Annotated in this window: 57 protein-coding genes and 1 pseudogene (2 of these 58 only partly in view); 34 read left to right on the forward strand and 24 right to left on the reverse strand. The window is 70.8% G+C overall.

All coding sequences use genetic code 11. The annotated features are described in order from the left end of the window. Together hrpB and GCN81_RS10560 are read right to left on the reverse strand one after the other, a co-directional pair. Positions 1-469, reverse strand: the 5' portion of a protein-coding gene (gene hrpB, locus GCN81_RS10555) for an ATP-dependent helicase HrpB (protein ID WP_156724040.1). 2,102 nt of this gene lie to the left of the window's left edge; only the first 469 of its 2,571 coding nucleotides appear in the window; the start codon lies at positions 467-469; the stop codon falls past the left edge of the window. A 29-nt stretch (positions 470-498) separates the two neighbouring features. Beyond that, on the reverse strand, positions 499-1,491 hold the full coding sequence (locus GCN81_RS10560; RefSeq protein ID WP_407697961.1) for a class I SAM-dependent methyltransferase: 993 nt from the start codon (positions 1,489-1,491) through the stop codon (positions 499-501). A 314-nt stretch (positions 1,492-1,805) separates the two neighbouring features. Between GCN81_RS10560 and rpsA the strand changes: the two genes are divergently transcribed. The 4 genes from rpsA (at position 1,806) to GCN81_RS10580 (ending at position 5,680) form a co-directional block, all read left to right on the forward strand. Next, positions 1,806-3,329: a 30S ribosomal protein S1 gene (gene rpsA, locus GCN81_RS10565; protein ID WP_156724042.1), complete on the forward strand. Its 1,524-nt coding sequence runs from the start codon at positions 1,806-1,808 to the stop codon at positions 3,327-3,329. A 239-nt stretch (positions 3,330-3,568) separates the two neighbouring features. Beyond that, on the forward strand, positions 3,569-4,507 hold the full coding sequence (locus tag GCN81_RS10570; protein WP_156724044.1) for a PAC2 family protein: 939 nt from the start codon (positions 3,569-3,571) through the stop codon (positions 4,505-4,507). A gap of 85 nt (positions 4,508-4,592) precedes the next feature. After that, on the forward strand, positions 4,593-5,198 hold the full coding sequence (gene coaE / locus GCN81_RS10575; protein WP_156724046.1) for a dephospho-CoA kinase: 606 nt from the start codon (positions 4,593-4,595) through the stop codon (positions 5,196-5,198). Positions 5,199-5,305: 107 nt separating this feature from the next. Beyond that, positions 5,306-5,680, forward strand: a complete 375-nt coding sequence (locus GCN81_RS10580; RefSeq protein ID WP_156724048.1) for a tetratricopeptide repeat protein — start codon at positions 5,306-5,308, stop codon at positions 5,678-5,680. Positions 5,681-5,755: 75 nt separating this feature from the next. Here GCN81_RS10580 and GCN81_RS10585 read toward each other — a convergent pair whose 3' ends face one another. Next, entirely contained in the window at positions 5,756-6,025 is a 270-nt protein-coding gene (locus GCN81_RS10585; RefSeq protein ID WP_156724050.1) for a DUF6343 family protein, read from the reverse strand. A gap of 295 nt (positions 6,026-6,320) precedes the next feature. Between GCN81_RS10585 and GCN81_RS10590 the strand changes: the two genes are divergently transcribed. From GCN81_RS10590 to GCN81_RS10605, 5 genes and pseudogenes are all read left to right on the forward strand, one after another. Next, positions 6,321-7,340 carry a trypsin-like serine peptidase gene (locus tag GCN81_RS10590; RefSeq protein WP_156724052.1) on the forward strand — a complete coding sequence of 340 codons (1,020 nt, stop codon included), beginning with the start codon at positions 6,321-6,323 and terminating at the stop codon, positions 7,338-7,340. Between the two features lie 160 nt (positions 7,341-7,500). After that, the gene (locus GCN81_RS10595; protein ID WP_156724054.1) at positions 7,501-7,983 is read left to right on the forward strand and encodes a DoxX family protein; all 483 of its coding nucleotides are present in this window, start codon (positions 7,501-7,503) and stop codon (positions 7,981-7,983) included. A gap of 430 nt (positions 7,984-8,413) precedes the next feature. Beyond that, positions 8,414-8,641: pseudogene (locus GCN81_RS32295) on the forward strand (xanthine dehydrogenase family protein molybdopterin-binding subunit); the annotation flags it as partial. Positions 8,642-8,970: 329 nt separating this feature from the next. Next, positions 8,971-10,338, forward strand: a complete 1,368-nt coding sequence (locus GCN81_RS32300; protein WP_231626602.1) for a molybdopterin cofactor-binding domain-containing protein — start codon at positions 8,971-8,973, stop codon at positions 10,336-10,338. A 98-nt stretch (positions 10,339-10,436) separates the two neighbouring features. Then, positions 10,437-10,892: a (2Fe-2S)-binding protein gene (locus GCN81_RS10605; protein ID WP_156724056.1), complete on the forward strand. Its 456-nt coding sequence runs from the start codon at positions 10,437-10,439 to the stop codon at positions 10,890-10,892. Between the two features lie 162 nt (positions 10,893-11,054). Here the strand turns inward: GCN81_RS10605 and GCN81_RS10610 are convergent, their stop codons facing one another. The 4 genes from GCN81_RS10610 to GCN81_RS10625 form a co-directional block, all read right to left on the reverse strand. Beyond that, on the reverse strand, positions 11,055-11,471 hold the full coding sequence (locus tag GCN81_RS10610; protein ID WP_156724058.1) for an RNA-binding S4 domain-containing protein: 417 nt from the start codon (positions 11,469-11,471) through the stop codon (positions 11,055-11,057). 111 nt (positions 11,472-11,582) lie between these two features. After that, positions 11,583-12,452 carry an aminoglycoside 3-N-acetyltransferase gene (aac(3), locus tag GCN81_RS10615; protein WP_197287560.1) on the reverse strand — a complete coding sequence of 290 codons (870 nt, stop codon included), beginning with the start codon at positions 12,450-12,452 and terminating at the stop codon, positions 11,583-11,585. Then, positions 12,452-12,862 carry a RidA family protein gene (locus GCN81_RS10620; RefSeq protein ID WP_156724060.1) on the reverse strand — a complete coding sequence of 137 codons (411 nt, stop codon included), beginning with the start codon at positions 12,860-12,862 and terminating at the stop codon, positions 12,452-12,454. The genes aac(3) and GCN81_RS10620 overlap by 1 nt, the downstream gene beginning before the upstream one ends. A gap of 110 nt (positions 12,863-12,972) precedes the next feature. Beyond that, complete coding sequence (locus GCN81_RS10625; RefSeq protein ID WP_156724062.1) at positions 12,973-13,701, reverse strand: ArsR/SmtB family transcription factor; 729 nt, start codon at positions 13,699-13,701, stop codon at positions 12,973-12,975. A 66-nt stretch (positions 13,702-13,767) separates the two neighbouring features. On the opposite strand from GCN81_RS10625, the gene GCN81_RS10630 reads away from it, so the two are divergent. Continuing rightward, positions 13,768-14,418 carry a flavin reductase family protein gene (locus tag GCN81_RS10630; RefSeq protein ID WP_156724064.1) on the forward strand — a complete coding sequence of 217 codons (651 nt, stop codon included), beginning with the start codon at positions 13,768-13,770 and terminating at the stop codon, positions 14,416-14,418. On the opposite strand, the gene GCN81_RS10635 is transcribed toward GCN81_RS10630, so the two are convergent. Next, complete coding sequence (locus GCN81_RS10635) at positions 14,407-15,012, reverse strand: DUF4291 domain-containing protein (RefSeq protein ID WP_156724066.1); 606 nt, start codon at positions 15,010-15,012, stop codon at positions 14,407-14,409. The two genes, GCN81_RS10630 and GCN81_RS10635, sit on opposite strands and share 12 nt — an antisense overlap. Positions 15,013-15,119: 107 nt before the next feature. On the opposite strand from GCN81_RS10635, the gene GCN81_RS10640 reads away from it, so the two are divergent. Both GCN81_RS10640 and GCN81_RS10645 read left to right on the forward strand, forming a co-directional pair. Next, complete coding sequence (locus GCN81_RS10640; protein ID WP_156724068.1) at positions 15,120-15,572, forward strand: hypothetical protein; 453 nt, start codon at positions 15,120-15,122, stop codon at positions 15,570-15,572. 85 nt (positions 15,573-15,657) lie between these two features. Continuing rightward, complete coding sequence (locus GCN81_RS10645) at positions 15,658-16,173, forward strand: GNAT family N-acetyltransferase (RefSeq protein WP_197287576.1); 516 nt, start codon at positions 15,658-15,660, stop codon at positions 16,171-16,173. Positions 16,174-16,236: 63 nt separating this feature from the next. Here GCN81_RS10645 and GCN81_RS10650 read toward each other — a convergent pair whose 3' ends face one another. Beyond that, on the reverse strand, positions 16,237-16,908 hold the full coding sequence (locus GCN81_RS10650; protein WP_156724070.1) for an MmyB family transcriptional regulator: 672 nt from the start codon (positions 16,906-16,908) through the stop codon (positions 16,237-16,239). A gap of 210 nt (positions 16,909-17,118) precedes the next feature. Here GCN81_RS10650 and GCN81_RS10655 point away from each other — a divergent pair, with 210 nt between their 5' ends. The 6 genes from GCN81_RS10655 (at position 17,119) to GCN81_RS10680 (ending at position 23,893) form a co-directional block, all read left to right on the forward strand. Further along, positions 17,119-17,856, forward strand: a complete 738-nt coding sequence (locus GCN81_RS10655) for a helix-turn-helix domain-containing protein (protein ID WP_156724072.1) — start codon at positions 17,119-17,121, stop codon at positions 17,854-17,856. Positions 17,857-17,950: 94 nt separating this feature from the next. Then, a complete protein-coding gene (locus GCN81_RS10660; protein WP_156724074.1) occupies positions 17,951-18,484 on the forward strand; it encodes a toxin-antitoxin system, toxin component in 534 nt (177 codons plus the stop codon). Positions 18,485-18,487: 3 nt separating this feature from the next. Then, positions 18,488-19,804, forward strand: coding sequence for a DUF6545 domain-containing protein (locus GCN81_RS10665; protein ID WP_156724076.1), 1,317 nt, complete (start codon positions 18,488-18,490; stop codon positions 19,802-19,804). Then, positions 19,801-21,261 carry an FAD-dependent oxidoreductase gene (locus tag GCN81_RS10670; protein WP_156724078.1) on the forward strand — a complete coding sequence of 487 codons (1,461 nt, stop codon included), beginning with the start codon at positions 19,801-19,803 and terminating at the stop codon, positions 21,259-21,261. The genes GCN81_RS10665 and GCN81_RS10670 overlap by 4 nt, the downstream gene beginning before the upstream one ends. A gap of 190 nt (positions 21,262-21,451) precedes the next feature. Beyond that, positions 21,452-21,739: a YkvA family protein gene (locus GCN81_RS10675; RefSeq protein ID WP_156724080.1), complete on the forward strand. Its 288-nt coding sequence runs from the start codon at positions 21,452-21,454 to the stop codon at positions 21,737-21,739. Between the two features lie 9 nt (positions 21,740-21,748). Further along, positions 21,749-23,893, forward strand: coding sequence for a tetratricopeptide repeat protein (locus GCN81_RS10680; RefSeq protein ID WP_197287561.1), 2,145 nt, complete (start codon positions 21,749-21,751; stop codon positions 23,891-23,893). A gap of 40 nt (positions 23,894-23,933) precedes the next feature. Here the strand turns inward: GCN81_RS10680 and GCN81_RS10685 are convergent, their stop codons facing one another. Then, positions 23,934-25,661, reverse strand: a complete 1,728-nt coding sequence (locus tag GCN81_RS10685; RefSeq protein ID WP_231626606.1) for a translation initiation factor 2 — start codon at positions 25,659-25,661, stop codon at positions 23,934-23,936. Between the two features lie 180 nt (positions 25,662-25,841). Here GCN81_RS10685 and GCN81_RS10690 point away from each other — a divergent pair, with 180 nt between their 5' ends. The 3 genes from GCN81_RS10690 (at position 25,842) to GCN81_RS10700 (ending at position 29,550) form a co-directional block, all read left to right on the forward strand. Further along, the gene (locus tag GCN81_RS10690) at positions 25,842-26,651 is read left to right on the forward strand and encodes an SAM-dependent methyltransferase (RefSeq protein WP_156724081.1); all 810 of its coding nucleotides are present in this window, start codon (positions 25,842-25,844) and stop codon (positions 26,649-26,651) included. A gap of 241 nt (positions 26,652-26,892) precedes the next feature. Then, complete coding sequence (locus GCN81_RS10695) at positions 26,893-28,542, forward strand: BCCT family transporter (RefSeq protein ID WP_267904572.1); 1,650 nt, start codon at positions 26,893-26,895, stop codon at positions 28,540-28,542. 123 nt (positions 28,543-28,665) lie between these two features. After that, a complete protein-coding gene (locus GCN81_RS10700; protein WP_156724083.1) occupies positions 28,666-29,550 on the forward strand; it encodes a bile acid:sodium symporter family protein in 885 nt (294 codons plus the stop codon). 4 nt (positions 29,551-29,554) lie between these two features. Here GCN81_RS10700 and GCN81_RS10705 read toward each other — a convergent pair whose 3' ends face one another. After that, positions 29,555-30,994: a WGR domain-containing protein gene (locus GCN81_RS10705; RefSeq protein WP_156724085.1), complete on the reverse strand. Its 1,440-nt coding sequence runs from the start codon at positions 30,992-30,994 to the stop codon at positions 29,555-29,557. Positions 30,995-31,143: 149 nt separating this feature from the next. Between GCN81_RS10705 and GCN81_RS10710 the strand changes: the two genes are divergently transcribed. Together GCN81_RS10710 and GCN81_RS31820 are read left to right on the forward strand one after the other, a co-directional pair. Beyond that, complete coding sequence (locus tag GCN81_RS10710; protein WP_156724087.1) at positions 31,144-32,331, forward strand: methyltransferase; 1,188 nt, start codon at positions 31,144-31,146, stop codon at positions 32,329-32,331. A 167-nt stretch (positions 32,332-32,498) separates the two neighbouring features. Beyond that, positions 32,499-32,672, forward strand: coding sequence for a hypothetical protein (locus tag GCN81_RS31820; protein WP_197287562.1), 174 nt, complete (start codon positions 32,499-32,501; stop codon positions 32,670-32,672). Positions 32,673-32,714: 42 nt separating this feature from the next. Here GCN81_RS31820 and GCN81_RS10715 read toward each other — a convergent pair whose 3' ends face one another. Both GCN81_RS10715 and GCN81_RS10720 read right to left on the reverse strand, forming a co-directional pair. Further along, a complete protein-coding gene (locus tag GCN81_RS10715) occupies positions 32,715-33,131 on the reverse strand; it encodes a hypothetical protein (protein ID WP_231626610.1) in 417 nt (138 codons plus the stop codon). Then, a complete protein-coding gene (locus GCN81_RS10720; protein ID WP_156724089.1) occupies positions 33,131-33,601 on the reverse strand; it encodes an ATP-binding protein in 471 nt (156 codons plus the stop codon). Before GCN81_RS10720 ends, GCN81_RS10715 begins: the two co-directional genes overlap by 1 nt. 174 nt (positions 33,602-33,775) lie before the next feature. Here GCN81_RS10720 and GCN81_RS10725 point away from each other — a divergent pair, with 174 nt between their 5' ends. Further along, on the forward strand, positions 33,776-34,636 hold the full coding sequence (locus tag GCN81_RS10725; protein WP_156724091.1) for a helix-turn-helix domain-containing protein: 861 nt from the start codon (positions 33,776-33,778) through the stop codon (positions 34,634-34,636). Next, entirely contained in the window at positions 34,637-34,885 is a 249-nt protein-coding gene (locus GCN81_RS10730; protein ID WP_156724093.1) for a DUF397 domain-containing protein, read from the forward strand. It begins immediately after the preceding gene. A 143-nt stretch (positions 34,886-35,028) separates the two neighbouring features. Here GCN81_RS10730 and GCN81_RS10735 read toward each other — a convergent pair whose 3' ends face one another. The 3 genes from GCN81_RS10735 to GCN81_RS10745 form a co-directional block, all read right to left on the reverse strand. After that, on the reverse strand, positions 35,029-36,000 hold the full coding sequence (locus GCN81_RS10735) for an SGNH/GDSL hydrolase family protein (protein WP_231626612.1): 972 nt from the start codon (positions 35,998-36,000) through the stop codon (positions 35,029-35,031). Between the two features lie 195 nt (positions 36,001-36,195). Beyond that, complete coding sequence (locus tag GCN81_RS10740) at positions 36,196-37,686, reverse strand: glutamate synthase subunit beta (RefSeq protein ID WP_156724096.1); 1,491 nt, start codon at positions 37,684-37,686, stop codon at positions 36,196-36,198. 138 nt (positions 37,687-37,824) lie between these two features. After that, positions 37,825-38,307: an anthrone oxygenase family protein gene (locus GCN81_RS10745; protein WP_156724098.1), complete on the reverse strand. Its 483-nt coding sequence runs from the start codon at positions 38,305-38,307 to the stop codon at positions 37,825-37,827. A 226-nt stretch (positions 38,308-38,533) separates the two neighbouring features. Between GCN81_RS10745 and GCN81_RS10750 the strand changes: the two genes are divergently transcribed. Both GCN81_RS10750 and GCN81_RS10755 read left to right on the forward strand, forming a co-directional pair. Beyond that, positions 38,534-38,953, forward strand: coding sequence for a CBS domain-containing protein (locus GCN81_RS10750; RefSeq protein ID WP_156724100.1), 420 nt, complete (start codon positions 38,534-38,536; stop codon positions 38,951-38,953). A 213-nt stretch (positions 38,954-39,166) separates the two neighbouring features. After that, the gene (locus GCN81_RS10755) at positions 39,167-39,979 is read left to right on the forward strand and encodes a methyltransferase domain-containing protein (protein WP_156724103.1); all 813 of its coding nucleotides are present in this window, start codon (positions 39,167-39,169) and stop codon (positions 39,977-39,979) included. 39 nt (positions 39,980-40,018) lie between these two features. Here GCN81_RS10755 and GCN81_RS10760 read toward each other — a convergent pair whose 3' ends face one another. Together GCN81_RS10760 and GCN81_RS10765 are read right to left on the reverse strand one after the other, a co-directional pair. After that, complete coding sequence (locus GCN81_RS10760) at positions 40,019-40,984, reverse strand: carbohydrate kinase family protein (RefSeq protein WP_156724104.1); 966 nt, start codon at positions 40,982-40,984, stop codon at positions 40,019-40,021. Next, on the reverse strand, positions 40,981-41,886 hold the full coding sequence (locus tag GCN81_RS10765; RefSeq protein ID WP_231626650.1) for a pseudouridine-5'-phosphate glycosidase: 906 nt from the start codon (positions 41,884-41,886) through the stop codon (positions 40,981-40,983). The genes GCN81_RS10760 and GCN81_RS10765 overlap by 4 nt, the downstream gene beginning before the upstream one ends. A gap of 133 nt (positions 41,887-42,019) precedes the next feature. Between GCN81_RS10765 and GCN81_RS10770 the strand changes: the two genes are divergently transcribed. Next, complete coding sequence (locus GCN81_RS10770) at positions 42,020-42,412, forward strand: cupin domain-containing protein (RefSeq protein WP_156724108.1); 393 nt, start codon at positions 42,020-42,022, stop codon at positions 42,410-42,412. A gap of 2 nt (positions 42,413-42,414) precedes the next feature. Here GCN81_RS10770 and GCN81_RS10775 read toward each other — a convergent pair whose 3' ends face one another. The 3 genes from GCN81_RS10775 to GCN81_RS10785 all read right to left on the reverse strand — a co-directional run bounded on the left by GCN81_RS10775 (position 42,415) and on the right by GCN81_RS10785 (position 45,257). Further along, positions 42,415-43,680, reverse strand: a complete 1,266-nt coding sequence (locus tag GCN81_RS10775; protein ID WP_231626614.1) for an MFS transporter — start codon at positions 43,678-43,680, stop codon at positions 42,415-42,417. 86 nt (positions 43,681-43,766) lie between these two features. After that, positions 43,767-44,336, reverse strand: coding sequence for a methylated-DNA--[protein]-cysteine S-methyltransferase (locus tag GCN81_RS10780; protein WP_156724112.1), 570 nt, complete (start codon positions 44,334-44,336; stop codon positions 43,767-43,769). 45 nt (positions 44,337-44,381) lie between these two features. Continuing rightward, positions 44,382-45,257: a glycerophosphodiester phosphodiesterase gene (locus GCN81_RS10785; protein ID WP_156724114.1), complete on the reverse strand. Its 876-nt coding sequence runs from the start codon at positions 45,255-45,257 to the stop codon at positions 44,382-44,384. 262 nt (positions 45,258-45,519) lie between these two features. On the opposite strand from GCN81_RS10785, the gene GCN81_RS10790 reads away from it, so the two are divergent. From GCN81_RS10790 to GCN81_RS10810, 5 genes are all read left to right on the forward strand, one after another. Beyond that, on the forward strand, positions 45,520-46,338 hold the full coding sequence (locus GCN81_RS10790; RefSeq protein ID WP_156724116.1) for an MHYT domain-containing protein: 819 nt from the start codon (positions 45,520-45,522) through the stop codon (positions 46,336-46,338). Between the two features lie 85 nt (positions 46,339-46,423). Then, positions 46,424-48,565 (forward strand): excinuclease ABC subunit UvrB, encoded by a 2,142-nt coding sequence (gene uvrB, locus GCN81_RS10795; protein WP_156724118.1) that lies wholly within the window; start codon positions 46,424-46,426, stop codon positions 48,563-48,565. 156 nt (positions 48,566-48,721) lie between these two features. Continuing rightward, positions 48,722-49,300: a TerD family protein gene (locus GCN81_RS10800; protein ID WP_156724120.1), complete on the forward strand. Its 579-nt coding sequence runs from the start codon at positions 48,722-48,724 to the stop codon at positions 49,298-49,300. Between the two features lie 87 nt (positions 49,301-49,387). Next, positions 49,388-51,343 (forward strand): TerD family protein, encoded by a 1,956-nt coding sequence (locus GCN81_RS10805; RefSeq protein ID WP_156724122.1) that lies wholly within the window; start codon positions 49,388-49,390, stop codon positions 51,341-51,343. A 205-nt stretch (positions 51,344-51,548) separates the two neighbouring features. Next, positions 51,549-52,580 (forward strand): TerC family protein, encoded by a 1,032-nt coding sequence (locus tag GCN81_RS10810; protein WP_156724124.1) that lies wholly within the window; start codon positions 51,549-51,551, stop codon positions 52,578-52,580. Between the two features lie 31 nt (positions 52,581-52,611). On the opposite strand, the gene GCN81_RS10815 is transcribed toward GCN81_RS10810, so the two are convergent. Genes GCN81_RS10815 through GCN81_RS10825 form a run of 3 tightly spaced genes read right to left on the reverse strand, consistent with a single transcriptional unit; the run spans position 52,612 to position 55,023 of the window. Continuing rightward, a complete protein-coding gene (locus GCN81_RS10815) occupies positions 52,612-53,658 on the reverse strand; it encodes a S66 family peptidase (RefSeq protein WP_156724126.1) in 1,047 nt (348 codons plus the stop codon). A gap of 11 nt (positions 53,659-53,669) precedes the next feature. Then, entirely contained in the window at positions 53,670-54,326 is a 657-nt protein-coding gene (locus tag GCN81_RS10820; RefSeq protein WP_156724128.1) for an MBL fold metallo-hydrolase, read from the reverse strand. Between the two features lie 10 nt (positions 54,327-54,336). Continuing rightward, entirely contained in the window at positions 54,337-55,023 is a 687-nt protein-coding gene (locus tag GCN81_RS10825) for a maleylpyruvate isomerase family mycothiol-dependent enzyme (RefSeq protein WP_156724130.1), read from the reverse strand. 187 nt (positions 55,024-55,210) lie between these two features. Here GCN81_RS10825 and uvrA point away from each other — a divergent pair, with 187 nt between their 5' ends. After that, positions 55,211-56,341, forward strand: the start of a protein-coding gene (gene uvrA, locus GCN81_RS10830; protein ID WP_156724132.1) for an excinuclease ABC subunit UvrA. 1,911 nt of this gene lie beyond the right edge of the window; 1,131 of the gene's 3,042 nt are visible here — the first part of the coding sequence; the start codon lies at positions 55,211-55,213; the stop codon falls past the right edge of the window.

Below are 56,341 nucleotides of genomic sequence, written 5' to 3' on the forward strand. Positions count from 1 at the left end.
CGGGACGGAGCGCGGCCCGTACGTCCATCAGGAACGCGGCCACCGTGTCCGCGTCCAGATGCCGCTCATGGCACTCGTCGAGTACGACGACGTCGACGCCGCCCAGTTCCTGGTCACGCTGGAGACGCTGGAGCAGCACCCCGGTGGTGACGACCTCCACGCGCGCGTGGGCCCCGACGACGCGCTCGCCGCGCACCGTGAACCCCACGCTCCCGCCGACGCGCTCGCCCAGCAGCCAGGCCATCCGCCGCGCCGCCGCCCGCGCCGCGATCCGCCGTGGCTCGGCGACCACCACGCGGCGCGCGGGGCCGTCGCCGACCAGGCCCGCGAGTACCAGCGGGACCAGCGTCGTCTTGCCCGTTCCGGGCGGCGCGCACAGCACGGCCGCGCCATGGCGCCGCAACGCGTCACGCAGGGCGGGCAGGGCGGTGCGTACGGGCAGCTGGTCCAGGGCGTCGGTACGGATCACGCCCCCAGTGTCAGCCACGCGAGGGGCGCTCAGTCACGCTCGCAGACGAAGATCGCCGTACCTGGGATCAGCGACCCACGCAGCGGTGACCAGCCGCCCCACTCCTGGGTGTTCCACTCGGGCCACTCGGGCTCTACGAGATCGACGAGGCGCAGCCCGGCGCCGACCACGTCCCGTACCCGGTCGCCCACCGTCCGGTGGTGCTCGACGTACACCGCGCGCCCCTGCTCGTCCTGCTCCACGTACGGCGTGCGGTCGAAGTAGGACGCGGAGACCGACAGCCCCTCGGGCCCCGGCTCGTCCGGGAAGGCCCACCGGATCGGGTGCGTGACGGAGAAGACGAAGCGGCCACCAGGGCGCAGCACCCGGCGTACCTCGCGCAGCACCCGCACCGGGTCGGCCACGAAGGGCAGCGCCCCGTACGCGGAGCAGGCCAGGTCGAAGGAGCCGTCGGCGAAGGGCAGGGTGCCCGCGTCCGCCTGGACGAGCGGCACCGACGCTGACCCGGTGTAGTCCGCGGCGATCCGGCGCGCGTGCTGGAGCTGCCGGTGCGAGAGGTCCAGGGCCACCGGGCGCGCCCCCTGCGCGGCGAGCCAGCGCGAGCACTGGGCGGCCCCGGCGCCGATCTCCAGGACGTCCAGTCCCTTCAGGGACTCGACAGGGCCGAGCAGCTCGGCCTCCACCTCGTCCAGGCCCTCTGGGCACCACACGAACCGGTCGTCGCCGAGGAAGGTGCCATGTTCGCGCTGGTAGTCGTCGGCGTTGCGGTCCCACCAGCCACGGCTGGCGCGGCTGCTCTCGGTGACGTCGGCGGCACGCCGGGTGGCCTCGGGCTCCGGTGCCTCGGGTACCTCGGGCGGCACCTCGGCGGGATCGGCGGGTCCGGCAGGCTCGGTTGGCTGGAACTCTTGGATGATGGGCTCCCTCGTCGTACTCTTCCGTCGAACCCCGCCAGGGGCCGCCCGGGACCGTCGCTGTGGCACGGGCCGCGGCGTCTGATGTCGGTGCGTGGTGTCTGGCAGGCGGCAGGCGCCGCATGGGTCCTGTGCCGGTTATGCGGGGATCCACCCCGGGTGTGCGCCTTCGCGCATTGACCCTGCCCGGCAGCCCCCGTATGCTACAAGTTGCGCTGGCGGCCTGCGCTCCTCAGACAGAGCAGGGTGCGCTCGCATCTGTTGTATGTCCCCTCGGTTATCGAGGTGTATGTCGTTCTCCTCGGGAGTTCTCCCCGGTGAGGCCGTGCGCCTCCTACGCTGTCCGGCTTCTGCAGAGCGATCACGGGTTTCCGGCGTAGCAGTACCTACGACTCACTGTCCGTACCGGAGCCCTTTCCCACATGACGAGCAGCACCGAGACCACCGCCACCACCCCGCAGGTAGCGGTCAACGACATCGGTAACGAGGAAGCCTTCCTCGCCGCGATCGACGAGACGATCAAGTACTTCAACGACGGCGACATCGTCGACGGCGTCATCGTGAAGGTCGACCGGGACGAGGTCCTGCTCGACATCGGTTACAAGACCGAAGGTGTCATCCCGAGCCGCGAGCTCTCCATCAAGCACGATGTCGACCCCAACGAGGTCGTCGCCGTAGGCGATGAGATCGAGGCCCTGGTCCTCCAGAAGGAGGACAAGGAAGGCCGCCTGATCCTGTCCAAGAAGCGCGCTCAGTACGAGCGTGCCTGGGGCACGATCGAGAAGATCAAGGAAGAAGACGGCATCGTCACCGGTACCGTCATCGAGGTCGTCAAGGGTGGTCTCATCCTCGACATCGGCCTCCGTGGCTTCCTGCCGGCCTCCCTCGTCGAGATGCGCCGCGTCCGCGACCTCCAGCCGTACGTGGGCAAGGAGCTCGAGGCCAAGATCATCGAGCTGGACAAGAACCGCAACAACGTGGTCCTGTCCCGCCGTGCCTGGCTCGAGCAGACCCAGTCCGAGGTCCGTCAGACGTTCCTCACGACCCTCCAGAAGGGTCAGGTCCGCTCCGGCGTCGTTTCCTCGATCGTCAACTTCGGTGCCTTCGTGGACCTGGGTGGCGTCGACGGTCTCGTCCACGTCTCCGAGCTCTCCTGGAAGCACATCGACCACCCCTCCGAGGTTGTCGAGGTCGGCCAGGAAGTCACCGTCGAGGTTCTCGACGTGGACATGGACCGCGAGCGCGTCTCCCTGTCGCTCAAGGCGACCCAGGAAGACCCGTGGCAGCAGTTCGCCCGCACGCACCAGATCGGGCAGGTTGTTCCCGGTAAGGTCACCAAGCTCGTTCCGTTCGGTGCGTTCGTGCGCGTCGACGAGGGCATCGAGGGCCTGGTCCACATCTCCGAGCTGGCCGAGCGCCACGTCGAGATCCCGGAGCAGGTCGTCCAGGTCAACGACGAGATCTTCGTCAAGGTCATCGACATCGACCTCGAGCGCCGCCGCATCAGCCTCTCGCTGAAGCAGGCCAACGAGGCCTTCGGTGCCGACCCGTCCATCGTCGAGTTCGACCCGACGCTGTACGGCATGGCCGCCTCGTACGACGACCAGGGCAACTACATCTACCCCGAGGGCTTCGACCCCGAGACCAACGACTGGCTCGAGGGCTACGAGACTCAGCGCGAGACGTGGGAGACGCAGTACGCCGAGGCGCAGCAGCGCTTCGAGCAGCACCAGGCCCAGGTCATCAAGTCCCGCGAGGCCGACGCCCAGGCCGAGGCCGAGGGTGGCAGCGAGGCCGCTGTCGCCGCCCCGTCCGGTGGTAGCACCGGTGGCGGTGCCTCCAGCGGTGGCTCGTACTCCTCGGAGACCGCGGACAACTCCGGCGCCCTGGCGTCGGACGAGGCCCTGGCCGCGCTTCGCGAGAAGCTGGCCGGCGGCCAGAGCTGAACGCTCTCCGCTGAGCGCCGCTAGGCGCTAGCTCGTTACCGCGGGCCCGTACCTTTTCGAAGGTACGGGCCCGCGGTGCGTTCGGCCGCGGTTCGGACGTTCGCGGGGCAAGTCCCGTCAGCCGTCGACGTGTTCGACGGCGTCGCGTCAGTGATCTGTGGCGGCCGAAAGTCGCGGGTGGGGAATGCCGGTGCTTCCTCGCGCGTTCTTGAGGAGGAACACGAGGAGGAGCGGTCACAGTGCTTGATCCCCAGAGTCTGTACACATGGGAGCCGAAGGGCCTCGCGGTCGTCGACATGGCGCTCGCCCAGGACTCGGCCGGACTTGTCATGCTCTACCACTTCGACGGGTACATCGACGCGGGCGAAACCGGCGACCAGATCGTCGAGAAGCTCACCGACACCCTTCCCGGTCAGGTGGTGGCCCGCTTCGACCACGACCGGCTGATCGACTACCGGGCCCGCCGTCCGCTGCTGACCTTCGAGCGCGACCGCTGGAGCCAGTACGAGGAGCCCGCACTGGAAGTGCGGCTGCTGCAGGACACCACGGGCGCGCCTTTCCTGCTGCTGTCCGGGCCTGAGCCCGATGTCGAGTGGGAGCGGTTCGCGGTCGCTGTCGGGCAGATCGTCGAGCGGCTCGGCGTACGCCTCTCGGTGAACTTCCACGGCATCCCGATGGGCGTGCCGCACACCCGCCCGGTCGGCCTGACCCCGCACGGCAACCGCACCGACCTGGTGCCCGGACACCGCAGCCCCTTCGACGAGGCGCAGGTACCCGGCAGCGCGGAGGCGCTGGTCGAGTACCGGCTGATGCAGGCGGGCCGGGACGTGCTGGGCGTCGCCGCCCACGTCCCGCACTACATCGCGCGCTCCGGATACCCGGACGCCGCGCTCACCGCGCTGGAGGCGATCACCGCGGCGACCGGCCTGGTGCTGCCCGGTGTCGCCCACGGCCTGCGCACCGAGGCGCACCGTACCCAGACCGAGATCGACCGCCAGATCCAGGAGGGCGACGAGGAACTGGTCGCCATGATCCAGGGACTTGAGCACCAGTACGACGCCGCGGCGGGGGCCGAGACCCGGGGGAACATGCTCGCCGAACCGGTCGAGATCCCGTCCGCGGACGAGATCGGCCGCGACTTCGAGCGCTTCCTCGCGGAGCGCGAGGGCGACCTCTAGGAACCTCTACGCGAGGGCGACCTCTGGGAACCTCTAGGTCAGGTGCCCTCCCGGGGTGGGTCCGGGGTGGCCTAGGCTGCCGTTCATGCTGAAAGTGGGCCTGACCGGCGGCATCGGTGCCGGTAAGAGCGAGGTGTCCCGGCTCCTCGACGCGTACGGAGCGGTACTGATCGACGCGGACCGGATCGCGCGGGAGGTCGTCGCGCCGGGAACGCCCGGCCTCGCCGCGGTCGTCGAGGCCTTCGGCGAGGAGATCCTCGCGCCGGACGGGACCCTGGACCGGCCGCGTCTCGGCGCCCTGGTCTTCTCGGACCCGGCGAAGCTGGCCGTACTGAACGGCATCGTGCACCCGCTGGTGGGTGCGCGGTCCGCCGAGCTGGAGGCCGCGGCGCCCCCGGACGCCGTCGTGGTGCACGACGTGCCGCTGCTCGCCGAGAATGGTCTCGCGCCGCTGTATGACGTCGTGATCGTCGTCGACGTGTCGCCAGCGACCCAGCTCGACCGGCTGGTACGCCTGCGGGGTATGACCGAGGACGACGCGCGCGCCCGGATGGCGGCCCAGGCCACGCGCGAGAAGCGCCTGGAGATCGCCGGAATCGTGATCGACAACGACGGCCCGCTGGAGGCCCTGGAGCCGCAGGTCCGTGCCGTATGGCAGGACCTCGTAGGGCGCGCCCAGGCGTCCGCCTAGCGCTGCCCCGGAGAGACGCGTCCTAGCAGCCGGGGTGTCGGAACGCTAACGGAATACCGTGTTGGCGTCCGTCGTTGTAGGGGTTCAGCCAAGGAAGGACCACGATCGTGCCCGAGAACAAGGGACGCACCCCGGAAACCCACGTCATCGACTTCCGTGCGGCGGAGCGGCTGCTGGACGCCCGTGATCCGCGCGGCGCGGTGCAGCTGCTCGACCGAGTGATCGCCGCGCACCCGGAGAGCACCGCGGCCCGGCTGCTGCGGGCCCGCGCGTTCTTCGCGGCGGCGCAACTGCGCCCCGCCGAGCTGGAGTTCGAGCTGGTTCTCGAGCGTGAACCGGACAACGCCTTCGCGCACTTCGCGCTGGCCCGCACCTTTGAGCGTGCGGGCCGTCCGGAGCAGGCCAGGCGCCACTTCCGCCTGGCGGCGGCGCTTGACCCGCAGCCGGACTACGTCGCGGCGGCGCGCTTCGAGTCGGACTGAGTCCGGAGGGAGTCCCGGGGGAGTTCGGAGGGAGTTCGGGTGCGCGGCGCATCGCCGGGTGGCTGACGTGGGAGGTCAGCCACCCTTGCCGCCCCCGTCGGGCTCGTAGGGCGGGACGTCGGGCCCTGGCTGGTAATGGGGGCCCTGGTGGATGTGGCGGAGGACCATCGCCACATCGACGGTAATGATCACCGTGAGTACGCCGCACGCGATGGCCCACCCGGGGCGGCCCGCGTAGGCGAACGCGACGGTGCCCGCGACGGCCCAGATCAGCCCCCACACGCCGAACCAGAAGCGCATCCGGAGGGGACTGCGTGCGGTGAGGGGTTCACTGCCTGTACGCATCGGGTCTCATCTCCTTGTTCCATGGTCCCCCCTCCCGTCGGTCCCCGGAAGTCCCTCGTCCGACGGCGGGACTGGACGGGCAACAGGCCGAAAACAACCGGTGGTTGGTTTCCGCTGACACCTCGAACAACCTCCTTCCTGTCGCGCTCCTGACAAGAAGTCGATTCCGTGGCACGCTGCCGGTGCAGGCTCCGCACCGCCTCGCGCAGCTCATCTCCGCACCGCTCCGCACACCCGTATGCCCGCGCGGTCACCCCAAGGGCGCGCGCGGCCGTCGCCAAAGGAGTCCGTACGCGTGAGACGAAGCCACCTCACCCCCCGCCGCGTCATCGGAGCACTCACCGCCACAGGAGCCCTGCTCGCCGCGACCCTGTTACAGGTGGGAACGGCCACCGCGGGCACCCCCGCGGACGCCGCCCGCGCGGACGCCGCCCCGGCAGACGCCACCCCCGCCTACGAGCAGCGCCAGTCCAAGGACCTGAACGCCTTCTGGACCGCGGAGCGCATGCGCGCCGCCAAGCCGCTCGACGTACTGCCGGTCAAGGCCGGTGACCTGCTCTCCAAGGTGCGGTCGGGCGCGGAACTCCGCGTGCCGCCGACCGGCGTCAACCCCGTCAATCCCGGCACCCAGGCCTTCCCGCAGAGCGGCGGACCCTGGGACAGCGGTGGCGCGGTGACCACCACATCCGGCCGGGTCTTCTTCAGCTACCAGGGCCGTACCGCCTCCTGCTCCGGCAACGCGGTCACCAGCGCCAACAAGTCCACCGTCCTCACCGCGGGGCACTGCGTGAAGCTGGACGGCGCCTGGCACACCGACTGGGTGTTCGTCCCGGGCTACCGGGACGGAAACGCCCCGCACGGGAAGTGGACCGCCAGCAAGACCCTCGCCACGCCGCAGTGGGTGGCCAGCGAGGACATCAACTTCGACGTCGGCGCCGCGGTGGTGAACCCGCTGGACGGTCAGCGGCTCACCGATGTCGTCGGTGCCCAGGGCGTGGCCTTCAACACCGGCTACAGCAAGGCGATGTACGCCTTCGGCTTCCCGGCCGCCGACCCGTACGACGGCTCCCGGCTCATCTACTGCAGCGGGAACTCCTTCCGTGACTTCCTGTTCTCCACCGCCAACGGCCTGTCCTGCGACATGACCGGCGGCTCCAGCGGCGGTCCCTGGTTCCAGGACTTCGACGAATCGACCGGCACCGGACTGCAGAACTCGGTGAACAGCTTCGGCTATGTCTTCCTGCCGGGCTATATGTTCGGCCCCTACTTCGGCGACGACGCGCGGAACCTGTACCAGCAGGCACAGTCCAGCTGACCACGGTCACGGCCGGGCGTCCGGGAACGGGCGCCCGGCCCGCTTCCGTACGGGCGAAATCCGGCCGGAAAACCCCGGCGACGGCGATGAGTTCTCCCCGGTGCGCCGGTCTGTCTCTGTGACACGCGCTTCCGACGCTTTCACGAGGAGACCGCCCGCCATGGCCGCCGAGATCGCCACCGCCTCCACCGTCCTTGCCGCTGCCGCCCCTGTCAGTCCCGCCCGCGCCACCGCTCCGGTGCGCGGCCGCCACGCCACGATCGCGCTGCGGGCGCTGCGGATCGCGCTCGCGCTGTTCTTCGGCGTCGCCAGCGGGGCGCCGAAGCTGTTCGCCGTTCCCGCGGCGCAGGAGACCTTCGACCAGATCGGAGCCGGTGACTGGCTGATGTACGTCGTCGGCGGCCTGGAGGTGCTCGGGGCGATAGCGCTGCTGATCCCGATGCTCTCCGGTGTCTCGGCGATCGCCTTCATCGGCCTGATGACCGGCGCGACGGTCACTTCGGTGACCGCGCTCGGCGGCGAGTTCTGGTACACGCCACTGGTGTTGATCGTGCCGTTGGTGCTGATCGCCCGGGTCCAGCGCCATGAGACGGTCCGGCTGGTCACGACGGCACGACAGGTCGTGGCGCGGAAGAGGCGGTGACCTGCCGCTCGCCCCCGGCCCCTTCCCCGAACCTCTGGCGCGGCTGACTCCTGGTCAATAGAGTCAGCCGCGATCAGTGTTGACGGGGCGGCGCGAGGGGCTGACGGTATGGCAGAAGGCGCGGGAGTCGACAGACGTACGCTGCTCACCTATCTGGTCGCGGCACCCACGCTGACCGTGGCCGTCGGTTGGGGCACCAGCGCACAGGCCCCGGCCGCACACGCCGCCGGTACGGACGCCGTTCCGGAGACCCTTCCCGAGAACCCTCCCGGGATCCTTCCTGGCCTGCTGCCCGACCTCGGCGATGTGCTGATCATCGCCGGGCTGCCGACCGCGCATCTGCTGACCCTGGACATCACCGAGGACGGCACGGTGCGCTTCGGGCTGCCGCGTCAGGAGGTGGGGGCAGGGGCTGACGACGGCCGTCGCGATGCTGATAGCCGACGAGCTGGACGTCCCGCTGGACAAGGTCACCGTACGCCTGGACGGTGCGCGCCCCGAGCTGCTCTTCAACCAGCTCACCGGCAGCTCGAACTCCATCCGCTCGCTGTACCGGCCGGTGCGCGCGGCCGCCGCCGTCGCCCGAGCCCGGCTCGCCGCCACCGCCGCCGCGCGCTGGGACCTGGCCCCCGACGCGGTCGCGACACGGGACGGCAAGGCCGTGGCGCCGGACGGGCGCTCGGCCTCGTACGGCGAGCTGACGACGGCCGCCGCCGCTCCCCGTACGCGCGAACTGGCGGACGCCGACCTCAAACCGGCGGCCGAGCAGCGCGTCGTAGGCCGCCCCACGGGACGTATCGACGCCAGGGCCATGGTCACCGGGCGCCAGGAGTACGCCCTCGACCTGGACATCCCGGGTGCGAAACCGGCCATGGTGCGGCGCCCGCCCACCCTGGGCGGCACGGTTCGCGCACTGCGCAACCGCGACGAGATCCTGGCGCTGCCCGGTGTCGTGGCGGTCGTCGTCATCCCCCCGGGGTGGCCGTCGTGGCCGAGACGTTCGGGCAGGCGCTCGCGGGCACGGCGGCCGTACGCGCCGACTGGGGACCAGGACCCGTCGATGACCTGTCCGACGACGGCATCCGCACCCGATTGCGCAAAGCCGCTCGCTCCTTCATCCCGCCGCTGCTCACCCCGTACATCGAGGCCGAGTTCGACTTCGCGCCGGTCAGCCACGCGCCGCTGGAGACCAACAGCGCGGTCGCCGACGTGCGCGCCGACGGCGCCACCGTCTGGACCGCCGCGCAGTCCCCGATCGCGGCCCGCGCGGCCGTCGCCAAGGCGGTGGGGCTCGCCTCGGCCAAGGTCGACCTCAAGGTCGTCCAGGCGGGCGGTTCGTTCGGGCGGCGGCTGTTCCATGACGCCGCGATCGAGGCCGCGCAGGTGTCGAAGGGCGCCGGGCGGCCGGTGCGCCTGATGTGGTCCCGCGTCGACGACATGCGGCACGGCCGGATGCGCCCGCCGACCCACCACAAGCTCCGCGCGATCTACGCGGCCGGGAAGGTGCTCTCCTTCGAGCACCGGATGGCCTGCGCGGAGACCGACGTCCGGCACGGACTCGGCGACGCGGTGACCGCGGGGCTGACCGGACTCCCGCTGGGGAACGAGACCTTCGCCCAGCTGATGTTCCGCCTCACCGTGAGCTCCCCGTACGCCCTGGGAATCACCCGGCAGTCGCTGACCGAGGTGCCGCTGAAGCTGCCCACCGGGTCCTGGCGCAGCGTGTACTCGGGCACGGCACGCGCGGCGGAGGAGATGTTCGTCGACGAGATCGCCCAGAAGCTGGGCGCCGACCCGGTGGACTTCCGCCGCCGCCACCTGCGCACGGCGGCGCAGCGTGCGGTACTCGACAAGGCCGCGCGGGACGGCGACTGGGGGCGGGCCATGCCCGCGGGGCACGCGCAGGGCATCGGCTTCCACGAGGAGTACAAGTCCTGTACGGCCTGTCTGGTCGAGATCGACGCCCGCGACCCGGAGGCGCCTCGCGTCACCAAGGCGGTGATCGCCGTCGACGTCGGGCGGGCCGTCAACCCGCGCGGAGTGGAGGCGCAGATGCAGGGTGGGCTCACGGACGCGGTCGCGACGGCGCTGCGGGCCGGGCTGCACATCGACAGGGGGCTGCCCCTGGAGGGCAGTTACTCGCAGTTCCACTACGCGCGGCAGGCTGACTCGCCGACGGACGTACGGGTCCATGTACTGGAATCCGACCCCGGAGCCGAGCCCGGGGGAGTGGGGGAGCTCGGGGTGCCCGCCGCGGTCGCGGCGATCGGCAACGCCTACGCGCGCGCTACCGGCAGCCGCCCGCGCGGATTTCCGGTGGACTTCGCGATCGACTTCGAGCCGTTTCCGCGGTGAGCCGGGGCGCGACGCCCCGGCTCGACCCCTGGCCCAGCCAACCGATCTGGCCGATCCGGCCGATCCCGCCGATCCGGCTCTCCCGGAGGAGAAATCCCGTGCCCGCACACACCTTCACCGTGAACGGCGAGTCCGTCACCGTCGAGGCACCCGCAGACCTGCCACTGCTGTGGGTGTTGCGCGACCTGCTCGGTATCCGGGGCCCCAAGTACGGATGCGGCATCGACGTCTGCAAGGCCTGTACCAGCCACCTGGACGGCGAGGCCGTCAACCCGTGTGCCGTACCGGTGGCGGACGCGGCGGGCCGGGAGGTCACCACCATCGAGGGCCTCGCGGACGGTGAGACCCTGCACCCCGTCCAGGAGGCGTGGCTGGAGCAGGACGTCGCCCAGTGCGGCTACTGCCAGCCGGGGCAGATCATGGCGGCGGTCGCCCTGCTGAAGCGCACGAAGAACCCGACCGACGCCGACATCGACGCGATCGCCAACGTCTGCCGTTGCGGGACGTACTTCCGCGTCCGCGAGGCCATCAAGGCAGCCGCGGCCAAAACGTAGCCCGAGCCCCGGCGTTCGGGGCCCGGGGTTCGGGCTGCGGTGTTTGGGCTGCGGCGTTCGGGGCCCGGCCCCGGGGGCCCGCACTCCGGCCCTGGCCACTGGGTTCCGGTCTCGGCCCTGGCCCTCGCGGTGCTCGGGCCCCGGGCCGTTCGGCGGCCGTGCTCAGGTGGCGGAGGGTTCGCTTGGGGGCTGTGCCCCCAGACCACGTAGGCGGTCCATCTCGCGGCGGTCTCGCTTCGTCGGGCGGCCTGTGCCGCGGTCTCGGACGCCCGCGGGGGCGGTTGTCTCGCGGGGCGGGGGCGGTGGGCTGTTGTCTTCGTAGCACTCTGCGGCGACCGGTGCGCCGACCCGCTTGCGGATGACGCGGCGTACGACGACGACCCGGTCCCGGCCCGCGTGCCGGAGCCGTACCTCGTCGCCCGCCGTGACCGTCTGCGCGGGCTTGGCCCGCTCTCCGTTGACCCGCACATGGCCCGCGCGGCAGGCCGAAGCGGCCGCCGAGCGCGTCTTGGTCAGCCGCACCGACCAGATCCAGCTGTCGACCCGTACGGTCCCGGTGTCCGTAGCCTCCGAAGTCATGCCTCGACTCTAGCCCGCGGCGTCAGCCCGATGTCTGGAGCGGCGGGATCGGGCGCCTGGGCCTCTATCCCGACATCGAGCCTACGGGCGGGCGGTCAGCGCGCCACGCCCTTAGCGAGCCGCCGCCGTGCCGTCCCATCGAAGCCGCTCCTCGATCCACCTGATACCAAAATCGACGACCTCACCCGCTTCGAACAGGCAGCTGTCGGCCGCGCCGACCGTCCCTCGGGTGCCGATTCCAGCGGCGAGCATGTCCCGGGCGATCACCTCGAACGGGTCCACCCCCTCGGGCACGAAGGGGGAGTAGTCAAACGCCCCGTCCGTCGAGTCGATGTCGCGGAAACGCCGCCAGACCCGCGCCCCGTCGACCCGGATCGGCTGCTCGTACTCCACGAACCGCTTGCCGGGCGCCTCGGCGAGCGCCTCGGCGTGGTGCAGCAGGGTGAGCGTCTCCAGCGGAGCGCCCAGCATGAGCACCCGGCCGCGCAGACCGACCAGCCGCGCGAGCGGGCTGCCGGGGCCGTGCGGGTCATCCCACGGGTGGTCGGCCATCAGCGGGGTGGCCGCCGCCCCGAGCGCGGCGAAGCTGGCGTCCGGATGGCGGCTGCGGACCGCGCCCGGCCAACGGCGCAGGGCCTCGGGGAGGCGGCCGTTCTCGTGGTCGGCCTCGCTGATGTCGGGGTCGTACGCCGGGTGCTCCGCGCGCAGCGCGTCCTGCCAGGCCTGTGGCCAGTCGGTGACGTCGTACGGCGGGGCGTCGTTCCAGCCACAGCTGACCACCAGGGTCCCGCGCGCCCCCACGACATCGCGGAGGGCGCCGATGAGCGTCTGCGGGCCGCCCGCCACATAGCCGATGGCGGACATCCGGGTGTGGAACATGACGGTGTCGCCGTCGCCGAGACCGAGCGCGGTCAGGTCCCGGACGAGCCGACTCCGCGTGACGGGGCCGCCTGCGCGCCTGAGCAGTGTCATCTCGTCCATCAGACGGCGGCGTCCGGTACGACGGCCGTGGCGGTGATCTCCACCAGCTGCCCCGAGTAGCCGAGGCAGGCGACGCCGAGCAGGGTCGAGGCGTGCGGTCCCGTGCTGAGGCCCGAGGCCTTCACGACGTCCCAGACATCCGACAGGACGGCGGGCTCACCGCTCACCACGTACACATCCGTGTACGCCACCAGCGAGAGAGCGCTGCCGACGGCCCGCAGCTGCTCCTCGAGGTTGGCGATGACCTGCTTGGCCTGCTGTACGGCGTCGCCCTCGCCGACGAGTTCGCCCTCGGCGTCGAGTGGTACGGACCCGGCCAGGAACGCCAGCCGGGTACCGGCCTCGACGACGGAGGCGTGCGCGTAGGCCGGCGGTGTGAAGAGCGAGGGAACGACGGTGCGCTTGATCACGGATGCCTCCGGGTACGTCGACGGTCGGGGGTGCTGCTGGGTCGATCATGCCGAGCGGCGAAGAGCGCCCGCACCCGCTTTTCGCCTCGCGGAGCCTGTGACACAAACGCTCAGTCGGCCGGGGCGTACAACACCGCGTCAGCGAGCCCGAGTCGCTCCCGCAGCACCCCACGCCCGGTGTCCGTCAGGACGATCACCCGGGTGCTGCCCTTACGCAGCACCCACTCGGCGTCGAGCGCCCGCTGCAGGAACGCGGCACCCACCGCGCCCGCCAGATGCGGGCGCCGCTCCGTCCAGTCCAGGCAGCCGCGGACATGGGCGCGGCCCGAGCGGGGACGGTGGTCGTCCACGCCCAGGTCGCGCAGCCAGGCCTTGCCCGCGTCGGTCAGGGCGGGTCCGTACTCCCAGGTCAGCAGGGACCGGTCGGTCATCGCGTCGGTGATCGCGACGGCGACCGTACCCGCCAGGTGGTCGTAACAGGACCGGGCGTGCGCCAGGGCGCGGCGCCGGTGGGAGTCGCTGAGCGAGCGGATGGGCGTGGACCGCAGCGGGGCGTGCGAGGCGAGGCTCTCGATCATCTCGGCGGTGGCGGGCCCGGCCAGCCGCACATAGCGGTGGCGGCCCTGCCGCTCCTCCGCCAGCAGCCCGCCCGCGACCAGCTGGTGCAGATGGGCCGTCGCCGTGGAAGGGGCGACCCCGGCGTGCTGGGCCAGCTCCTTCGCCGTCCAGGCCCGGCCGTCGAGGAGCGCCAGGCACATCGCCGCCCGGGTACGGTCGGCGAGCAGACCGGCGAGGGCGGCCAGGTCGGGGCCGGTGACGCTGTCGGGGCTCGGGCTCATGGCCCCATTCTGACCGCTGGACACTTCGGCGCTCACCGAAGTACCGGCGCCCTAACGTTCCGCGCCATGAACACCACCGCCACCACCGCCACCGCCACCACCGACCACCTGGCGATATCCCCAAGCATCCTGTACTTCGGCACCCCCGTGGCCCTCCTCACCACCGAGAACCCCGACGGCACCCCCAACCTCGCCCCGATCTCCTCCGCCTGGGCACTGGGGCACACCGTCGTCATCGGCCTGGGCGGTGAGGGGCGTACGGCCGCCAACCTCGCGGAGCGCCCGGAGCTGGTCGTCAACCTCCCGTCAGCCGACCTCTGGCCCGCGGTGGAACGCCTCGCCCCGCTCACCGGCGCTCACCCCGTACCGGCCGCCAAGCGCTCCGCGTACCGCTATGAGCCGGACAAGTTCGGCGCGGCGAGCCTGCGCCCCCAGCCGTCACAGAAGGTCCGGCCGCCGCGCGTCGCCGAGTGCCCGCTCCAGCTGGAGGCCACGGTACGGAACCTGACACCCGCCGGTCCCGACGGTGAGTTCCGCATCGCGGAGTGCGAGGTCGTACGGGTGCACGCCGCCGCGTCCGTGGTGGTCCCCGGAACGCAGCACATCGACCCGGCCGAGTGGAACCCGCTCATCTACAGCTTCCGGCACTACTTCGGCCTGGCCCACCCGGAACTCGGCTACGGCTTCCGCTCCCAGACAGCGGGCTCACGCGCCTAGGTGCGCGAGAAGCGCCTCGCCCGCCGGATATTCACGTTCCTCGGGCAGCAGCCGGGCCGCCGCCTCCAGCTCACCGTCGCGTACGAGGCCGTGGACGGCGTGCGCCGTGCCGGTGACGTCCGTGATGGACACCGTCCACTCGTCGGCGAACTTGCGCGCCGCCTCACCCGCGAGCCCGAGCTGCAACGACCGGTGGGGCAGCGGCGCGAGCCGCAGATCGCGCTCGGGGTCCCACTGCACACGGGCCGGTGCCCGCCGCAACTCCCGCTGCCAGGCGGCCTGGTCGGTGTGCAGGCCGCGCTCATAGTGCGACAGGCAGGCGTGCCGCAGCGCCCACTCGAAGCCCTCGCGGCTGATCTCGATGCCAAGGACGGTCTGTTGACCCTCCTTGGTTCCCCAGCCGCAGCGGTACATCATCCACAGGAACGAGGGCTTGATCCATGTCATCCGGTCCCGCTTCCAGGCCGCGGGAAAGCGCCCGTCGCGCGCCGCGGGAAGCCCGAGCTCGGGGGCGTACGCCTGGTAGACGGTGACGGTTGATTCGGTGTAGAGGGCGCGGATGCGGCGTGAGGCCGGGGCTGGGGTGGCTTCCATGGCGTACAGGGTGCGGGAGCCGCTGCCCTCCGGGCCAGGGATTTTCGCGCGGGGTGGCAGTGCCCGCGTCTAGGGTGAGAGCCCGGATGTACGAGGAAGGGGCTGGCGTGGACGCAGAGTTGACGGCACTGGCCACTGCGGGGGCGACGGCACTCGTCCAGCAGATGGCGACCGATGGCTGGGCGCAGGCGCGGAGGCGGCTGGTCGCGTACTTCTCGCGGGGGCGCTCCGAGGACGAGGAGACCGTGGAGGGCGAGCTGGAGGAGGCTCGCGCTGACCTCGCCGCGGCTCGGGTCGCCGATGACGCGGACGCGGCCGCGGACGTGACGGCCGAGTGGCGCAACCGCATCCGCCGCACGCTGCGCGCCGACCCGGCCGCGGCGGCAGAACTCCGGACGCTGCTCGACGAGTTGGCGCCGGGAGCGGTGCAGCGGCAGGGGGACGTAAACAACACGATCAGCGGCGGCGTTCAACACGACATGGTCATCCAGGCTGGCACGGTGGGATCGATCCATCTGGGCAATCCAGGCGATCCTGGCGGTCCGGGTGGTCGGCGGTGAGGCTGAGGTAGCCCCGTAGGGTGCTCGGGTGGAACACGAGAGCGGTACGGCATCCGGCTCAGCGAGCGGGGCGGTCGTCCGGCCGCTGGTGCGGGGGCGCCGGGACGGGGACCTGGAGGACTGCGTACGGGCCCTCGCCGAGGTGCACCGGCGTGACGGCTATCCCGTGAACTGGCCTGCGGAACCGGCGGCATGGCTGAGCCCGCCGTCGCTGCTCGCGGCCTGGGTGGCGGAGTTGGACGGGCGGGTCGTCGGGCATATCGGGCTGTGCGGCAGCGGGCCGGGGGACGCGGCGCCCGCGCTGTGGGGGAGCCGCCAGGGCGGGGAGGGCGGGGCGACCGCGGTGGTCAGCCGGTTGTTCGTCGCTCCGGTGGCGCGCGGCCAGGGGATCGGCGCCTTGCTGGTGCGGGGGGCTGTACAGGACGCGCGCGGGCGTGCGCTGCAACCCGTACTGGACGTCGTCGCCTCCGATGCCGCGGCGCTGGCCCTGTACGAGCGCCTGGGCTGGGAGGCGTTGGGCACCGTCGAGCAGCGGTGGGGGCCAGGTCAGACGGTCGCGGTGCGGTGCTTCGCCGCGCCGCCGTCGGCTTCCCTGGACTAGCCGCTGGCTTGACCGCTGGCTTGACCGCTCGTCTCACCGCTGGCCTGACCGCGGTGCCGTGTCTCAGACGACCCTCAGGTGTGACGCGCCGCGTCGTGTGCGAGCGGCGGCGGATGGTGGGGCGGTGGCGGTAGCGGTGAGGCCGGGGTCCTGGAGCATCAGGGTCAGTCGGCTGAGGCCGATGGACCGCAGTGTGGCGGGGGTCTCGCTGATGATCCGGCAGGTGGCGCGGCCCTTGGCCGGGTCCGGGTGGCGCAGCGGGCGCAGCGCGCCGTCGTGTTCCACGGCGGCGCGGCCGACGGCTCTGATCCAGTGCGGCAGGCCTTGCTGATAGGCGGCGTTCATGATCGGGTCCGCCGCGATGTCCCGGCGAATGTCCTGAATCCCTCGGTCCTGCGCGTGGGTGTCGAGCGCGGACGCGAACTGGGCGAGCAGCGGCAGGCACCAGCTCGTCTCATGCTCGGCGAGTACCTCGCTCGCATCCGGGTGGAAGAGGACGAAGCGCAGGAAGTTGTGGCGCGGCATGGCCGTGGGATGCGGCCGTACGGAGCCGAAGAGGGCGTCGTACGCGGAGTTGGCGACGATGACGTCCCAGCGGTGATTCACGACCAGGGAGGGGAAGGGCGTGGCGTAGAGCATCGCGGCGTAGTCCCGCAGGTACGACCGTGTACCGGGGTTCGCTGTGTCCAGCGGGTCGTCGCAGGCGCTGCCGCGCCCCGCCACCGCGTCATTCATCGAGATTCACCATCGAGATCTCGTCCCTCCCGTGGGTGCGGCGTGGAGGCCGCAGAGCGATCCTGCTGGTTGAGAAGAGAACGTGTCAACAATCGTGGCATTCGGCGGCGTTGTTCGATCAGATCGCGCCACAACTGTGGCAACCCTTGGCCGGGATCTGGCTGAAGCGATATTCTCCACAACCCACCGTCACATCGAGGAGACCCACCGGTGCCAGATGGCCTCTCGGCTGCGGGCCCGGCAAGTACCGGGCCGCTCGCGGCAACCCTCGTACGTGTCGGCGAACTCGCCGACAAGCTCGGCCTGTGTCGTGACGAGGTCTTCAGCCTGCAGCAACTCTCCGCCCAGTCGGGAGTCCCGGTCGGCGTGGTCAAGGCGCTGCTGGAAGGCCGGGAGGCGGGCGAGCCTGACCTCCAGACGCGCTTTCTGCAGCGGTTCGACCTGCTGCGCAGAACGCGCCTCAAGCCGGATGGCCGCCGCTACACCCAGCAGGAGATCGCCTGCGGCGCGGGCATGTCGCGCCAGCAGGCGGGCGCCCTGATCAACGGCGATCGGCGTCCCACCATGGAGCACTGCGACGCCATACAGCGGTTTTTCCAGGTGCACGCGGGGTTCCTGACGGCTTCGGACGCCGACGCGCTCGACGGTGCGTTGCAGCGCACCGAGCAGGAACTCCTGCAGAGGCTGGCGGCCGAGGAGCGGGGCACCTCCCAGGGCGAGCTCTGCGAGTCGGATGACGTACCGGTGGAAGATCCGCTGCAGCGTCTGCTGTTGGACCACGGCGTACGCGGGATCGCCTGGCGCGCCGCGCAGTTGCCCACGGACAAGCACCGGGACACCGTCACGGAGTGGCTCGACATGCTGCTGGAGAACGTCAGACGGTCGGATCCGGCGCCGGGTCCGGAGTCCAAGCCGGGTCCGGAGCCCGAGCCGGAGTCGGAGTCCTGATGCGGCGGCCGCACGCGCGGGACGAACAGCGGCGAGATCGGCGGGGCAGGCGACAGGCACGGATGCGGGGCGAGTGGTGGGCATAGGCAGGGACATGCGTCGGCTGTGCGGCGAACTCGTCAGCGGTATCGACCTGCCGCCCCCGACCCCGCCCGCGGACCTCTACGCCGCACTGTGCGCGGGGATGAGCCGCCGCCGTGGCCGCCCGGTCAGATTCAAGATGGCGCCGTTCCCGCCGGACACGGCCAGCGGGCTCTGGCTGGACATGGCCGACCAGGACCTGATCGTCGTCGAGGAACGCACCGCACCCGACCACCAACTCGTCATCCTGGGCCATGAGTTGTGGCACATGAAGGCCGGGCACTGTGGCCACGAGGTGGCCGGAACCGAAGTCGCCGCGCGACTGCTGTCCCAGACCGCTGACTTACAGGAAACCGTACGCAGCGTGTCGGCCCGCACCCGCTTCGACCAGGCAGAGGAGGACGAGGCGGAGAGCTTCGGCCTGCTGCTGGCCAGCAAGTGCCGCCCCTGGCTGGCGACGGCGGGCGAGCGCGGCTCGGCGGCGGGGCGCGACGCGCTCGCCGGGCGGATCGAGGCCTCGCTCGGCCGTCGCCGGCCGCGGGGCTGACGCGTGGAGAACTCGGACTACTACATTCCCGCGGTCGCCATGGGGATCGCGTTCGTCTGCAAACTTCCCGGGACCGTACGGGACTGGCGTGATCCGCTGGTCCGCTCCGTCAGTGTGCTGCTCGGGCTCGCGGCCGCGGTGTTCTTCTTCGCCGCGCCACCGACGATCGCCGAGGTCAACCGCATCACCGGCGTCGCGAACTTCTCCGCCCCCCTGGCCTACGGCCTGCTGTCGGCCTTCTCCGCCTCCACCCTGGTACTGATCGTCAACTGGCGTGGCGGGCCGCCGGACCAGACCCGCCGGATCACCCGGGCGCTGATGGCCGGGTACGGCCTGGTGAGCGTCACGCTCGCGGTGCTCTTCGCCCTCGGCAGCGCACCGGTCGAACGGCTGCGGGACCTGGACACGTACTACGCGACCACGCCGTACATCCGCGAGATGATCGTGCTGTACCTCGTGGCGATAGCCGCCCCGGCCTTTGGCGTCTGCGTCCTGTGCTGGCGCTGGGCGCGTCAGGTGCGGAGCCGCTGGCTGCGGGCCAGCCTGATGATCATCGTGACCGGCTATCTGTTCAAGATCGCCTATGTCTGCGCCAAGCTCACGGCCGTGGTCGCACGGTGGTGCGGAGCTGACCTGGATGTGCTGAGCACCGGCGCCGCCCCCGTGTTCGCGTCCGTCGGCGCCCTGTTCGCCGTGGTGGGCTTCCTGCTGCCGCTGGTGGGCTCCCGGCTCTCGGAGGCCGCTCGTACCTGGCTGACCTACTGGCGGCTGGGCGCCCTGTGGCGGGAGCTGCACCTGTCCACCCGGAGTGAGGGCGCGTCGGTGCGGATCGCCTGGTGGGCGGCGCCCGGTCTGCGCGCCACGCTGCGGGAGACACAGATCCACGACGACCTCCTTGGCCTGCAGCCGTTCCTCGACGAGACGGTACGGACCCGTGCGTACGAGGCGGCCCTCGCCGGTGGCGCGGACGCCCGGGACGCCGGGGCGGTGGGCGACGCGGCGATGGTGGCCGCGGCGGTACGGGTGAAGGCCGCGGAGACGGCCAGGGCCCGGTACGTACCGGCCGGGGCCGCACACCGCCCCGCCCCGCCCTCGCCACCGCCCCCCGCCGAGCCGTCGCCACACGGACTGTCGCCGCACGGACCGTCGTCGCACCAACAGCCGTCGCACGGACCCTCGTCGACCGAACCCGCATCGGCCATCGCCGCCGGTGCGGGTGCCGGCCCGAGGTCCCTGGCGCGGGTGTCCCGCGCCCTGCGGTCCCCGATTGTCGCCGCAGCCCGTCAGGCGGCGGCCAGTACAGAGAGCAGCCCACGATGAGCCGATCCCCGTCCCTGCCCACCGGACACTCCGGCCGGCCGCGCCGTGCTGTCGTGGTGGGCGGAGGGCTGGCCGGAATGCTCACGGCCGCCGTCCTCGCCCGCGCGACCGACGCGGTCGACGAGGTCATGGTCATCGAGCGTGACACGCTCCCCGAGGGTCCCCACGCACGAAAGTCCCTGCCCCAGGCCCGGCACACCCATCTGCTGTGGTCCGGCGGCGCCCGCGCCTTCGAGAGCCTGCTGCCCGGCATCACCGACCGGTGGCTGGCCGCCGGAGCCCGCCGTATCCCGCTGCCCACCGGCCTGGTCACCATGACGGCCCAGGGCTGGATGCGCCGCTGGTCCGAGATGCAGTACGTGATCGCCTGCTCCCGCGACCTGCTGGACTGGGTGGTCAGGGAGCAGGTGCTGCCCCTGCCCTCGGTCACCGTCCTCGAACGCACCGACTTCCTGGGCCTGGTGGGCGATGCCGACCGGGTGACCGGCGCCCGCGTACGCACTGCCGAGGACGGCGAGCAGGTCCTGCACGCCGACCTGGTCATCGACGCGAGCGGCCGTGGCTCACAGGCTCCGGCATGGCTCGAGGCCCTGGGAGTGGGGCCGATCGAGGAGGCCGAGGTCGACTCCGGCCTCGTCTACGCGAGTCGCGTCTACCGTGCTCCGGAAGGCACCGAGGACTTCCCCATCGTCAACGTCCAGGCCGACCCGCGCGTCCCCGTCCCGGGGCGGACCGCGACGATCGTCCCGGTCGAGGGCGCCCGCTGGCTGGTCACCCTCTCCGGCACCCGAGGCGGCGAACCCACCCGCGACCCTGCCAGGTTCGAGCCCTTCGCCCGCTCCGTGCGGCACCCGGTCGTCGGCGAACTGATCTCGCAGACCACGCCGTTGACCGAGGAGGTGACCCTCTCCCGCAGCACGGTGAACCGGCGCCGCTACTTCGAGAAGGCCAGGGACTGGCCGGAGGGCTTCATCGCGGTGGGCGACGCGGTGGCCACGTACAACCCGGTCTACGGGCAGGGCATGTCCGTGGCGGCCCAGGGCATCACCGCCCTGCGCGACCAGCTCGCGTCCGGGCCGTCGGCGCACGATCGGCTGCGTGCGCCAGGTCTGGCCCGCCAGGTACAGCGGGCCATCGGGCGCAGGGCCGCCTTCGCCTGGGAGCTGGCGACGTCGCAGGACATTCTCTACCCCGGCGCCAAGGGCAAGCGTCCTCCGGCCGCCGCGAAGCTCCTGAACCGTTATGTCGACCGCTTCATGGAGACCGCCACCGACCGCGCCGCGGTCGCCCAGGCCCTCTTCGACGTGCTGACCATGTCGGCACCGCCGACCGCCTGGGTGCAGCCGGACATCGCCGTCGCGATGCTCAGGGGGCGTGGCAAGCCCGCGCTCCAGGGGCCGCCGCTGACCGTCGACGAGCTGAAGGCCGCCGCGTCCGGGCCCCGCCTCGCTGACTGACGCCCGCCCGGCCGACTGACACCCCCCAGCCGGCTGACTCCCCGTGCCCGGCCCGGTGGGGCAAACCCCCGCGCGGCGCCGGGTGAACCATACTGGGCCGTTTACCAGGACATCGCCACATCGCCACATCGCCACATCGCCACATCGCCACATCGCGCATCGCCCATCGCCATGGGCACCTGGAGGCGGCATGAGTACCGAGATCACGATGGTCGTGGTGATCGTCGGCGTGGTGTTCGTCGGTAGCGCCGCGCTGACGATCTTCCTCGCAGTCCGGCTGCTGCGGGCCCGCAAGCTGCTGCGCGACGCGGGCGTCCCGCCGGAGAACAAGCTGGCCTTCTGGGGCGCGCTGATCTACCTGATCTCTCCGGTGGACCTGCTGCCCGACCCCGTCCTGCTCGACGACATCGGGGTTCTGCTGCTCGCTCTGCGCTCGCTCCACTCATCCAAGAGCGCCAATTCGGTACGCAGACCCTAGAGTTGACGCGTGGCGGATCAGACGTGGAACAGCGTGGGTGGGCAGGCCAGGGTGAGTACGGCTCTTCAGGTCGGGCAGGCGAGGGACATCCACGTATACGAACAACGCGCGGATGCCGAGCTCGATGTGATGTCGTATCAGCTACCGCCGGATGTACGGCACTTCCAGAACCGGGACGAGGAGCGGACCCAGGTGCTGCGGGCCGCCGGGTGGCAGCGGCCCGCGGGCGGTAGGCCGCTGGTGGTGTCGGTCAGCGGGATGGGCGGAATGGGCAAGACCGCGCTCGGGGTGCACCTCGCGCACCAACTCGCCGCACAGGGCGAATACCTGGTGCGCTACGTGAACCTCGACGATCACCAGCAGGACGGCGGAGCCGATATCGCCGAAGCCCTCGGTGAGTTACTGCGCTCCTTCCGGGTGCGGGACTGGCTGGAGACGACCTTCGAGGGGCGCAGAAAGCAGTACTGGGAGCAGACCGGCAGACGGCGTCTGGTCGTCATCGTCGACAATGCGCGGTTCTTCCGTACGGAAGTCGAGCCGCTGCTGCCCGCGTCCGCCGACAGCGTGCTCATCGTCATCAGCCAGGAGAAGCTGTACGACATCCGGGGCGGCGCTGACCTGGAGCTTCCGGTCGGCCCACTGGAGGCCGGGGACGCCGAGCAGCTGCTCGCCAAGATCGTGCGGGACCCCCGGCTGGCCGCCGACCCGGCGTCGGCCGCCGCGCTCGCGCGGATCTGCGGCGGGCTGCCCGCCGCGCTCGAGGTCGCCGCCGAGTGGGTGCGCGGGAACGAGATGCGACGGCTCTCCCGGCTGATCGCCGAACTCACCGCCGAACTCGACGAGAAGGGGGTGCCGACGGTGGAGGCCGTATGGGATGCCGCCTACCGGCGCTTAAGCCCGGGTGCGGCCACGCTCTACAGGCTGCTGGCCGGATACCCGGGGCCGTACATCCTGCCGGAGGCGGCGGTGGCGCTGCTGGGGGAGGGCGAGGACGCCGCCGAGGACGCGTTGGGGGAGCTGGTCCGGGCCAGTCTGCTGCTGCGGGCGCGGGGCGGGCGGCGGCTGCGGATGCATGACCTGCTGCGGGCGCACGCGGTGCGCTGCGCGCGCCGCCGAGGCGTTGAGGGCGTCGAGGGCGTCGAAGGGCGGCGGCGGGTCGTCCGCTGGTATCTGCGGCAGGCCCAGCGTGCCGACCTGCTGGCTGCTGGGCCCCGGATGACTTTTGGTGAGGTGGTGCCCGCGCTGCCGGATGCTCCCGACATGGAGTTCACGCGGGGCGCGGAGGGTGAGGGGGAAGGGGAGGCGGCAGGGGAGGACGGGAAGGGCGCGGCGCTGCGTTGGCTTGAGGCTGAGCGGCTGGCGCTCTTCGCCTGCGTGCGCACCGCGTACGCCGCAGGGCTGGACAGCGAGGCCTGGGCGCTCTGCGAACCCCTGTTTACCCACTACCTCGACCACCCGCACTACACGGCGGTCACCGACGCGTTCCGTACCGGCCGGGACGCCGCCCAGCGCGCCGGACACCCCCTCGCGCTCGTGCGAATGCGCTGCCAGTTGGCCCGCTCCTTGTGGGAGCAACGTGAGTACGCGGGGGCAGGCGACGAGATCGGCCAGGCCATGGCCGCGGTCGGCGCGCTGGGCGACGGGACTCGCGAGCGGAAACTGCGGGCATCCGCCATCGAGTTCCGCGGCATGCTCAGCTCGGCGCAGGGCGACTGGGCGAGCGCGGCGGCGGACTTCGAGGCGTCCGGACGTATCCACATCGAGATCGAGAACGACTACGGCGCCATGTTGCAGACCTACCGGCTGGGCCAGGCGCTGGCCGAGCTGGGCGAATCCGAACTCCCGCGGGCGATCACCCTGTTGGAGCAGGCTCACGCACAGGCCAGGGAGGATGGGCGGGCGCGGATGGCCGCGCGTACGGGCTTCGAACTCGGCCGGGTGCTGCACCGGGTCGGGCGCCGCGACGAGGCCAGGGCTCTGTACGAGGCGGCCCTGGTCGGTGCGCGACAGCGCGGCTCGGGCCGCGAGGAGGTCCGGTCGCTGGAAGCGCTGGCGGACCTCGCCGATGAGACGGGCGCCCCGGACACGGCCCGCCAGCACCGCGCGGCCGCCGACGCCGTGCGGGAGCGGGGCGGCGCGCTGGGCTCGGGCTAGGGCCTGTGGGTTGTGTGGGCTGGTGCTTGCGGGCTGTGGGCTACCTGGCGAACGCGTGGCGGGCTTCGGCCTCGGTAGCGGGGCTGAGTTGGAGCGTGCAGGTGTGGTCGCCGATGGTGCAGCGGATCGGCGAGGGTGCTTCGCGCACGTCCAGCCATGCGTGTGCGGCGGAGAGCGCGGCGGCGGGGTCGACGCGGAATGCCTCGGCCCGAGATGCATGGGCCTGATCGGCGTACGGGGTGAGGCGCAGCGACAGCAGTGGGCCGCCGGTGGTGCGCAGGACACCGCGTGTGGGGCTCAGGATGACGGCGGCGGTGCGGCGGCCCGGGTACTGGGTGAGGACGTGGGTGGTCCAGCGGTCCACGGTCCAGGACTCCCCGCGCGTGGGTGCCCGGTCCGCGCGGACGTAGTGGAGCGCTGCGCTCTGGAGGTGCCGCTCGGCCGCCTCGCCGTGTTCGGCCGCGAGGTGGTGGGCGGGACCCGGAGCGTGGGCGGGGCGGCGTTCGACGCGCAGGCCCGTGTCCGGCTCCCCGTTCACACGTACGGCGAACACCGCGGGCGTACGGGTGGCGGGCGCCGGGTCGGGGAGCAGGCGGGGCTCGGCCGGTACGGCGCGCGGGGTGAGGTCGAGCAGCCGGTAGAGCTCTTCGCGTAGGCGGCGTATGGCGTGGCCGCGCTCGGCGAAGGCAGGCTCGGCCAGATCCCTGACACGGCTGGTGAGTTGGGCGGCTGCGTGGGCGGCGGGGACCAGCTCGTCGGCGTGCCGCAGGCGGGGGACACGGGTGAGGATCTCCGCCATCGGGGTGCCGGGGATCAGCTCGCCACCGCCGTCGCAGGCCGCGATGAGAGGGCGGTCGATGGCGGCGGCGTACAGCGCGGTGGAGCCGTGGTCGGTGAGTACCGCGTCGGCGGCCACCAGCAGCGCGGCCCATTCCTCGTATGGCCGGGCCAGGATCATTCCGGCGGCGAGGGCGGGCTCCAACTGCTCCCGCAGGTCGAACTCGCCTGTCCTGCTGTGCTCGTTGGGGTGCAGGACGAGCCCCAGCTGCCAGCTGTCGTGGGGGAGGCGGGCGGCGAGTTCGGCGGGGAGATCCGGGCGGCGTTCCAGGAGTGACTCGGGGCCCCAGGTGGAGGTGAGGACGAGCAACCTGCGGCCGTGGGTGCGCAGGGCGGTGCGGTAGCGGTCGCGTAGGGGGAGTGAGTCGAGGATGCGGTCGAGCGTCGGGTCGCCGGTGACGGTGGCGCGGGCGGCGGCGGGCGGGCACGCGTGGGCGAGCCGGGTGAGTTGGCTGGGGTGGGCGAGCGCGTGCAGATCGGCGACGGGGTGCCCGTCGCGCAGCAGGTAGGCGGGGTCGAGCCCGGAGGCGGAGTCGCTGGAGCCGTCGTCGGGGAGCGCCTTGCCGAAGCCCGCGCCGTGCGGCAGGAGGGCGCGGGGGCCGTGGAGTTCGTGGAGCTCGCCCTTGGGGCTGGCGGTGAGGATCAGGTCGTACGGGCGGGCACATGCCTCGTCCCAGGGGACCGTTCGGGCCCGGGCCTGCTCGATGGCGGCGAGTGCGTCGCCGCTGAAGTCGGAGCCGGGGACCAGGGTGAAGCGGCGGTGAATACGGTGGTCACCGGCGAAGGCGGGGAGGACGTCCAGGAGCCGGTGCAGGGCGGCCGCCGAACGGGCGGCGAAGAGCACGTACTTCTCGGTGCGCTGCCCGCTGCCCGCTGCCCGCTGCCCGCTGCCCGCTGCCCGCTGCCCGCTGCCCGCTGCGACAGTCTTCATTCTAGTCTGCGGGGATTCGTCCTGTTCGGCCTTTCCGCAGACAGGGGCGGGTGCTTGAGGGTCGGCGGGCGGCATGCGGAGATCGTACTCGGGGCGCCTGTGGCTGGTGAGGGCAGAGCGCGGCCGGCTCCCCCCGTTGTGCCAAGATGCCCTCGACATACCGGAGTTGAGGAGGAGCAGATGGCTGACCAGGTACCACGCATCGACACCACCAGACCGCACACCGCCCGGATCTGGAACTACTGGCTGGACGGCAAGGACAATTACCTGGTCGACCGCGAAGCCGGAGACCAGATTCGTCAACTCCACCCCGGCATCGGCGACTACGCCCGCGCGGACCGCCTCTTCCTCGGCCGGTCCGTCCGCTATCTGGCCGGTGAGGTGGGCATCCGGCAGTTCCTGGACATCGGTACGGGACTGCCCAGCGCCGACAATACCCACGAGGTGGCACAGCGGGTCGCGCCCGACGCCCGGATCGTGTACGTGGACAACGACCCCCTCGTACTCACCCATGCCCGCGCACTCCTCACCAGCACACCCGAGGGCCGGACCGACTACCTCGACGCCGACCTGCGCGATGTCGACACCATCCTGGAACGCGCCGCGGAGACCCTCGACCTCACCCAGCCCGTCGCGCTGGTCCTGCTGGGCGTGGTGATCTTCATCGAGGACGACGCCGAGTCCCACGGTGTCGTACACCGTCTCCTGGACGCCCTGCCCAGCGGCAGCCACCTGGTGCTCTCCCACACGATCACCAGTCCGGCGATGCCCGACGTGGACCGCGCCGTGGAGTTCTGGAACGAACACGGCACCCCGAAGCTGACCCAGCGCACACCGGAGCAGATCACCCGCTACTTCGACGGCCTGACCCTGCTACCGCCTGGCGTGGTGTCCTGCTCACGGTGGCGCGCGGACGGAGCCGCGGATGGAGCCGTGGACGGGGAGCCGGAAGAGGTGGCGATGTTCGGCGGCGTCGGCCGCAAGGCCTGAGTCTCCGCGGCGGGGGCGTTGGCTAGCGCCGGGGGTTGACGCCCGCTTGGTTTTCGTTCAGTGATGAAGCTGTGATGTGTGTCGAGGACCGATCAGGGCAGGTGCGTCGGATAGTTAAGAGAATTGTCAAAGATCACCGAAGATAAGGCTTGGTATCTGAGTGACTGGGGATCAGGTGGCAAGTCCACCGAGTGATGAACAATCGGGCCGGAAGCCGGACGCGCCGTCCATCGCCCCGTGGGTGTTCCTGCCCGCCGCGGGGATCATCTTGGCGTTCGTGTTGTACGCCACGATCTTCCCGGGTAACGCGAAGGACGTCATCAGTGATATCAACTCGGAGGTCGTCGGCAGCGTCGGGTGGTACTACACGGCCATTGTCGCTGTCTTCGTGGTCTTCTCCCTCTGGGTCGGCATCGGGCACTTCGGTGACATCAAGCTCGGAAAGAACGAGGACAAGGCCGAGTTCAACCTCGGGTCGTGGCTGGCGATGCTGTTCGCCGCGGGTATGGGTATCGGCCTGGTCTTCTGGGGCGTGGCGGAGCCGCTGACACACTTCGCTGCACCGCGACCCGGAGTGGGCGACGCACCGGACCAGGAAACCGTCAGCCAGGCGGCCGAACAGGCCCAGCAATCCCTGGTGCAGACGTTCATGCACTGGGGCTTCCACCCCTGGGCCATCTACGTCGTGGTCGGCCTGGCCGTCGCTTACGCCGTGCACCGCAAGGGTCGCCCGGTCTCTATCCGCTGGGCCCTCGAGCCGGTTCTCGGCGACCGGGTCAAGGGCGGTCTGGGCAACGCCATCGACGTGATCGCGATCGTCGGCACGCTCTTCGGTGTGGCGACCTCGCTCGGCCTCGGCGTGATGCAGATCTCCGCCGGGCTCGACTTCCTCGACTGGGTCGACGATCCGAGCACCACCACCCAGGTCGTCCTGATCATCCTGATCACGCTCGTGGCCACCATCTCCGTGGTCACCGGCGTGAAGAAGGGCATCAAGTGGCTGTCGAACCTGAACATGGGGCTCGCCGGCTCGCTGATGATCTTCGTTCTCATCGCTGGACCGACGCTCTTCCTGCTCAACGAGTTCGTCACGTCCATCGGCGCCTATCTGCAGAACGTCGTCCAGCTGTCCTTCGACACCGGCGCCATGCAGGGCGAGGCCGGCGAGGCCTGGCAGAGCGGCTGGACCACCTTCTACTGGGGCTGGTGGATCTCCTGGGCACCCTTCGTCGGTATCTTCATCGCCCGTATCTCGCGCGGCCGCACCGTCCGTGAGTTCGTGCTCGGCGTACTGCTCGTCCCGACCCTGCTCACCTTCTTCTGGTTCGCCATCTTCGGTGGCGCCGGTCTGTACCGCGAGATGTTCTCCAGCGGCGGCATCATGAGCTGGAGCGACACCGACGAGGCGTTCAGTGTCGACACGAACAACGCGCTGTTCGCGCTGCTCGACACCCTGCCCGGCGGCGCGTTCGTCGCCGGTGTGGCGATTCTGCTGATCGTGCTCTTCTTCGTCACCTCATCCGACTCCGGTTCGTATGTGGTCGACATGCTGGCCAGCGGCGGCGACCCCAACCCGCCGAAGTGGAGCCGCGTCTTCTGGGCCGTTGCCGAAGGTGCCGTGGCCGCCGCGCTGATCATCGCGGGCGGATCCGACTCGCTGGTCGCACTCCAAACCATGGCGATCCTCATCGCGTTGCCCTTCAGCTTCATCATGCTGGCCATGTGCTATGCCACGATCAAGGAGTTCCGCCGAGAACGGGCGGTCTATCTGGCCCATCAACGTCGGGTGCAGACACAGGAACTCACCGAGAAGGTAGCCGCCGCGATCGACGCCGGTAACGGCGACGGCGACAGCGGCGACACCGGCGGCAGCGGGGGCAAGACCCTCTGACCGACCGTCTCCCAGGGTGTCCGGTTCAGCGGGTCGCGACGACCGGCTGAACCGGGCACCTTCTCGCTGTCCCGGGCCCGCACACCTGTGGACTCCTGACCCCCTGACCCGCACCCTGTGCTGGTGGACTCCCCCCTTGTCACCGTGCTGGTGCCCGCTGTCCTCGGCGTGATCATGCTCGGCCTCGGGCTCAGCCTGACGGTCGACGACTTCCGCCGGATGGCCCGCTACCCGCGCACCGTGACCGTCGCGCTCGGCTGCCAGCTCGTGCTGCTGCCCGCCGTCTGCTTCGGCCTGGTGCTGGCCTTCGGTCTGGCCGCCGCCCCCGCCGTCGGGATGATGCTGCTCGCCGCCTCGCCCGGCGGGACCATGGCCAACCTCTACAGCCACCTCTTCGGCGGCGACGTCGCGCTCAACATCACCCTCACCGCCATCAACTCCGTTCTCGCCGTCTTCACCCTGCCGATCGTGGTCAACCTGTCGGTGGCGTACTTCGACGCGGGCGACGGGGGCCCGGTCGGGCTGCAGTTCACCAAGACCGTGCAGGTCTTCGCGATCGTGCTGATCCCGGTGGCCATCGGGATGGCCGTACGGGCCAGGCGCCAGGACCTCGCGGAGCGGGCCGAGCGCCCCGTGAAGCTGCTGTGCCTGGTGATCCTGGCCGGGATCATCCTGGCGGCCCTGCTGGCGGAGCGGGAGAACATCGGCGGCTATCTCGCCGATGTCGGCTCGGTGGCGGTGCTGTTCAGCGTGATCTCGCTGGCCACCGGATACGCGGCCGCCCGGCTCGCGAGGGCGGGGCACGCGCAGGCCGTAGCCGTCTGTATGGAGATCGGCATGCACAACACGTCGCTCGCCCTCACGGTCGCCCTCAGCCCCTCTCTGCTCGACAGCGCCGAGATCGCCGTACCCAGCGCCGTCTACGCGATCCTGATGTACTTCACGGCCGGTGCCGCCGGGCTCCTCCTGCGCAGGCTCGCCCCGCTCCAGCCGACGCCCACCGCCTGAGCCGTCACACCAGGCGCCGGATCTCACCCCGCACCCGATAGAACCCGCTCGACGCCGGATGCAGCGCGTCGACCACGTACCGGGCGCCCGCCTCACGTATCCCGCGCGGGAACTGCACGTTCCAGGACGGGTCGTAGCCGCCCGAGACGACATGCACCCGCAGGCGGCCGCCGTCCTGGAAGCACTCCACGACCACCTGTCCGGACGGAGCCACCGAGACGGTCTCCATCGCGGACACCGCCGTCACCGGCTTGTAGGTCGGCAGGGCCGCCGCCGACTTGACGTCCACCGCCACCGGAACGGACCCCTGCTGGGCCGCCCGGATCGCCGCGTCACTCGCGTCCACGCAGACCAGCGAACCATCCGTGGTGACCATGTACAGCTTCTCGTCCAGATACTGCATCGACAGCGCCGATCCGCCACCGGTGCCCAGCTTCCACAGCCGGGTGCCGTCCGCGTCGAAGCAGTAGACCGACGAGGCGTTGTCGCCCGCGAAGACATAGCGGCCCCCAGGCGCCGTCGCGCAGGAGTACACCACCGTGTCGCAGGCGTAGCTCGCCTCGACCGCACCCGTCGTCTTCGCCAGGCGCTGCACCACATGGCGGGCGGTGCCCGCGTACACCGAGGTGTCCTCCTGCCAGCCGAACAGCACCGCGCCACGCGTCGGCGTGTGCCACAACTCGCCGCCGCCGTCGGGGGCGTAGGCCGACACGCCGCCGTGGTGGCCGTGGTAGACGGCGTGCTCGTCGGCCCGCACCATCCACGCATGGCCCCCCGATGACTTCCGTGACCACTGGTACTCGTCCTCGTGGTCGATGACCGTCAGGCCGCCGCTGCGATCCGAGACGTTGAGCACGCCCTCGCGGATGTCCAGCCAGAAGATGTCGACGTCCGCCGCGATGTCGTACGCCGCGAACGGCAGCTTGGAGGAGAGGTCGTAGACTTTTCCGTCATCACAGCCCGCGTAGATCCAGAAGTCGTCCGCCACCAGGCACTTGACGCCCTCCGGCAAGGAGTAGCGGGCCAGCACCTCGCCGCCGTGACTGAGTGTGTACACATCGCCTGACTGGTTTCCCACCCAGCAGCGGTCGTCGTCGATGTGGATGCCGAACGCCGCCGAGCCGGTCCTGAAGCGCCACAGGACCGGGGCCACCGCGCGGGCGGTCGACGGCGCGGAGGTGACCTGACGGCGGGTCACCGGGCGGGCCGCCCGCTGTCCCTGGACGGCGGGGGCGTACCCCTTGCGGACCTTCTCTCCCACCTTCTTCGCTGCGGCCGCCTGCGCTTTCTGCGCGGTCGGGAAGGTCGAGGTCTGCAACTGACCTGGCGTGCCGATCCGTCCGTACCGGACCGAGACGACCGTCCCCTCCACCGTCACCTCGTAGAACTTGTGCGCACCGCCGCCCTCTTGCGACAGCTCCAGATACGTCTTCGTCCGAGACATGGCACACCCCTCCCCAGGATGGACGCGGCGCTCGGTTCGCGCCCCGTCCCACTGCCGAAGACGTTACGGTCAGCCACTGACAATCGGGCTGGGCCGGGCGGCGGAGGCAGGCGCTGTGGGCCCGGCGGCTCGGTTAGCCTGAGGGCACGATGAACCGTTTCCCGACGTCACGGGGCGAGTACGAACTCACCCGCTACCCCGAAGATCCCCGCGACCCGCTGCGTGCCTGGGACGCCGCCGACGCATACCTGCTGAACCACCTCGACGGGACCGACCAGCCAGCGGTGGACCTTTCCGGCACCGTGGTCGTCGTCGGCGACCGGTGGGGCGCCCTGGCCACGGCACTGGCCGAGCACCGTCCCGTACAGATCACCGACTCCTTCCTCGCACGGCAGGCCACCCTGGCCAATCTCGCCCGCAACGGCGTCGACCTCACCGCCGTACAGCTGCTCACCACCAGGGACACACCCCCCGAGCGCGTCGATGTACTGCTGATCCGGGTGCCCAAGAGCCTCGCGCTGCTGGAGGACCAGCTGCACCGCCTGGCGCCCGCCGTGCACGAGGGCACGGTCGTGATCGGCACCGGCATGGTCAAGGAGATCCACACCTCGACACTGCGGCTCTTCGAGCGGATCATCGGCCCGACCAGGACATCGCTCGCCGTGAAGAAGGCCCGGCTGATCTTCTGCACGCCCGAGCCGGGACTTTCCGGCACCCGCGACGCGTCAGCGGCCAACCCGTGGCCGCACACCTACACCCTCCCCGAGGGCATCGGTCCCCTCTCCGGGCGCACCGTCACCAACCACGCCGGGATCTTCTGCGCCGACCGCCTCGACATCGGCACCCGCTTCCTGCTGGAGCACCTGCCGTCGAGCCGCGGGCGGCAACACATCGTGGACCTGGGCTGTGGCAACGGCGTCGTCGGTACGGCGGCCGCGCTGGCCAACCCGGAGGCCGAGGTCACCTTCGTCGACGAGTCCTACCAAGCGGTGGCCTCGGCGGAAGCCACCTTCCGCGCCAACGCCGCCCCGGACACCAAGGCGCGGTTCCTGGTCGGCGACGGCCTGGCCGCGATGGCCCCGGGCACGGTGGACCTCGTCCTGAACAACCCGCCGTTCCACAGCCACCAGGCCACCACCGACGCCACCGCGTGGCGCATGTTCACCGGAGCCCGCGCGGCACTGCGCCCCGGCGGTGAACTCTGGGTCGTGGGCAACCGGCACCTCGGCTACCACCTGAAGCTGCGCCGCCTCTTCGGCACCTGCGAAGTGGTCGTGGGCAGCCCGAAGTTCGTGATCCTGCGGGCGGTCAAGGGGCCGGGGCCTGGCGGCCGCTGAGCGATCGCTCCACGAGGCGGCGCCGACCCCGTGTCAACTCCGTGCCGACTCCGTGGAGATACGGTCACATCGCCGTCCGCACCGCCCCCGCGCGGCGTCCTCCCCGCTGTAGGACCGAGCAGCAGCGAGCGGCACCGAGCAGGACCCACACACCACGGGGGTGTCCGATGAACAACCGAGTCGTACTGGAACGTTTCCCGGCCGGAGGCCCGCGCGGGTCGTGGCCAGCCGAGGAGTTCGCCCAAGCCCAGCGGGCGCAGGGCAAGGCGGCCGAGGTCGTGATGGACCTCCACTCGGACGCGTTCCTGGTCGTCGTACGCGGTGGCGCGAGCCCCGAGTAGCCGCTGACCGCCTGGGGGCGGGGGAGGGGGCGCGGCCAGGCCCTACCCGCGCACCGGCCGGGAGCGCGGCACAGTGGAACGCATCCACGGGGGCACGGTCTCGGTCACCCGGCAGAGCGCGAGATAGAGCGGAATCGGCGGGGTGTACGGCACCGGGCCCGAGCCCTGGTGAACCGGGCGCAGCGTACTCGCGGCCGCCGGGACCAGGCCCCCGGCCGCGTACCGGGCGGGCATCGGCCAGTCGAGCGCGAGCTCGGAGCCGGACGGCACGATCCACCACCAGCGGGTGCCGTCCGTGTACACACACCCCACGCGCGGCAGCAACTCACGCAGCGGCGGGCCGAGCGCCTCGGGCACGCCCACCGCGTCACAGCCGAGCGGGGTCGTCATTCCTTCCGGCAGCAGCAGGGACACATCGCCCAGGCGCCGGTTGAGTCCGGTCAGCGTCTCCATGGTCATCACGCGCACAGCGGCCCGGCTTCGCGCGGCAATTCGGCCCACACGACGAGGCCCAGCCCCTCGTCCGCCTCGGCGGTGCCCCAGGCGCTGCTGACCGCGTCGACCAGGAGCAGCCCACGGCCGTGGTCCTCGTGCCCGTCACGGGCTGGGTGCGGGGCCGGGACGCCGGGTCCCGGGCCCTCGTCGCGTACCACGATCCGTACGGTGTCCGCCGCGGTATCCTCGCGCAGCTCGCACACGATCAGCCGACTCGCGGTGTGCACTACGGCATTGGTGACCAGCTCTGAGACGACCAGGGCCGCCATATCGCAGGTCTCGTCAGGGAGCGACCAGCCCGTCAGCTGGTCGCGGGTCAGCCGTCTGGCCCGGGGTACGGAGTCGGGGCGCGCGGCCAGCTCGAAACGGCAACGGCGGTCAAGGGTCACGGCGCCCGAGGGGCGCCGTGTGAGAGGGGCGTTACCGAGCACCACGACCGATTCCTAACGCGGCGGACTGGTTCACGTATGCCACTATCGCCCCGCCAAGGACACTTGGCAAGCGTCACTTTGAAATGTGCAGAGTGAAGTCTTCCCTTTTTCCGGCCCCATGGCAGACTGCCTTGCTAACAAGAGGCCACTGGCCACCGTGCGGTACAGGAGGCAGCAGTGAGCGAACCGCGGTCCGCTCCCACCGTCGGTCAGGTTGTCCTGGGAAAGCGCTTGCAGGAGCTGCGGGAGAGCGCGGGCCTCAAGCGTGAGGAAGCCGCACGCGTCCTGCGCGTCGCCCCCGCCACGGTCCGCCGGATGGAAACCGCCGAGGTCAGCCTCAAGATCCCCTACCTCCAACTGCTGCTGCGGGCCTACGGCGTCACCGACGGCGAGGCCGAGTCATTCGTCGAGCTGGCCGAGGAGGCCAACCAGCCCGGCTGGTGGCAGCGTTACCACGACATCCTGCCCGGCTGGTTCAGCATGTACGTCAGCCTGGAGGGCGCCGCGACCCTCCTCAGGTCGTACGAGCCGCACTTCGTGCCCGGCCTGCTGCAGACCGAGGACTACGCGCGCGCCGTGATGCACGCGGGCGCACTCGGACAGACGGACCCCGAGGACATCGAACGGCATGTCGCCTTGCGCATGCAGCGCCAGGAACTGCTCACCCGCGACAACGCCCCACGGCTGTGGGTCGTCATGGACGAGACCGTCCTGCGCCGGACCGTCGGCGGCCCCGGCCTCATGCGGGCCCAGGTCGACCGGCTGCTCGAGGCCACCGAGATGCCCCACGTCACCTTGCAGGTCGCGGAGTTCGCCGACGGGCACCATCCGGGCACCTACGGCCCGTTCGTGCTGTTCCGCTTCTCGATCCCCGAACTGCCGGACATGGTCTACACCGAGTACCTGACCGGCGCTGTCTATCTCGACCGCCGCGCCGAGGTCGTCACGTACCTGGAAGTCATGGACCGGATGGCGACCCAGGCGGCAACGGCACACCGCACAAAGGAGATTCTCCGGAGTCTTCGCAAGGAGCTGTGAATGGATCACATATCCGACCGGATCTACAACGGCATGCCCGCCCGTGAGCTCGGCAGCGAGGGCTGGCACAAGCCGTGGAGCGGCGGAAACGGCGGCAACTGCGTCGAAGCGATGAAGCTCGCCGACGGCCGGGTAGCCGTGCGCCAGTCCGCGGACCCCGACGGACCGGCGCTGATCTACACCTCGGGGGAGCTCGACGCGTTCATCCGGGGTGCCAAGGCGGGTCAGGCGGACTTCCTGCTGTCGTGACCGGCCTTGGCGTACCGCGTCAGGGCCGCTACTCCTACCGCGTCAGGGCCGCTACTCGTACCGCGCTAGGGCCGCTACTCGTACCGCGCTAGGGCCGCTACTCGTACCGCGCTAGGGCCGCCACCCGTACGCTGTCACGGCCGCTACCGCCCTGACTGGCGCAGATAGTCGTCGACGGTCGCCGCGATCGCCTGGGTGTAGCGGAGGATGCCGGGCGAGCGCACCGTGCAGGGCGGGGCGCCCTTCTTCGTCGGGGCCAGGCAGAAGTGCAGCGGATCGTCGGCGCGGTGCAGCTGGGCTGTCGTACCCCCGGAGCAGTACGTGGGGTTGGCGCGCTCGTAGGCGTTGCACGGCAGGTTCTGTACGTACGTGTAGCGGGCGCCCGGGCGGCTCACCCTGGCGCCCGCGTCCGAGGTCAGGTCACCAGCGGCCTTGGCCTGCGCCCGGTAGATGTCGTTGACGCGGCGGACCCGGTCGGGGGCCACGGCATCGGGGCCCTGGAGCACCCAGACGAGTTTCGGGCGGGGGATACCGGCGTCCTGGGCCGCCTTGGTGATCTGCTCGGTCAGCGCGCGGGCGTCGGCGGCGTAGCGGTCGTAGTACCTGTCCGGGTCCGCGTCATGCACGATGCCCTTCATACAGGGCGTGTAGCCCCAGGAGTTGCCCCAGAACTGGAGCACCACGACCTCGGGACGCTCGGATCGCACCAGGGCCGCCGCCTTGCGGTCGTCTGGTATGAACAGGCTTTCCTGCTCGCCCTCCAGGTAGTCGCACAGCGTCGTTCCGGAGTGCGGGGCCTTGCGGAGCTGCGCGCTGCCGGACTCGTCGAGCAGGTCCGCGAGTACGTCCTGGTTCTCGGTGGCCAGCGAGTCGCCGAGGTAGACGGCGCGGGCCGGGGGAGCGGTCGAGGTCGGCTTCGCGGTGGAGGGGGCGGCGGACCGCTTCGGTGGCGCCGACTCCTCGTCAGGCGCTGGTGTCGGAGCCGCTGCCGCCGTGGTGGACCGCGAGCCTGGTGTCGGTACGGCCGAAGGAGGTGTGGCGCTCACATCCGACGTATCGGCCGTGAAGACCAGCCGCGCGCCGAGCACCGCCACGATCAGCAGCCCAAGCGGCACCAGTATCCAAGCGAGCCCCGTCAGTCGTCTTCCCCACATGTCGCTTCCGACCCTCCCCCTGTCAACGCCCCCTGCGTTCACCAGGGACCACACTGACGTGCGAAAGCGGGAGAGTCCAGTAGGTGCCTGCCCAGACAGGGGTGCCTGGCCAAACAGGGGTGCCTGGCCAGCCAGGAGTGCCTGGTTTCAGTCGGCTCACACGGCCAAGGGCCGGTCGTCCGGCCGGATCGGCGCGGGCAGGCGAGTGCGGCCCGTCAGATAGCGGTCCACCGCGGCCGCCGCCGCACGGCCCTCCGCGATCGCCCAGACGATCAGCGACTGCCCGCGCGCCGCGTCGCCCGCCGCGAAGACGCCCGGCACGTTCGTGGCGAAGCCCGGATCGCGGGCGACGGCCCCGCGCGCGTTCAGGGCCAGGCCGAGCTGGTCGATGAGCCCGTCGGCCCGGTCAGGCCCGGAGAAGCCCAGCGCGAGCAGTACCAGATCCGCCGGGAGAGTGCGCTCGGTGCCCGGCCTGGGCTGCCGTCCCTCCGGGGCGACCTCGACCAGGTGCAGCGCGCGGACCCGCCCTTCGGCGTCCCCGGTGAAGCGGAGCGTCGAGGCCGAGAACAGCCGGGCGTCGGCATCCGCCCGTGGCGCCGTGGCCAGGTCACGGGCCTCCTCATGGGCGGCGGACAACCGGTAGATCCGGGGGTGAGTCGGCCAGGGTTCGGTGCCCCCGTCACGCTCGGCGGCGGGCTGCGGATAGATGTCCAGTTGCGTCACGGAGGCGGCGCCCTCGCGCACCGCCGTACCCAGGCAGTCCGCGCCGGTGTCGCCACCGCCGATGATCACCGTATGGCGGTCCTTGGCCGACAGCGGCGAGACCGGCTGGTCGCCCTGACACACCCGGTTGGCCTGCGGCAGGTACTCCATCGCCTGATGGATACCGGTCAGCTCGCGCCCGGGCACCGGGAGTTCGCGCCACTGGCGCGCTCCGACGGCGACCACCACGGCGTCGAACCGGGTCCGCAACGCGTCCGCGCCGATGTCGCGCCCGACCACGGTGGACGTACGGAACCGGGTGCCCTCCGCCCGCATCTGGTCCAGGCGCCGGTCCAGGCGGTGCTTCTCCATCTTGAACGCGGGGATGCCGTACCGCAGCAGCCCACCCGCCCGGTCGTCGCGCTCGTACACCGCGACCGTGTGTCCGGCCCGGGTCAGCTGCTGGGCGGCGGCGAGACCCGCGGGGCCCGAGCCGACGACCGCGACCGTGCGGCCCGAGAGCCGGTCCGGGGGCCGAGGCGGGGTGTACCCGCGCTCCCAGGCCTGGTCGGCGATGGCCGCCTCGACGTTCTTGATGGTCACCGCGGGCTGGTTGATGGCCAGCACACACGCCGACTCACAGGGCGCGGGACACAGCCAGCCGGTGAACTCGGGGAAGTTGTTCGTCGCGTGCAGCCGGTCGCTCGCCCCGCGCCAGTCGTCCCGTGCGACCAGGTCGTTCCAGTCGGGGATCAGATTGCCCAGCGGACATGCCTCGTGGCAGAACGGAACGCCGCAGTCCATGCAGCGGTCGGCCTGCTCGCCGACGAGGGGAAGCAGCGCCCCTGGGACGTGCACCTCGCCGAAGTCCCGTACCCGGTCGTCGACCGGGCGGCGCGGCCACTCCTGACGGGGGGTGGTGAGAAAGCCCTTGGGGTCGCCCATGGCCCGTCTCCTCGCGTGCCCTTCGCGGACGGTCCTTCTCGCCACGGTACGCCGGGTCCGGGGGCGTCGGCGATGTCTGCCTGGTGCACGGCACGGCCCAGCACGGCCCAGCACGGCCCAGCACGGCGTCGCGTCGGCTTAGGCGGCGAGCGCCAGGATGAACGCGGCGCACGCGGCCAGCGCCGCACCGCCGCGCACATGGTTCCAGGCCGTCCACTCGGAGACGAACCGCCGCCAGGGCTCGGCGCTCTCCGGCGCCTCGGGGTCCAGCTTCGTCAGCGCGTCGTTGCGCGGGATGTTCGCCGCGATCGTCACCCCCAGGGAACCGATCAGGTACAGGGCGCTGCCGAGCAGCAGCTCTACGGCGCCTCGGTCCGGCCACACCGCGAAGGTGATCACGGCCAGCACCGCACACAGGGCCGCGGTCCCCATCAGTACGCCGAGGAACACCGGGTTGACGATCACGACCTTGATCCGCTGCATCGCCGCGATTCCCTGCGGGGCGGGCAGGGCGCCGAGCGCCTTCATCACGGAGGTGGAGTAGCCGAAGAAGACTCCGGCGATCAGCCCGCTGCCAAGCGCCGCGAGCAGGGTGAGCACGAAGTACGGTCCGTCGATCATGGAAGCCCCCTGGTTCCTGGCGGTGTACGGGCAAGTCAAGCGGGTGGTGCGGCCGCGGGCCATGGTTCAGCCCCGCAGGCGCATACGCGCGCGTCTCGGAGGAGGGGACCAGTAGGCCCCGCGGCGCGCGGGTGCGCGTTGCCGAGGGTGGGACGAGAATGGGCACGCCGGTCCCAGCGGTGCCATCCGCGCCGCGCCGGCCCGTCCGGCCTTCAGGAGGTATGACATGACCACTGCCGGAGACATCATGCATCGCGGCGCCCAGTGGATCCCGGAACACGAGACGCTGGACCGGGCCGCCCAGATGATGCGTGACCTCAACGTCGGCGCCCTGCCGATCAGTGATGCGAACGAACGGCTCTGCGGCATCCTCACCGACCGGGACATCGTCGTGGGATGCGTGGCGATGGGGCACGACCCCGCCCAGACCACCGCGGGCTCGATGGCACAGGGCACCCCGCGCTGGATCGAGTCCAGCGCCGATGTCGGCGAGGTGCTCGATGAGATGCAGGGCCACCAGATCCGTCGGCTTCCAGTGATCGAGAACAAGCGCCTCGTCGGGATGATCAGCGAGGCGGATCTGGCCCAGCACCTGAACGAGGAGCAGATCGCGGCGTGGGCTGAGCGCGTCTACGCGAAGCGCTGAACCCGGGATCGGCCGTGGGGGCGTGTGAGGCTACGCGCGCGTGCCGCGAGGCCGTGTGCGTAGCCCCCCGCAGGGCTCCCCCGGGGCCCCTGCCGGGTCCCTGCTGGGTCCGCGCCGGGACCATGCTCGGAACGAGCAGAAGGCTGGTGAGACCACGGTCCGAATGGCCGCTGAATGCCCGGGATCAAACGGGGCAACTGGGATGATCGCGGCATGACGCGAATCGACGGGCATCTCCTCGACCACGGGCATCTCCTCGACCCTGGGCAGTCCGAGGCCACGCGGCGCTGCGAAGCGCTTCCGGACCTCTTCGACGCCACGACGTTCCGGCATCTCGAGCGCCTCGGGGTCGGACCCGGCTGGCGGTGCTGGGAGGTCGCCGCGGGCGGCACCTCCGTCCTCACCTGGCTGGCCAAGCGGGTGGGGCCCACCGGCCGCGTACTGGCCACGGACGTCGACACCTCGTGGGTCGGCTCGGCCGCCCGGCCGCCCATCGAGGTGCTCCGCCACGACGTGGGCGCGGAGGAGCCGCCGGGCGAGGGCTTCGACCTGGTACACGCCCGTCTCGTGCTGGCCGATGTCGCCGAACGGGACCGGGCCCTGCGGTCGATGGTGAGGGCGCTGCGCCCCGGGGGGCGCATCCTCGTCGAGGAGACCGACACCGCCCTCCAGCCGCTGACCTGCCCAGACGAGCACGGCCCCGCCCAGCGGCTGGCCAACCGGCTGCGTGAGGGCCGTAGCGCGCTGCTCGCCGAGGACGGCGCGGACCTGTCGTACGGGCGCAAGCTGCCCCGGTTGCTGCGCGCGGCGGGGCTGACCCGGGTCGAGGCGGACGCCCACTTCCCGTTGGGCGCCGGGGCGTGCTCGGTGCTGGAGACCGCCGGAGTGAGCCAGGCACGCGAGCGCCTCGTGGCCGCGGGACGCGCCACAGACACCGACATCGACCGGCACTTGGAGAACGTCGCCAGCGGAGCCCTGGACCTCGCGGCGACCCCCATGGTCTCGGCGTGGGGCCGCAAACCGTAGGCAATGTCGCCCCGCTACGCGCGCGTGGGGCTCAGGGGCTCAGTCGGTCGAGGCTGGCCCGGGTGGGCGTGCCCCCACCCGCGTGACCGCCTGGGCACCGGCCTGGCAGCCGCGGGTGACAGCCTCGGTGTCCGTGGCACCCGCGAGCAGGGCGGCCAGGAAGGCGCCGGTGAACGCGTCGCCCGCCCCCGTCGTGTCCCGTGCCCGCGCGGGCACCGCGGGGACGTGGTCCGGCGCCGCGCCCGCGCGTGAGATCAGCGCGCCCGCCGCGCCCAGCTTGGCCACCACCAGAGGGAACTGCCTGCTTAGCTTCGCCACCGCGTCCGCGCTGTCCGGCAGGCCGGTGAGCGCGGCCGCCTCGTCCCGGTTGGGCAGCAGCACGTCAGCCCCGGTGGCCGCCGCCAGAAACGGGGCCACGCCCGCGTCGGCGAGAAATCCCGCCGACGCCGGGTCGACACTCACCGGCACCCCACGCGCGTGTGCCGCGTCCAAGACCAGGCGCGCCAGCGACCTGCTCGGCTCCGCGAAGAAAAGGTAGCCGGACAGGTGCACCCGGCCGACCCCGTCGAGCAGCGTGGGCGACCAGTCGGCGGGAGAGAGCCGGATTACGGCACCGCTGTCGGTCAGAAACGTACGCTCAGCGTCGGCGTCCACGAGGCAGATCACGGTGCCGGTCGGGGCCCGCGGGTCAACGACGAGGTGCGGGCGTACGCCAGCCTCGGCCAGTGCCCGCTCGTGCCAGGCCGCCGAGTCCGCGCCGATCCGCGCCAGCAGACGTACGTCCGGGCAGCCCGTGTACGCGGCCCAGGAGGCGACGTTGGCCCCGGCACCTCCGGGCAGGGTGCGGATGTCCGCGGCGGTGTCGGTGCCCGCGGTGAGCGGCGTACGGTGGCGCGCCACCACGTCGGTGACCACATCGCCGACGACCAGCAGCCCGTCGCCCAGAGTGCCGCTGCCGCCAGACGCCCCACCGCTGCCAGACGTGCTGCCAGACGCCCCGCTCATGCCGCCGACCACGCCGCCGCGATCCGCGCCGCCAGCCGCACATTGCCGCGTACGGCCGCCAGGTTCGCTTCCAGGGACGCGCCTTCGGTGTGCCGGGCCAGATGGTCGAGGAGGAACGGCGTGACGGCCTGCCCCGTGAGGCCCCGCTCGGCGCAGGCGCGCAGCGCGTCATCCAGTACGCGCGCGTGGAGCTCGGGATCGAGCTGCTCGGACATCGGGACTGGATTGGCGACGATCAGCGCCGACTGAGGCCCGCCGAGCCCGTCCTGGGCGCGCAGCACCGCCGCGACGTCCTCGGGTGAGTGCAGTGTCCAGTCCACCGGGTGCCCCGAGTCGGCGAGGTAGAAGCCCGGGAACCGGTCCGTGCCGTATCCGGCGACGGCCACGCCCAGTGTCTCCAGCCGCTGTAGCGTCGCCGGAACATCCAGGATCGACTTGACTCCCGCGCACACGACCGCCACGCCGGTACGGGCGAGCAGCCCCAGGTCGGCCGACTCGTCCTGCGTCGTGGTCCACTCCCGGTGCACTCCGCCCAGACCTCCGGTCGCGAACACCCGGATGTCCGCGCGGGCCGCGAGGAACGCCGTCGCCGAGACCGTCGTCGCGCCGCTGGCACCGGTCGCCAGCGCGAGTGCCAGATCGCGGTGGCCCAGCTTGCGCAGCCCCTCGTCGCTCGCGACCCGCTCCAGCTGCCGCTTGTCGAGCCCGACCCTGGCCTGTCCGTCGAGTACGGCGATGGTCGCCGGTACGGCGCCTTCCCGGCGTACGAGGTCCTCGAGCTCCAGCGCCACCTGGAGGTTGCGCGGGCGCGGCAGCCCCTGCGCGATGATCGTCGACTCCAGCGCCACCACCGGCCGCCGTCGCCCGACTGCCTCCTGTACCTCGTCGGACACCACCAACACCGTGTTCGCCTCCCGTCGTCGGCGCACTCGCCCCGTCCTTGTCATCCCTGGCGGGTGCGGTCCGTCGCGAAACCTCCGAGGCGAGGTGGACACGCGTCACCTCTGGGGTGCCGGTCTATTAGGGTGAGCGGCCATGACAACCGATCAGACAGCTTCCCCTGCCCCTGCCCCCGCGCTCGTCGATGTGCCCTCCTTCGCGGTGCACATTCCCGATGTCGTCCTCGAGCCGGAACCGCTGGAGGCGGGGCAGATCGTCTCCGGGAACCCTGAGGTCACCGGGAAGGTGCTGTGGGAGTCGGCGGACGGCCGTGAGCTCCGCGGAATCTGGCAGATCACGCCGGGCGTGGTGACCGACACCGAGGCGAACGAGCTGTTCGTGGTGGTGAGCGGGCGTGCCACGGTCACCGTCGAGGGCGGGGACACGCTGGAGCTGGGGCCGGGGGTCGCCGCGGTGCTGCGCGAGGGCGACCGTACGACGTGGACCGTGCACGAGACGCTGCGCAAGGCCTACCACATCAGCCAGTAGCGTCAGCCAGTAGCGCGGAGGGAGCGCAGGGCGAATACGGCGAGCGGCAGCAGCAGTACGGCCGCGGCCAGGTTCAGCCAGCCGTAGCTGGCCTGCGCGACCACCAGCCCCGCCGCGGCGCCGCCGACGCCCGCGGCGGTGTTCATCGTCAGATCCGACAGCCCCTGTGCGGCGGCCCGCGTGGCGGCCGGTACCGACTCGGTGAGCAGCGCCGAGCCGGAGACGAGGCCCGCCGACCAGCCAAGGCCGAGGACGAAGAGACCGACAGCGGTCTGTGCGTGGTTCGGGCCCGCGGTACCGGCGAGCAGCGCCGCACAGCCCAGCAGCGCGACCGCGAGCCCGATCACCGCGAGGTGGCCCAGCCGGTCGGACAGCCAGCCCATCACCGGCGAGAAGGCGTACATCCCCGCGATGTGGCCGCTGATGACCAGGCCGATCAGATCGATGCTCGCTCCGTGGTGACCGAGGTCCACCGGGGTCATCGACATGATCGAGACCATGGCGGTGTGTGAGATCGCCATGGCCGTGAGCGCGAGCCGGGCCCGTGGCGACGCGGCCACCGCGGCGATCCCCGCACGCAGGGAGCGGCCCTCCTTCGTGGACTGCTCGTCCGCCGGTGCCAGGGCACGGGCGGTCAGCAGCGGGTCCGGACGCAGCAGTACCGCGACCAGGACCGCGGCGAGTACGAAGACACCGGCCGCCCACAGGAAAGGGCCCGCGGCCTCGGGGATACCGAGCCCGGCGACGCTGCGTCCCGCGGGTGCGGCGATGTTGGGCCCGAGAACCGCACCGATGGTCGTCGCCCACACGACGTTCGAGATCGCGCGGGCGCGCCGCTGGGGAGCCGCCAGATCAGCGGCCGCGAACCGGGCCTGCAGATTCGCCGACGAGGAGGCTCCGAAGGCGGTCATACCGACCAGCAGCAGCGGGAAACTGCCGATCGTCGCGGCCACCACGACCAGCCCGGCGCCCGACGCGCCGATCAGATAGGCGAGTACGAGACCGGGGCGGCGCCCGCGTGCCGTCATCAGCGCGGCCAGCGGCACCGAGAGCAGCGCGGTCCCGGTGACGGTTGCCGTGGGGGCGAGGCCGGACAGCGCCTCGGTGCCGCTCACCTGCTGTGCCAGCACGGTGGCCAGCGCGATGCCGGTGGCGACCCCGAGCCCGCCGAGTATCTGACTGGCGATCAGTACCGCGGCGATACGTCGGCGCAGCGCGGGCAAGTGTTCGGGGCCGACGGATATGTCGGGGTTGCTCGTCCTGGTCACCACGGCAGTGTCCCAGGAGGCGCGCGGGGCCCCACAACGGGATTCACCACATACCAGGATTCACCGCGTATCGGGATGCACCGCGCTCAGAACAGCGGCTGGGGCAGCACCCCCTCCAGCGCGAGCAGCCGCCGCTTGGTCTCCAGGCCGCCACCGAAGCCCCCGAGGCCGCCGTCGCTCTCCACCACCCGGTGGCACGGCACGACGATCGGCAGCGGATTGGCTCCCATCGCCGTGCCCACCGCCTGCGCCGCACCTGGCTGGCCCACCCGCTCGGCCAGGTCGCCATAGCCGACCACGGCGCCGTACGGCACGCCCTGTGCCAGCTCGCGCAGCACCTGGCGGTGGAAGCCGGAGACCAGCGTCCAGTCCAGGTCGAGTGTGAAGTCGTGCAGCTCGCCCGCGAAGTACGCCGCGAGCTGGCGTATGGGCTCGGCGAGCCGAGCGGAGCCGGGCGCCTCGACGGGGTCGGCGCCCAGCGCGGCCGCGAGTCGCCCCAGGGCCTTGTCGCGTACCAGGCCGTCGGCGTGGAAGACGACATGGATCAGGCCGCCGGCGGTCGCGGCCAGCAGCAGCGGACCGATGCCGCTGCCGACGACGGTCCACTCGGCGTACCGCTCCCCGGCCCGGTCGGTGGTCTGCGCGTGGGTGTTCACGCAGACCACGTTACGACCGGGCACTGACAACGCGGCCGTGGGCGGTCAGTCGCCCAGCGCGTCCCGTACGACATCAGGCTTGTTGGTGATGATGCCGTCCACTCCGAAGCCCGCCGCCCGGCGCGCGTTCGCGGCGTCGTCGATGGTCCAGGTGAAGACCTCCAGCGGCTTGCCTAGCGGGCCCTTCAGCGCCTGGACCGCGGCGACGTAGTCGGCGGAGATCGTGGTGTGCCGTGAGTTGATCTGGTGCGCGAACTTCGCGTACTCCGGCAGATCGGCTACCGGGGGCGTGCCCAGAAAGCCGGTCTTGACGTCGGGCCGCTGTGCGTGCACCTTCTTCACGCTGTCCGCGCTGAAACTCTGCACCACCAGCTTGCTCTTGACGTGGTGCCAGTCCAGCCAGCCGGTCTTGCGCAGCACGGCGAGGACGTTCTTCTCGATACCGGGGTAGAGCGCCGGCTGCTTGATCTCCAGGACGAGCTTCTGGTGGTTGTAGCGGACACGGTGCAGGTACTGCTTGAGCGTCGGCACGCGCGCGCCCGCGTACCTGGTGTCGAACCAGCTGCCCGCGTCCAGTCTGGCGATCTCGGCGTAGGTGAAGTCCGCGACTCTCCACGGGGCGCGGTCGGGGAAGACCTCTTCGACGTTCGTGGTCCGGGCCAGCGTCGCGTCGTGCATCATGACCAGCTTGCCGTCCAGGGTGCGCTGGACATCGGTCTCGGCCCAGCGGAAACCCATGTCCGCGGCCTTGTCCAGGGATTCGATGGTGTTCTCGGGCGCGTAGGCGGACGCGCCGCGGTGTGCGACGACGAGTGGTGTGTCGGGCGTGGCGGGGTTGGCCTGAGCCGTGGAGACGGGGATGACGAGTGCGCCGACTCCCAGAAGCACTGCGGTGGTCGCTGTGGCGGGGCGTACGTACACCTGAGCTCCTCGCGTTGAGTGATCGCGTACTGATCGAGAGTGACATCCGTGAGCCAACGGAGCGCAGGGGAAAGATGGCCACAGATTGAACGCGTCGGCCCCAGCCGGAAGGCTGGGGCCCGTGACGTAATACTCTGTGCGGAAAAATCGCTTGTACGTTCCCTGGTGTGCTCCAATCACTGCTTATTCAGGGGCGCTTCGACGTACGCCAACCGGGTGCACAGGGCAGCCCGGGCACACCACGGCGGAAGGGCTGCCGCGCATGCAGGGCACGGTCGACGGATTCAGCTATGGGCTGGTGACGCCCGTGGTGGCGTACCTCATGGCGTGCCTGGGCGGCGCACTCGGTCTGCGCTGCACCGCCAGGGCGCTCATCGTCTCGAACTCCTGGCGGCCCGGCTGGCTCGCGCTCGGCTCGGCCGCGATCGGCTCCGGCATCTGGACCATGCACTTCGTGGCGATGATGGGCTTCACGGTGAAAGAGGTCCCGATCCACTACGACGTACCCATCACCTTCGCGAGCCTCGGGGTCGCGATCGTGATGGTCGGCATCGGGATCTTCATCGTCGGCTATCGGGGTACGACGGTGATGGCGCTGTTCACCGGGGGCACGATCACCGGGCTCGGGGTTGCCTCGATGCACTATCTGGGAATGGCCGGAATGCGGCTGCGCGGCTCCCTCGAGTACGACACGCTCACGGTCGCCGCGTCCGTGGTGATCGCCATGGTGGCCGCCACCGCGGCTCTGTGGGCGGCCGTCCAGGTCCGGGGCTTCGTGTGGACCATGGGCGCGAGTCTTGTCATGGGGCTCGCGGTCAGCGGTATGCACTACATGGGTATGGCGGCGCTCAGCGTCCATCTCCACGGGTCCGCGGGCTCCCCGGCCGGACGCTCACCGGCCGAGCTGCTCGCGCCCATGATGATCGGCCCGCTCGGTTTCCTGGTCCTGGCCGGAGCCATTGTGCTGTTCGACCCGATGATGATCATGGGCAGGCCGGACTGGGAGCGCGCCGTCCGGGCCACCGGGCGCGGCCCGGCGCGCACCCCACAACGGGAACCCGGGTGGCACCGGGACTGGTGACCCGTCCGATCCGCCCGCCGCGGGAGCGTGCCCCACGGGCCGATCGCGACCCCGGTTGTCAGTGGGGAGTCGTACGGTGGGTTCCATGCGGCCCGTATCCAAGATCGAACGCACCGTGGCGCCTTTCGAGGTCGTCAGCCCGTACCAGCCAAGCGGCGACCAGCCGGCGGCCATCGCCGAGCTGGAGCGACGCATCCGCGCAGGTGAGAAGGACGTCGTCCTGCTCGGCGCGACCGGCACCGGGAAGTCCGCCACCACCGCGTGGATGATCGAGAAGCTGCAGCGCCCCACCCTGGTGATGGCGCCCAACAAGACCCTCGCCGCCCAGCTGGCCAACGAGTTCCGCGAGCTCCTGCCGAACAACGCCGTCGAGTACTTCGTCTCGTACTACGACTACTACCAGCCCGAGGCGTACGTCCCGCAGTCGGACACCTACATCGAGAAGGACTCCTCGATCAACGAGGAGGTGGAGCGGCTGCGCCACTCCGCGACGAACTCCCTGCTGACCCGCCGCGACGTCGTCGTGGTCGCCTCGGTCTCCTGCATCTATGGCCTCGGCACCCCGCAGGAGTACGTCGACCGCATGGTGCAGCTCAAGGTCGGCGACGAGATCGACCGGGACCAGTTGCTGCGCCGCTTTGTCGACATCCAGTACACCCGCAACGACCTGGCCTTCACTCGCGGCACCTTCCGGGTGCGCGGCGACACCATCGAGATCTTCCCGGTGTACGAGGAACTCGCGGTCCGCATCGAGATGTTCGGCGACGAGATCGAGGCACTGTCCACACTCCACCCGCTCACCGGCGAGGTCATCAGCGACGACGAGCATCTGTACGTCTTCCCCGCCTCGCACTACGTCGCGGGCCCCGAGCGCCTGGACAAGGCCGCAACCGGCATCGAGAAGGAGCTCGAACAGCGCCTCGCCGAGCTGGAGACGCAGGGCAAGATGCTGGAAGCCCAGCGGCTGCGCATGCGCACCACCTACGACCTGGAGATGCTCCGCCAGATCGGCTCCTGCTCCGGTGTCGAGAACTACTCGATGCACTTCGACGACCGGGAGCCGGGATCGCCGCCGCACACCCTGCTCGACTACTTCCCGGAGGACTTCCTGCTCGTCCTCGACGAGTCCCATGTCACCGTGCCGCAGATCGGCGCCATGTACGAGGGCGACGCCTCCCGCAAGCGCACACTGGTCGACCACGGCTTCAGGCTGCCCTCCGCGCTCGACAACCGTCCCCTGAAGTGGGAGGAGTTCCAGCAGCGCGTCGGGCAGACGGTCTACCTCTCGGCCACCCCGGGCAAGTACGAACTCTCGCGCGGCGACGGCCAGGTCGAGCAGATCATCCGACCTACGGGCCTGGTCGACCCCGAGGTCGTCGTCAAACCCACCGAGGGGCAGATCGACGACCTGGTGCACGAAATCCGGCAGCGCACCGAGAAGGACGAGCGTGTCCTGGTCACCACGCTCACCAAGAAGATGGCCGAGGACCTCACCGACTACTTCCTGGAACTGGGCATTCAGGTGCGCTATCTGCACAGCGATGTCGACACGCTGCGCCGCATCGAGCTGCTGCGCGAGCTGCGCGCCGGTGAGTTCGACGTCCTGGTCGGCATCAACCTCCTCCGTGAGGGCCTCGACCTGCCCGAGGTGTCCCTGGTCGCCATCCTGGACGCCGACAAGGAGGGCTTCCTGCGCTCCGGCACGTCGCTGATCCAGACCATCGGCCGCGCGGCGCGCAATGTCTCGGGCCAGGTCCATATGTACGCGGACAAGATCACCCCAGCGATGGAGAAGGCCATCGACGAGACGAACAGGCGCCGGGAGAAGCAGGTCGCGTACAACAAGGAGAGGGGCATCGACCCGCAGCCTCTCCGGAAGAAGATCAACGACATCGTGGCGACCATCGCGCGCGAGGACGTCGACACCGAGCAGCTGCTGGGCAGCGGGTACCGCAAGAGCAAGGACGCCAAGGGGGCGAAGGCGCCGGTGCCCGCGCTCGGTGGTGACCTCGGCAAGGCGGCTGCCACATCCGGGAAGGGCAAGGCGGCGAAGGCCACCCCGACCGACCGTCCCGCGGCGGAACTGGCCGGGCAGATCGAAGAGCTGACCGAGCGGATGCGGGCCGCCGCGGCCGATCTGCAGTTCGAGGTCGCGGCCCGGCTGCGGGATGAGGTTTCGGAGATGAAGAAGGAACTGCGTCAGATGAAGGAGGCCGGGCTCGCCTGACCTCTGTCCCGTGCCGCTGGCCCCGTGCCGAACGGTGTGTTGCAAGACCGACACAAAATCGCGGGCCGGGGTACGGCACAGACAGGGGCACTGCGTAGGGTGACCGCAACCGCACACAAAGGCGGTTGTTGGGGATTGTTCGAGAGGGGACAGCGCGTGACGGTCAACATGACCAAGGGTCAGGCCATCAGCCTGGAGAAGAACGACGGAGCCACGCTGACCGCGGTGCGCATGGGCCTCGGCTGGCAGGCGGCGCCGCGTCGTGGCCTGTTCGGCAAGCGGACCCGGGAGATCGACCTCGACGCCTCGGCCGTGCTCTTCGCCGACAAGCAGCCGGTGGACGTGGTGTTCTTCCGCCACCTCGTCAGCGACGACGGCTCGGTCCGCCACACCGGTGACAACCTGGTCGGCGGCGCGGGCCAGGGCGGCGACGACGAGTCGGTCCTCGTCGACCTGCAGCGGGTACCGGTCCACATCGACCAGATCGTCTTCACGGTGAACTCCTTCACCGGCCAGACGTTCGAGGAAGTGCAGAATGCCTTCTGCCGTCTGGTCGACGAGACCAACGGCCAGGAGATGGCCCGCTACACCCTGGACGGCGGCGGTCAGTACACCGCACAGATCATGGCCAAGGTGCACCGTTCGGGCGCTGGCTGGCAGATGACGGCCCTCGGCACCCCGGCCAACGGCCGGACGTTCCAGGACCTGATGCCGACCATCCTGCCGCACCTCTGAAAAGCGGCGTACGCAGCTCCCGGAAGCCATGGCTACCGGGAGCTGCGCCGCACTACCGGGAATGACGCAACGAGGGGGACGAAGGCGATGACGGCCGAGCTGGTCAGGGGGCAGAACCACGCCCTGCCACAGACTCGCCTGGAGATCCGGGTGTCGGCGGGAAAGCCGGTGGTCGCGGGGGCGACGCTCAGCGACCAGCAGGGCCAGGTGCGCGGCACCGAGTGGGTCGCCCACCCCGGCTCACCGCAGCTCCCCGGACTCGAGGTCTCCCAGCAGGCGGCCGCCGACCATCGGCTCGCCGTGGACCTGGACGCGCTGCCGACCGCGGTGGACCGCGTCAACGTACTGCTCGCGCTGCCCACCGGCGTCGGCGGACCGGCCCGCTTCGGGGCGATAGCCGCTCCCTTCATCGCTGTCACTGGTCTGGACGGCACCGAGGTCGCCAGTTACACCATCACCGACCTGGACGCCGAGTCCGCCGTCGTGGCCCTTGAGCTGTACCGCCGACAGGGCGCCTGGAAGGTGCGAGCCGTCGGTCAGGGCTACGCGGGCGGGCTGGCCGACATGCTGAGCGACCAGGGGCTGCCGGGGGCGCGTGAGATCGCCTCGCAGATCCTGGACGCGGTGGCGCGCGGGCTGGCCCGCTCGGTGTCCGCGCCGCCCCCGCGAACGGCGGACGGCGACCGCGTGCGGCGTACAGCCCCGGCGGCTGGGTCCTCGTCCGCCGCTGGCGGCGCAGCGTCGCGGCCCGCGCCTGACCACCAGGCGCAACCGCAACCGCAACCTCAACCGCAGTCCGGCCCGCCGCAGCAGCCCGCGTCCGCCGCGTCAGATAGCCCCGTCAACTACACCCACCCGAAGCGTCGGCCCACCGCACCACCCGAGCCCCCGCCCAGCGCGCCCCCGACGCAGCCGGACCAGCCCGTCGCGGGCGACGCGACCGGCTGGGACATGGAAGAGCGGCTCTACAACCAGATCTGGGGCATGTTCGAGGACCTGGCCCGGGCTGTGGCGGCCTACCGCAGCGCGGTCGACTTCGCCGAGTCCCGCAGGGACCGGGAGCTCGACCAGGCCCTGTCCGACCCGCGCAGCCGGATCGGCGGTGCGGGCGACGCCGTCCGGGAGACGGCCCGCGCCAAGCACGCCCAGCTGGTCGACCAGGCCCGGCAGGTGCTCGACCGCGACCTGGCGCAGCTCAAGGCCGAGGCCGATGTCGTCGAGCCCGCGCTGCCCCCGGCCTACGCCGCCTGGGACAACCCGACCTGGCACGCCTACCGCGTCCCGTTCGAGGTCCCGATGGCCCTGCGCCTCGGCGATCTCCAGCTGCCCGAGAGCCCCGAACTCCAGATACCGCTGCTGGTCCGGCTGCCGCTGGAGCGCGGGCTGTGGATCGACAGCGGCCGCTCCCGGACGGATGCGGTCGCCGACTCCGGCGAACTGCGCCGCCTCGCGATGCAGACAGCGGTAGCGCATGCCGCCCGGCTGCTCGCCGTGTATCCCGTCGGCGGGTTCACCGTGCACGTCGTCGACCCGGCGGGTTCGGCCGCGCCCTCCCTGGCCCCGCTGGTGAACGCGGGCGTGCTCGCCGGGCCGCCCGCCGTCGGCGCGGCCGGCGTCATGGAGGTACTGGCGCGGCTCACCCAGCGGGTCGACCTGGTGCAGATGGCGGTCCGCGGGGGAGCGGCTGACTCGTTGCCGCCCGGCCTGGACACCGCGGAGCAACTGCTGATCGTCAACGACTTCCCGCACGGCTTCGACGACCGCGCCGTGACCCAGCTGCGCTACCTCGCCGACGAGGGTCCGGCCGTCGGTGTGCACCTGATGATGGTCGCGGACCGCGAGGACGCCTCCCAGTTCGGGCCGGTGCTCGACCCGCTGTGGCGCTCGCTGCTGCGGCTCACACCCGTTCCCGACGACCACCTGGCCGACCCCTGGATCGGCCATGCCTGGACCTATCAGCCCGCGCTCATCCCGCCCGGCAGCCAGATCCTCCAGCAGGTGCTCGACCAGGTGGTGGCAGCGCGCCGCGCCTGGCTCCGCTGAGTCCCGGGCTATTGGTCAATTCTTTACTTGCGTTTGGTGTTTCCTGTACTGTTCTGCGTGCGGAGGGGAGTACTCCCTACTGCGATGTTCCCGTCAGTACGGACCCCTCAGGGTCCCGGGACGTCGGCCCGGGACCCGGGTGGAAGAGACCTCCGGCAGCGCGACGCCGCTGATCGATGTGCCGTTACGTACTGCCGGAGGCGCAGTGAATGTTTCCCTGACCCTGTGGGTCCTGACGATCGTGGGCCTGATCGCCCTGATCGCCGTTGACTTCGTCATCGGGCGCAAGCCCCATGAGGTGTCCATCAAAGAAGCCGGAATCTGGACCGTCGTCTGGATCATTCTGGCGGCCCTGTTCGGGCTCGGCCTGTTCTTCTTCGGGGGCGCTGCGCCCGCCGGAGAGTTCTTCGCCGGGTACATCACCGAGAAGTCGCTGAGCGTCGACAACCTCTTCGTCTTCGTTCTGATCATGGCGAAGTTCTCGGTGCCGCCCCAGTACCAGCAGCGGGTCCTGCTGATCGGGGTCCTGATAGCCCTCGTACTCCGTGCGATCTTCATCGCCGCCGGAGCGGCGATCATCGCCAACTTCTCGTGGATCTTCTACCTCTTCGGGGCCTTCCTGATCTGGACCGCCTGGAAGCTGATCAAGGAAGCCAGAGGCGAGCAGAACGACGAGGAGTACGAGGAGAACCGCGCGCTGAAGGCGGTGGAGCGGCGCTTCGGCGTGGCCGACCGCTACCACGGCACCAAGCTGTGGATCGAGGAGAACGGCCGACGGGTCATGACCCCGATGCTGGTCGTCATGCTCGCGATCGGCACCACCGACGTGCTCTTCGCGCTCGACTCCATCCCGGCGATCTTCGGCCTGACTCAGGACCCGTACATCGTCTTCACCGCCAACGCCTTCGCCCTGATGGGGCTGCGGCAGCTGTACTTCCTGATCGGCGGACTGCTCAAGAAGCTGGTTCACCTGAGCTACGGCCTGTCGGTCATCCTCGGCTTCATCGGCGTCAAGCTGGTGCTGCACGCCCTGCACGAGTCCGGTGTGCACGTGCCGGAGATCTCCATCCCGGTCTCGCTGGGCGTCATCTGCGCGGTGCTGGTCGTCACGACCATCACCAGCCTGGTGGCCGCCAGGAAGCAGTCAGAGGTCGAGGCGGCCGAGGCGACTGAAGCCGCCGAGGTGTCCGGGACGACGGAGGCAGACGAGCGGGAGGCCGAGCACCGCCCGGTGTAGAGCGGCGGCCCGCAGGACCCCGCGCGTGCGCTCAGTACCGTACGGTGATGCGCCGCGCGGGGCCGTCCACCCGCACCACACCGCCGTACGGGATCACCGCCTGGGGGTCTGTGTGCCCCAGGTCGACATCGAAGACGGCCAGGGTTTCTGGGGCGTAGGTCGCCAGCGCGCGCAGTACGGCTTCGCGCTGTACGCGCGCGTAGTGGGCTTTCGCCGTGGCGTCGTGGGGCTTGTCGAACGACCAGGCCTTGGCCCGGCCAAAGAGCAGGGCGGGGAAGCGCCGCAGCAGTCCGCGCTCGCCCATGTTGCGCAGGATCCTGAAGACCTCGTCGCCGGTGGGCAGTTCCTCGGAGGTCTCCAGGAACAGCACACATCCGTCGTACGCGGACAGGTCACGCTGGATCTCCCGGTCCGCCATCAGCATCCAGGAAAGGATCTCCAGGTTCCCGCCCCACGAGCGGCCCTCCACCACCCGGTCGGGCTGGTGCCAGATCCAGCCGCCGCCCGGCTCGGTTTCCGGCACCTGCTCGAAGGTCGCGGGATCCTCCCAGGGACGGTTGACGTCGCCGTAACGCGGGGCCGGGCGCAGTTCGTAGGACCCGGAGCTGAAGAGCGCGGCCCGCAGCGACTCCTCGGTCAGCGGGTCCATCGCGCCGGGCCTGCCCAGCTCGACCATCACGCTGGCCCCGTGGAAGCCGACGATGCCGGTGTTCCGCAGGTACATCAGCAGGTTGGTGTTGTCGCTGTATCCGAAGAACGGCTTGGGGTTGGCCCGTAGCAACTCCCGGTCGAGCAGTGGCAGGACCGTGATCTGGTCGTCGCCGCCGATGCTGGAGATCACCGCCTTGATCTCCGGGTCGGCGAACGCCGCGTGGATGTCGTCGGCCCGCTCCTGCGCGGTCGACCCCATCTTCCGGGTCGTCGGGTACTCGACCGGCCGCAGCCCGAAGTCCTCACGGAGCCGGGTGAGCCCGAGCTCGTACGGAAGCGGAAAGAGCCCGGGCAGTCCACTGGAAGGGGAGATGACGGCGACCCGGTCACCGGGAGACGGCTTGGGCGGGTACACGGGTATCGGCATGGTCATTACCGTCACCAGCCGCGCTCCCGCCACTCCGCCAGATGTGGGCGCTCGGCGCCGAGTGTGGTGTCGTTGCCGTGGCCCGGGTAGACCCAGGTCTCGTCGGGGAGCGCCGCGAAGATCTTCGTCTCCACGTCGTCGACCAGGCGCGCGAACGCCTCTGGATCACCCCAGGTGTTGCCCACGCCACCCGGGAAGAGGCAGTCGCCGGTGAAGACATGGGGGTGGCCTTGCGGATCGTCGAAGATCAGGGCGATGGAGCCGGGCGTGTGCCCCACCAGATGGCGGGCGGTGAGCTCGACGCGGCCTACCCGCACCGTGTCCCCGTCCTCGACGGGGACGTCGGTCGGCACCGGGATTCCCTCGGCGTCGTACCGCCCCGCGTAGGTGCGCGCACCGGTCGCGTCCACGACCTCGCGCAGCGCCCCCCAGTGGTCGCCGTGCTGGTGGGTGGTGACCACACCGGTGATGCCGCTGTCCCCGATCAGGCTCAGCAGGGTGTGTGGCTCGGCGGCCGCGTCGATCAGCAGCTGCTCGCCGGTGGCCCGGCAGCGCAGCAGATAGGCGTTGTTGTCCATGGGGCCGACGGCGACCTTGGAGATCATCAGGTCGGCCAGCTCGTGGACATCCGCAGGACCGCCGACCTTCACCGCTCCGCTGTACGTCATGGACGTCAGCCTACAGAGCCGGGAGCACCGGCAGGAGCGTCCCGTCACACTCGAGCCCGGCGCCCTGGCGGCGGCCGGCGAGCCAGCCGAGCAGGTCAGGGGCGGAGCCGATGACCGAGACGGGATCGCCGTCGCGGCTGCCGGTGCTCCACTGCCTGCCGTCGGTCGCGGTGATCAGGACCAGCGGCAGGGTCGCGTTGCCCGCGAAGCGGTCCACGAGGAAGTCGATCTCCCGGCCGGTGAATTCCTCCGACAGGTCCTCCAGCTCGTACCCGATACCGAGGTCGACATGGTGCAGCTCGACCTCGACCAGCCGTCGGAAGGGGATGCGTGAGGCCGAGTCGGTGACGCCGTTGCGCAGCTCGACGGTGCGTGACCAGTCGCTGTCCGCCGTCGCCGCCTCCTGGAAGCGGGCGGCGCTGTCGCGCACGTCGGCCAGCTGCGTGGCGAGCGGCCGGGGAGCGTCCCGCGCGATGTCGCCGTCGCGTGCCTCGGCACTGACGTACATGGGGCGTCCGGCGAACACGTTGACGAGCGCGTCGGCGTTGCGCGCCAGATGCGCCAGGACGTGGCCGCGGGTCCATCCGGGCAGCCGGGACGGAGCGGCGACCGCCGCGTCGTCCAGTTTGGCGGCAGCGGTGAGCAGCCGGTCGGTCGCTTCGCGTACAAGAGCCAGGTCGCGCACATGATCATTCATGGCATCGACGATAGTCCCGCCACTCGATTGGGTGAAGGTGGCAGACCAGCTCCGTAAATCGAATGTGCGTGCTATACGCTCGGGAGAGGCATCATTTGTAGTGACCAGTCCATCGATGTGGTGGCCCCCTCTAACCTGTGGGACGGGGGCCCCGCCCCCGCTTCTCTGAAGAAAGGTGCGGACCGGCGTGGCCGACCGTCTCATCGTCCGTGGTGCGCGCGAGCACAACCTGCGCAATGTCTCGCTGGACCTCCCGCGTGACGCACTCATCGTCTTCACCGGGCTGTCCGGCTCCGGGAAGTCCTCGCTCGCGTTCGACACGATCTTCGCCGAGGGCCAGCGGCGGTATGTGGAGTCCCTGTCCTCGTACGCCCGGCAGTTCCTCGGCCAGATGGACAAGCCCGACGTGGACTTCATCGAGGGCCTGTCCCCGGCGGTCTCCATCGACCAGAAGTCGACATCGCGTAACCCGCGCTCGACGGTCGGCACCATCACCGAGGTCTACGACTACCTGCGGCTGCTCTTCGCCCGCATCGGCAAGCCGCACTGCCCCGAGTGCCGTCGCCCGATCTCGCGTCAGTCGCCGCAGGCCATCGTGGACAAGGTCCTCGGGCTCCCGGAGGGCAGCCGCTTCCAGGTGCTCTCGCCCCTGGTGCGCGAGCGCAAGGGCGAGTTCGTCGACCTCTTCAACGAGCTGCAGACCAAGGGATACAGCCGCGCGCGGGTCGACGGCCAGACCATCCAGCTCTCCGAGCCGCCCACCCTGAAGAAGCAGGAGAAGCACACCATCGAGGTGGTCGTCGACCGCCTCACCGTCAAGGACAGCGCCAAGCGGCGGCTCACCGACTCCGTCGAGACCGCGCTCGGACTCTCCGGTGGCATGGTCGTACTCGACTTCGTCGACCTGGCCGAGGACGACCCCGAGCGTGAGCGGATGTTCTCCGAGCACCTCTACTGCCCCTACGACGACCTGTCGTTCGAGGAGCTGGAGCCCCGCTCCTTCTCGTTCAACTCTCCCTTCGGCGCCTGTCCTGACTGCACCGGCATCGGCACCCGCATGGAGGTCGACCCCGAGCTGATCGTCCCGGACGAGGACAAGTCGCTCGACCAGGGAGCGATCCACCCCTGGTCGCACGGCCACACCAAGGAGTACTTCGGCCGCCTCACCGGAGCTCTGGCCGACGCTCTCAGCTTCAGCACCGACACCCCCTTCGGCGCGCTCCCGCAGCGCGCCAGGAAGGCCCTGCTGCACGGCCACAAGACCCAGATCGAGGTCCGGTACCGCAACAGGTACGGCCGCGAGCGGGTGTACACCACA

This window comes from Streptomyces apocyni (assembly GCF_009739465.1).
GTDB classification, from domain to species: domain Bacteria; phylum Actinomycetota; class Actinomycetes; order Streptomycetales; family Streptomycetaceae; genus Streptomyces; species Streptomyces apocyni.

Coding starts and splice junctions, on each gene's coding strand:
- GCN81_RS10690 (WP_156724081.1), top strand. CDS start 25,842: ATGGCTGACCAGGTACCACGCATCGACACCACCAGACCGCACACCGCC.
- GCN81_RS10660 (WP_156724074.1), top strand. CDS start 17,951: ATGCGTCGGCTGTGCGGCGAACTCGTCAGCGGTATCGACCTGCCGCCC.
- GCN81_RS10760 (WP_156724104.1), bottom strand. CDS start 40,984: ATGAGCGGGGCGTCTGGCAGCACGTCTGGCAGCGGTGGGGCGTCTGGC.
- GCN81_RS10750 (WP_156724100.1), top strand. CDS start 38,534: ATGACCACTGCCGGAGACATCATGCATCGCGGCGCCCAGTGGATCCCG.
- rpsA (WP_156724042.1), top strand. CDS start 1,806: ATGACGAGCAGCACCGAGACCACCGCCACCACCCCGCAGGTAGCGGTC.
- GCN81_RS10630 (WP_156724064.1), top strand. CDS start 13,768: ATGAACACCACCGCCACCACCGCCACCGCCACCACCGACCACCTGGCG.
- GCN81_RS10825 (WP_156724130.1), bottom strand. CDS start 55,023: ATGAATGATCATGTGCGCGACCTGGCTCTTGTACGCGAAGCGACCGAC.
- GCN81_RS10770 (WP_156724108.1), top strand. CDS start 42,020: ATGACAACCGATCAGACAGCTTCCCCTGCCCCTGCCCCCGCGCTCGTC.
- GCN81_RS10715 (WP_231626610.1), bottom strand. CDS start 33,131: ATGACCATGGAGACGCTGACCGGACTCAACCGGCGCCTGGGCGATGTG.
- GCN81_RS31820 (WP_197287562.1), top strand. CDS start 32,499: ATGAACAACCGAGTCGTACTGGAACGTTTCCCGGCCGGAGGCCCGCGC.
- GCN81_RS10610 (WP_156724058.1), bottom strand. CDS start 11,471: ATGACTTCGGAGGCTACGGACACCGGGACCGTACGGGTCGACAGCTGG.
- GCN81_RS10670 (WP_156724078.1), top strand. CDS start 19,801: ATGAGCCGATCCCCGTCCCTGCCCACCGGACACTCCGGCCGGCCGCGC.
- GCN81_RS10675 (WP_156724080.1), top strand. CDS start 21,452: ATGAGTACCGAGATCACGATGGTCGTGGTGATCGTCGGCGTGGTGTTC.
- GCN81_RS10685 (WP_231626606.1), bottom strand. CDS start 25,661: ATGAAGACTGTCGCAGCGGGCAGCGGGCAGCGGGCAGCGGGCAGCGGG.
- GCN81_RS10585 (WP_156724050.1), bottom strand. CDS start 6,025: ATGCGTACAGGCAGTGAACCCCTCACCGCACGCAGTCCCCTCCGGATG.
- GCN81_RS10705 (WP_156724085.1), bottom strand. CDS start 30,994: ATGTCTCGGACGAAGACGTATCTGGAGCTGTCGCAAGAGGGCGGCGGT.
- GCN81_RS10595 (WP_156724054.1), top strand. CDS start 7,501: ATGGCCGCCGAGATCGCCACCGCCTCCACCGTCCTTGCCGCTGCCGCC.
- GCN81_RS10815 (WP_156724126.1), bottom strand. CDS start 53,658: ATGCCGATACCCGTGTACCCGCCCAAGCCGTCTCCCGGTGACCGGGTC.
- GCN81_RS10635 (WP_156724066.1), bottom strand. CDS start 15,012: ATGGAAGCCACCCCAGCCCCGGCCTCACGCCGCATCCGCGCCCTCTAC.
- GCN81_RS10755 (WP_156724103.1), top strand. CDS start 39,167: ATGACGCGAATCGACGGGCATCTCCTCGACCACGGGCATCTCCTCGAC.
- GCN81_RS10650 (WP_156724070.1), bottom strand. CDS start 16,908: ATGAATGACGCGGTGGCGGGGCGCGGCAGCGCCTGCGACGACCCGCTG.
- uvrB (WP_156724118.1), top strand. CDS start 46,424: ATGCGGCCCGTATCCAAGATCGAACGCACCGTGGCGCCTTTCGAGGTC.
- GCN81_RS10790 (WP_156724116.1), top strand. CDS start 45,520: ATGCAGGGCACGGTCGACGGATTCAGCTATGGGCTGGTGACGCCCGTG.
- GCN81_RS10740 (WP_156724096.1), bottom strand. CDS start 37,686: ATGGGCGACCCCAAGGGCTTTCTCACCACCCCCCGTCAGGAGTGGCCG.
- coaE (WP_156724046.1), top strand. CDS start 4,593: ATGCTGAAAGTGGGCCTGACCGGCGGCATCGGTGCCGGTAAGAGCGAG.
- GCN81_RS10730 (WP_156724093.1), top strand. CDS start 34,637: ATGGATCACATATCCGACCGGATCTACAACGGCATGCCCGCCCGTGAG.
- GCN81_RS10710 (WP_156724087.1), top strand. CDS start 31,144: ATGAACCGTTTCCCGACGTCACGGGGCGAGTACGAACTCACCCGCTAC.
- GCN81_RS10625 (WP_156724062.1), bottom strand. CDS start 13,701: ATGAGCCCGAGCCCCGACAGCGTCACCGGCCCCGACCTGGCCGCCCTC.
- GCN81_RS10805 (WP_156724122.1), top strand. CDS start 49,388: ATGACGGCCGAGCTGGTCAGGGGGCAGAACCACGCCCTGCCACAGACT.
- GCN81_RS10820 (WP_156724128.1), bottom strand. CDS start 54,326: ATGACGTACAGCGGAGCGGTGAAGGTCGGCGGTCCTGCGGATGTCCAC.
- GCN81_RS10745 (WP_156724098.1), bottom strand. CDS start 38,307: ATGATCGACGGACCGTACTTCGTGCTCACCCTGCTCGCGGCGCTTGGC.